General features: G+C 69.5%; 60 protein-coding genes (1 of these 60 cut by a window edge). 52 read left to right on the top strand and 8 right to left on the bottom strand.

Annotated elements, in window-relative coordinates; all coding sequences use genetic code 11:
• Positions 1-1,150: the 5' portion of a CaiB/BaiF CoA transferase family protein gene (locus ACE3QP_RS11680; RefSeq protein WP_374436232.1), read on the bottom strand. 86 nt of this gene lie to the left of the window's left edge; only the first 1,150 of its 1,236 coding nucleotides appear in the window; the start codon lies at positions 1,148-1,150; the stop codon falls past the left edge of the window.
• Between the two features lie 38 nt (positions 1,151-1,188).
• Here ACE3QP_RS11680 and ACE3QP_RS11675 point away from each other — a divergent pair, with 38 nt between their 5' ends.
• The 4 genes from ACE3QP_RS11675 to ptsP are packed head-to-tail and all read left to right on the top strand — an operon-like array spanning position 1,189 to position 4,126.
• The gene (locus ACE3QP_RS11675; RefSeq protein WP_374436231.1) at positions 1,189-1,677 is read left to right on the top strand and encodes a hypothetical protein; all 489 of its coding nucleotides are present in this window, start codon (positions 1,189-1,191) and stop codon (positions 1,675-1,677) included.
• Between the two features lie 8 nt (positions 1,678-1,685).
• Positions 1,686-2,072: a PTS sugar transporter subunit IIA gene (locus ACE3QP_RS11670; RefSeq protein WP_374436230.1), complete on the top strand. Its 387-nt coding sequence runs from the start codon at positions 1,686-1,688 to the stop codon at positions 2,070-2,072.
• Between the two features lie 24 nt (positions 2,073-2,096).
• Complete coding sequence (locus tag ACE3QP_RS11665) at positions 2,097-2,366, top strand: HPr family phosphocarrier protein (protein WP_374436228.1); 270 nt, start codon at positions 2,097-2,099, stop codon at positions 2,364-2,366.
• 11 nt (positions 2,367-2,377) lie between these two features.
• Positions 2,378-4,126 carry a phosphoenolpyruvate--protein phosphotransferase gene (gene ptsP / locus ACE3QP_RS11660; RefSeq protein WP_374436227.1) on the top strand — a complete coding sequence of 583 codons (1,749 nt, stop codon included), beginning with the start codon at positions 2,378-2,380 and terminating at the stop codon, positions 4,124-4,126.
• 15 nt (positions 4,127-4,141) lie between these two features.
• On the opposite strand, the gene ACE3QP_RS11655 is transcribed toward ptsP, so the two are convergent.
• Entirely contained in the window at positions 4,142-5,521 is a 1,380-nt protein-coding gene (locus ACE3QP_RS11655) for a sigma-54-dependent transcriptional regulator (protein WP_374436225.1), read from the bottom strand.
• Positions 5,518-7,293, bottom strand: a complete 1,776-nt coding sequence (locus tag ACE3QP_RS11650; RefSeq protein WP_374436224.1) for a sensor histidine kinase — start codon at positions 7,291-7,293, stop codon at positions 5,518-5,520. Before ACE3QP_RS11650 ends, ACE3QP_RS11655 begins: the two co-directional genes overlap by 4 nt.
• A gap of 132 nt (positions 7,294-7,425) precedes the next feature.
• Between ACE3QP_RS11650 and ACE3QP_RS11645 the strand changes: the two genes are divergently transcribed.
• The 3 genes from ACE3QP_RS11645 to ACE3QP_RS11635 are packed head-to-tail and all read left to right on the top strand — an operon-like array spanning position 7,426 to position 11,388.
• A complete protein-coding gene (locus ACE3QP_RS11645; protein WP_374436223.1) occupies positions 7,426-8,058 on the top strand; it encodes a DUF4166 domain-containing protein in 633 nt (210 codons plus the stop codon).
• Entirely contained in the window at positions 8,059-9,492 is a 1,434-nt protein-coding gene (locus tag ACE3QP_RS11640; protein WP_374436221.1) for a TIGR01777 family oxidoreductase, read from the top strand. It begins immediately after the preceding gene.
• 24 nt (positions 9,493-9,516) lie between these two features.
• Positions 9,517-11,388: an ATP-binding cassette domain-containing protein gene (locus ACE3QP_RS11635; protein ID WP_374436220.1), complete on the top strand. Its 1,872-nt coding sequence runs from the start codon at positions 9,517-9,519 to the stop codon at positions 11,386-11,388.
• On the opposite strand, the gene ACE3QP_RS11630 is transcribed toward ACE3QP_RS11635, so the two are convergent.
• Positions 11,378-12,007 (bottom strand): response regulator, encoded by a 630-nt coding sequence (locus ACE3QP_RS11630; protein ID WP_374436219.1) that lies wholly within the window; start codon positions 12,005-12,007, stop codon positions 11,378-11,380. The two genes, ACE3QP_RS11635 and ACE3QP_RS11630, sit on opposite strands and share 11 nt — an antisense overlap.
• 92 nt (positions 12,008-12,099) lie before the next feature.
• Complete coding sequence (locus ACE3QP_RS11625; RefSeq protein ID WP_374436218.1) at positions 12,100-13,491, bottom strand: PLP-dependent aminotransferase family protein; 1,392 nt, start codon at positions 13,489-13,491, stop codon at positions 12,100-12,102.
• 114 nt (positions 13,492-13,605) lie between these two features.
• On the opposite strand from ACE3QP_RS11625, the gene ACE3QP_RS11620 reads away from it, so the two are divergent.
• The 39 genes from ACE3QP_RS11620 (at position 13,606) to ACE3QP_RS11430 (ending at position 45,937) form a co-directional block, all read left to right on the top strand.
• Positions 13,606-14,217, top strand: coding sequence for a LysE family translocator (locus ACE3QP_RS11620; protein WP_374436217.1), 612 nt, complete (start codon positions 13,606-13,608; stop codon positions 14,215-14,217).
• Positions 14,214-14,990 (top strand): aspartate/glutamate racemase family protein, encoded by a 777-nt coding sequence (locus ACE3QP_RS11615; protein WP_374436216.1) that lies wholly within the window; start codon positions 14,214-14,216, stop codon positions 14,988-14,990. The genes ACE3QP_RS11620 and ACE3QP_RS11615 overlap by 4 nt, the downstream gene beginning before the upstream one ends.
• On the top strand, positions 14,987-16,201 hold the full coding sequence (locus tag ACE3QP_RS11610; protein WP_374436215.1) for a PLP-dependent aminotransferase family protein: 1,215 nt from the start codon (positions 14,987-14,989) through the stop codon (positions 16,199-16,201). The genes ACE3QP_RS11615 and ACE3QP_RS11610 overlap by 4 nt, the downstream gene beginning before the upstream one ends.
• The gene (locus ACE3QP_RS11605) at positions 16,201-16,659 is read left to right on the top strand and encodes a GNAT family N-acetyltransferase (RefSeq protein WP_374436214.1); all 459 of its coding nucleotides are present in this window, start codon (positions 16,201-16,203) and stop codon (positions 16,657-16,659) included. Before ACE3QP_RS11610 ends, ACE3QP_RS11605 begins: the two co-directional genes overlap by 1 nt.
• Positions 16,656-17,513 carry a PhzF family phenazine biosynthesis protein gene (locus tag ACE3QP_RS11600; RefSeq protein ID WP_374436213.1) on the top strand — a complete coding sequence of 286 codons (858 nt, stop codon included), beginning with the start codon at positions 16,656-16,658 and terminating at the stop codon, positions 17,511-17,513. The genes ACE3QP_RS11605 and ACE3QP_RS11600 overlap by 4 nt, the downstream gene beginning before the upstream one ends.
• Positions 17,510-18,220 carry an alanyl-tRNA editing protein gene (locus ACE3QP_RS11595; protein ID WP_374436212.1) on the top strand — a complete coding sequence of 237 codons (711 nt, stop codon included), beginning with the start codon at positions 17,510-17,512 and terminating at the stop codon, positions 18,218-18,220. Before ACE3QP_RS11600 ends, ACE3QP_RS11595 begins: the two co-directional genes overlap by 4 nt.
• A complete protein-coding gene (thpR, locus tag ACE3QP_RS11590; RefSeq protein WP_374436210.1) occupies positions 18,111-18,710 on the top strand; it encodes an RNA 2',3'-cyclic phosphodiesterase in 600 nt (199 codons plus the stop codon). The genes ACE3QP_RS11595 and thpR overlap by 110 nt, the downstream gene beginning before the upstream one ends.
• Before the next feature lie 18 nt (positions 18,711-18,728).
• Positions 18,729-19,244: a GNAT family N-acetyltransferase gene (locus ACE3QP_RS11585; protein ID WP_374436209.1), complete on the top strand. Its 516-nt coding sequence runs from the start codon at positions 18,729-18,731 to the stop codon at positions 19,242-19,244.
• Positions 19,245-19,265: 21 nt separating this feature from the next.
• The gene (locus ACE3QP_RS11580; protein WP_374436208.1) at positions 19,266-20,165 is read left to right on the top strand and encodes an SMP-30/gluconolactonase/LRE family protein; all 900 of its coding nucleotides are present in this window, start codon (positions 19,266-19,268) and stop codon (positions 20,163-20,165) included.
• A gap of 142 nt (positions 20,166-20,307) precedes the next feature.
• Complete coding sequence (locus ACE3QP_RS11575; RefSeq protein WP_374436207.1) at positions 20,308-20,781, top strand: ATP synthase subunit I; 474 nt, start codon at positions 20,308-20,310, stop codon at positions 20,779-20,781.
• 18 nt (positions 20,782-20,799) lie between these two features.
• Positions 20,800-21,669: a F0F1 ATP synthase subunit A gene (atpB, locus tag ACE3QP_RS11570; protein WP_374436206.1), complete on the top strand. Its 870-nt coding sequence runs from the start codon at positions 20,800-20,802 to the stop codon at positions 21,667-21,669.
• A gap of 53 nt (positions 21,670-21,722) precedes the next feature.
• Complete coding sequence (gene atpE, locus ACE3QP_RS11565; RefSeq protein WP_374436205.1) at positions 21,723-21,971, top strand: F0F1 ATP synthase subunit C; 249 nt, start codon at positions 21,723-21,725, stop codon at positions 21,969-21,971.
• Between the two features lie 36 nt (positions 21,972-22,007).
• Positions 22,008-22,478 (top strand): F0F1 ATP synthase subunit B, encoded by a 471-nt coding sequence (locus tag ACE3QP_RS11560; RefSeq protein WP_374436204.1) that lies wholly within the window; start codon positions 22,008-22,010, stop codon positions 22,476-22,478.
• Between the two features lie 2 nt (positions 22,479-22,480).
• Positions 22,481-23,014, top strand: a complete 534-nt coding sequence (locus ACE3QP_RS11555; RefSeq protein WP_374436203.1) for a F0F1 ATP synthase subunit delta — start codon at positions 22,481-22,483, stop codon at positions 23,012-23,014.
• Positions 23,015-23,066: 52 nt separating this feature from the next.
• Positions 23,067-24,620, top strand: a complete 1,554-nt coding sequence (gene atpA / locus ACE3QP_RS11550; RefSeq protein ID WP_374436202.1) for a F0F1 ATP synthase subunit alpha — start codon at positions 23,067-23,069, stop codon at positions 24,618-24,620.
• A 53-nt stretch (positions 24,621-24,673) separates the two neighbouring features.
• Positions 24,674-25,552, top strand: coding sequence for a F0F1 ATP synthase subunit gamma (gene atpG / locus ACE3QP_RS11545; protein WP_374436201.1), 879 nt, complete (start codon positions 24,674-24,676; stop codon positions 25,550-25,552).
• Between the two features lie 32 nt (positions 25,553-25,584).
• Positions 25,585-26,991 carry a F0F1 ATP synthase subunit beta gene (atpD, locus tag ACE3QP_RS11540; RefSeq protein ID WP_374436200.1) on the top strand — a complete coding sequence of 469 codons (1,407 nt, stop codon included), beginning with the start codon at positions 25,585-25,587 and terminating at the stop codon, positions 26,989-26,991.
• 129 nt (positions 26,992-27,120) lie between these two features.
• Complete coding sequence (locus ACE3QP_RS11535; RefSeq protein WP_374436199.1) at positions 27,121-27,543, top strand: F0F1 ATP synthase subunit epsilon; 423 nt, start codon at positions 27,121-27,123, stop codon at positions 27,541-27,543.
• Positions 27,544-27,684: 141 nt separating this feature from the next.
• Positions 27,685-28,422 carry a beta-ketoacyl synthase chain length factor gene (locus ACE3QP_RS11530; protein WP_374436198.1) on the top strand — a complete coding sequence of 246 codons (738 nt, stop codon included), beginning with the start codon at positions 27,685-27,687 and terminating at the stop codon, positions 28,420-28,422.
• Entirely contained in the window at positions 28,416-29,186 is a 771-nt protein-coding gene (locus ACE3QP_RS11525; RefSeq protein ID WP_374436197.1) for a lysophospholipid acyltransferase family protein, read from the top strand. Before ACE3QP_RS11530 ends, ACE3QP_RS11525 begins: the two co-directional genes overlap by 7 nt.
• Positions 29,183-29,446 (top strand): phosphopantetheine-binding protein, encoded by a 264-nt coding sequence (locus tag ACE3QP_RS11520; protein WP_198111203.1) that lies wholly within the window; start codon positions 29,183-29,185, stop codon positions 29,444-29,446. The genes ACE3QP_RS11525 and ACE3QP_RS11520 overlap by 4 nt, the downstream gene beginning before the upstream one ends.
• A gap of 30 nt (positions 29,447-29,476) precedes the next feature.
• A complete protein-coding gene (locus ACE3QP_RS11515) occupies positions 29,477-29,761 on the top strand; it encodes an acyl carrier protein (RefSeq protein ID WP_198111204.1) in 285 nt (94 codons plus the stop codon).
• Positions 29,762-29,765: 4 nt separating this feature from the next.
• A complete protein-coding gene (locus ACE3QP_RS11510) occupies positions 29,766-30,311 on the top strand; it encodes a hypothetical protein (RefSeq protein ID WP_374436195.1) in 546 nt (181 codons plus the stop codon).
• Between the two features lie 3 nt (positions 30,312-30,314).
• Positions 30,315-32,012: an AMP-binding protein gene (locus tag ACE3QP_RS11505; protein ID WP_374436194.1), complete on the top strand. Its 1,698-nt coding sequence runs from the start codon at positions 30,315-30,317 to the stop codon at positions 32,010-32,012.
• Entirely contained in the window at positions 32,009-32,737 is a 729-nt protein-coding gene (locus ACE3QP_RS11500; RefSeq protein WP_374436193.1) for a glycosyltransferase family 2 protein, read from the top strand. Before ACE3QP_RS11505 ends, ACE3QP_RS11500 begins: the two co-directional genes overlap by 4 nt.
• Positions 32,719-33,690, top strand: coding sequence for an acyltransferase (locus tag ACE3QP_RS11495; RefSeq protein ID WP_374436192.1), 972 nt, complete (start codon positions 32,719-32,721; stop codon positions 33,688-33,690). Before ACE3QP_RS11500 ends, ACE3QP_RS11495 begins: the two co-directional genes overlap by 19 nt.
• Positions 33,671-35,218: a histidine ammonia-lyase gene (gene hutH / locus ACE3QP_RS11490; RefSeq protein ID WP_374436191.1), complete on the top strand. Its 1,548-nt coding sequence runs from the start codon at positions 33,671-33,673 to the stop codon at positions 35,216-35,218. Before ACE3QP_RS11495 ends, hutH begins: the two co-directional genes overlap by 20 nt.
• Entirely contained in the window at positions 35,205-35,645 is a 441-nt protein-coding gene (locus ACE3QP_RS11485; protein WP_374436190.1) for an acyl-CoA thioesterase, read from the top strand. The genes hutH and ACE3QP_RS11485 overlap by 14 nt, the downstream gene beginning before the upstream one ends.
• On the top strand, positions 35,642-36,226 hold the full coding sequence (locus tag ACE3QP_RS11480) for an outer membrane lipoprotein carrier protein LolA (protein ID WP_374436189.1): 585 nt from the start codon (positions 35,642-35,644) through the stop codon (positions 36,224-36,226). The genes ACE3QP_RS11485 and ACE3QP_RS11480 overlap by 4 nt, the downstream gene beginning before the upstream one ends.
• Positions 36,219-38,510 carry an MMPL family transporter gene (locus ACE3QP_RS11475; RefSeq protein ID WP_374436188.1) on the top strand — a complete coding sequence of 764 codons (2,292 nt, stop codon included), beginning with the start codon at positions 36,219-36,221 and terminating at the stop codon, positions 38,508-38,510. The genes ACE3QP_RS11480 and ACE3QP_RS11475 overlap by 8 nt, the downstream gene beginning before the upstream one ends.
• A complete protein-coding gene (locus ACE3QP_RS11470; protein ID WP_374436187.1) occupies positions 38,500-39,732 on the top strand; it encodes an NAD(P)/FAD-dependent oxidoreductase in 1,233 nt (410 codons plus the stop codon). Before ACE3QP_RS11475 ends, ACE3QP_RS11470 begins: the two co-directional genes overlap by 11 nt.
• A gap of 14 nt (positions 39,733-39,746) precedes the next feature.
• A complete protein-coding gene (locus ACE3QP_RS11465; RefSeq protein WP_374436186.1) occupies positions 39,747-40,286 on the top strand; it encodes a DUF3261 domain-containing protein in 540 nt (179 codons plus the stop codon).
• On the top strand, positions 40,286-41,455 hold the full coding sequence (locus ACE3QP_RS11460) for a beta-ketoacyl-ACP synthase (RefSeq protein WP_374436185.1): 1,170 nt from the start codon (positions 40,286-40,288) through the stop codon (positions 41,453-41,455). Before ACE3QP_RS11465 ends, ACE3QP_RS11460 begins: the two co-directional genes overlap by 1 nt.
• Positions 41,448-41,900: a 3-hydroxylacyl-ACP dehydratase gene (locus ACE3QP_RS11455; protein ID WP_374436184.1), complete on the top strand. Its 453-nt coding sequence runs from the start codon at positions 41,448-41,450 to the stop codon at positions 41,898-41,900. Before ACE3QP_RS11460 ends, ACE3QP_RS11455 begins: the two co-directional genes overlap by 8 nt.
• 34 nt (positions 41,901-41,934) lie before the next feature.
• Positions 41,935-42,669 (top strand): 3-oxoacyl-ACP reductase FabG, encoded by a 735-nt coding sequence (fabG, locus tag ACE3QP_RS11450; RefSeq protein WP_374436183.1) that lies wholly within the window; start codon positions 41,935-41,937, stop codon positions 42,667-42,669.
• Positions 42,666-43,904, top strand: coding sequence for a beta-ketoacyl-ACP synthase (locus tag ACE3QP_RS11445; protein WP_374436182.1), 1,239 nt, complete (start codon positions 42,666-42,668; stop codon positions 43,902-43,904). The genes fabG and ACE3QP_RS11445 overlap by 4 nt, the downstream gene beginning before the upstream one ends.
• Before the next feature lie 68 nt (positions 43,905-43,972).
• The gene (locus ACE3QP_RS11440) at positions 43,973-44,422 is read left to right on the top strand and encodes an excinuclease ATPase subunit (RefSeq protein WP_374436181.1); all 450 of its coding nucleotides are present in this window, start codon (positions 43,973-43,975) and stop codon (positions 44,420-44,422) included.
• A 1-nt stretch (position 44,423) separates the two neighbouring features.
• Entirely contained in the window at positions 44,424-45,101 is a 678-nt protein-coding gene (locus ACE3QP_RS11435) for a 4'-phosphopantetheinyl transferase superfamily protein (RefSeq protein ID WP_374436180.1), read from the top strand.
• Complete coding sequence (locus ACE3QP_RS11430; protein ID WP_374436178.1) at positions 45,098-45,937, top strand: D-hexose-6-phosphate mutarotase; 840 nt, start codon at positions 45,098-45,100, stop codon at positions 45,935-45,937. The genes ACE3QP_RS11435 and ACE3QP_RS11430 overlap by 4 nt, the downstream gene beginning before the upstream one ends.
• Here the strand turns inward: ACE3QP_RS11430 and ACE3QP_RS11425 are convergent.
• The 3 genes from ACE3QP_RS11425 to ACE3QP_RS11415 all read right to left on the bottom strand — a co-directional run bounded on the left by ACE3QP_RS11425 (position 45,924) and on the right by ACE3QP_RS11415 (position 48,251).
• A complete protein-coding gene (locus ACE3QP_RS11425) occupies positions 45,924-46,463 on the bottom strand; it encodes a DUF3617 domain-containing protein (RefSeq protein ID WP_374436177.1) in 540 nt (179 codons plus the stop codon). The two genes, ACE3QP_RS11430 and ACE3QP_RS11425, sit on opposite strands and share 14 nt — an antisense overlap.
• A 10-nt stretch (positions 46,464-46,473) precedes the next feature.
• Positions 46,474-46,770 (bottom strand): PsiF family protein, encoded by a 297-nt coding sequence (locus ACE3QP_RS11420; RefSeq protein WP_374436176.1) that lies wholly within the window; start codon positions 46,768-46,770, stop codon positions 46,474-46,476.
• Between the two features lie 68 nt (positions 46,771-46,838).
• A complete protein-coding gene (locus ACE3QP_RS11415; protein WP_374436175.1) occupies positions 46,839-48,251 on the bottom strand; it encodes a protein kinase in 1,413 nt (470 codons plus the stop codon).
• Positions 48,252-48,334: 83 nt separating this feature from the next.
• Between ACE3QP_RS11415 and argS the strand changes: the two genes are divergently transcribed.
• The 6 genes from argS to lptB are packed head-to-tail and all read left to right on the top strand — an operon-like array spanning position 48,335 to position 53,471.
• The gene (argS, locus tag ACE3QP_RS11410; RefSeq protein ID WP_374436174.1) at positions 48,335-50,059 is read left to right on the top strand and encodes an arginine--tRNA ligase; all 1,725 of its coding nucleotides are present in this window, start codon (positions 48,335-48,337) and stop codon (positions 50,057-50,059) included.
• Positions 50,056-50,694 carry an SPOR domain-containing protein gene (locus ACE3QP_RS11405; protein ID WP_374436172.1) on the top strand — a complete coding sequence of 213 codons (639 nt, stop codon included), beginning with the start codon at positions 50,056-50,058 and terminating at the stop codon, positions 50,692-50,694. The genes argS and ACE3QP_RS11405 overlap by 4 nt, the downstream gene beginning before the upstream one ends.
• A gap of 17 nt (positions 50,695-50,711) precedes the next feature.
• Positions 50,712-51,386 (top strand): thiol:disulfide interchange protein DsbA/DsbL, encoded by a 675-nt coding sequence (locus tag ACE3QP_RS11400; RefSeq protein WP_374436171.1) that lies wholly within the window; start codon positions 50,712-50,714, stop codon positions 51,384-51,386.
• 41 nt (positions 51,387-51,427) lie between these two features.
• The gene (locus ACE3QP_RS11395; protein WP_374436170.1) at positions 51,428-52,114 is read left to right on the top strand and encodes a thiol:disulfide interchange protein DsbA/DsbL; all 687 of its coding nucleotides are present in this window, start codon (positions 51,428-51,430) and stop codon (positions 52,112-52,114) included.
• A complete protein-coding gene (gene lptA, locus ACE3QP_RS11390; RefSeq protein WP_374436168.1) occupies positions 52,114-52,722 on the top strand; it encodes a lipopolysaccharide transport periplasmic protein LptA in 609 nt (202 codons plus the stop codon). Before ACE3QP_RS11395 ends, lptA begins: the two co-directional genes overlap by 1 nt.
• The gene (gene lptB, locus ACE3QP_RS11385) at positions 52,719-53,471 is read left to right on the top strand and encodes an LPS export ABC transporter ATP-binding protein (protein ID WP_374436166.1); all 753 of its coding nucleotides are present in this window, start codon (positions 52,719-52,721) and stop codon (positions 53,469-53,471) included. The genes lptA and lptB overlap by 4 nt, the downstream gene beginning before the upstream one ends.
• Positions 53,472-53,527 lie beyond the last annotated feature (56 nt).

Below are 53,527 nucleotides of genomic sequence, written 5' to 3'. Positions count from 1 at the left end.
CGCCCAGGCGCGGTGGCGGCCGGCGGTACTGCACCGGCGTGGCGCTGAACCGGATGGGATTGCCGACGGCCTGAAGCTGCGGCGCCAGCGCATGGGGCAGGGAAACCACCATGCCGCGCGCCTCCACCTGGGGCAGGGTGAGGGCCTCGTCCACGCCATTCACGGGTGCACAGGGCACGCCGGCCGCTTCCAGGCGCTCCAGCCAGCGGGCGCGCGGTAGCTCCGCCAGCACGGGGGCCAGGCAGGCCTCCAGCGCCGGGCGGTGTCGCACCCGCTCGGCATTGCTGGCAAAGCGGGCGTCCTGCGCCCATTCGGCATGGCCCAGGGCCTGGCAGAGGCGCTCGAACTGTCGGTCATTGCCCACGGCGATGACGATGTGCCCGTCCGCCGCCGCAAAGGCCTGGTAGGGCGCGATGCTGGGGTGGGCGTTGCCCTGGCGGCGCGGCGGCTGGCCGCTGCACAGGGTCTGGCTCGCCAGATTGGCCAGCATGGCCAGTTGGCAGTCGAGCAGGGCCAGATCGATGTGTTGACCCTGGCCGGTGGCGTCGCGGTGGCGCAGCGCGGCCAGGATGGCGACGCTGGCATGCAGGCCGGTGAACAGATCGGTGACCGCCACGCCCACCTTCTGAGGGCCGGCGCCGGGCTCGCCCTCGGGCACACCGGTCACGCTCATCAAGCCACCCAGGGCCTGGGCGACGAAGTCATAGCCAGGCCGCTCGGCCCAGGGGCCGGTCTGGCCGAAGCCAGTGATCGAGCAGATCACCAGGCGCGGGTGCTGCTGCAGCAGCTCGGCCGGGGCCAGCCCGTGGCGGGCCAGGTCGCCGACCTTGAAGTTCTCCACCAGCACATCGGCCTGGGCCGCCAGCTCGCGCACCAGGGCGGCGCCTTCGGGGTGGGCGAGGTCGATGGTGATGGAGCGCTTGTTGCGGTTGGCGCACAGGTAGTAGGCGGACTCGGCCGAGTCCGAGCCATCGGCCTCGGGCAGGAAGGGCGGGCCCCAGGCGCGCGTGTCGTCGCCCTTGCCCGGCCGCTCGACCTTGACCACGTCGGCGCCCAGGTCGGCCAGCATCTGCGTGGCCCAAGGGCCGGCGAGCACGCGGCTGAGGTCAAGGACACGGATGCCGGCAAGGCTTTGGGCGGGGCGGGTCATGGGGCGGTCAAGAAGGGTGGGGCCTGAATAATGCCCGCATGCGTCATTTCACGATTCTTGCGCTGGCCCTGGGGCTGGCGGCCTGCAGCCCGCGCTGGGATTGGCGCGAGCTGGAACTGGCCGACGCCGAGTTGCGCGCCCGCTTCCCCTGCAAGCCCGCCATTCAGACCCGAGATGGCGCCGGCCTGGCGCATTGCGAGCAGCAGGGGCTGCGCTTTTCGGTGGCCTGGGAGCGATTGGAGCGCCCCGAGCATCTGCAGCCGGCCTTGGCGCAGAGCGCGCCGCGCCTGGCCGGCCGGCTGGGCCTGGCCGTGCAGGGGCGCGTCGAGGCCGCCAGCGCGCCGGCCGGGGCGCTCGCCTTTCCGGAAAGCGGCGCCTACCTCCTGCAGGGGCCTCAGGGCCAGGCGCAGCTGCTGACCTGGGTGCGCGGCATGCGCATCTACCAGGCCTTGGTGCAGGGCAAGACCCTGGATGCCGAGGCGGCTTACGAGTTCCTGCAAGGCCTGCAGCACCCGCACTCCGGATAATCCCGGGCATGGTCCAGCTCCTTCTCGTGGCCCACGCTCCGCTGGCCTCCGCGCTGGCGCAGGTGGCCCGGCACACCTACCCGGGCTGCAGCGCCCAGCTGCAGACCCTGGACATCCCGCCCGAATGGGACCTGCAGGCCGCAGAAGCCGCCATTCGCGCGCTGTTGCCGGCTGATCAGCCCGTGTTGCTGCTGGTGGATACGCCCGGCGCCACGCCCTGCAATGCCGCCCAGGCCGCACTGGCCGGCCGCAGCGATGCCGCGCTGGTGCACGGCGTGAACGTGCCCATGCTGTGGCGCAGCCTGTGCTACGGCAGCCTGGGCCTGGCAGAGTTGGCACAGCGCGCCGTCGAGGGCGGTTTGCGCGGTGTCGGGCAAGCCCCGGGCGGCGCCTGATTCGCAGCGGCTAATCTCGGGGGCATGCAGAAGTCGACCCTGAAGATCATCAACAAGCTGGGCCTGCACGCGCGTGCCTCCGCCAAGCTCACCAAACTGGCCGGCAGTTACCGCTGCGAAGTCTTCCTGAGCCGCAACGGCCGGCGCGTGAATGCCAAGAGCATCATGGGCGTGATGATGCTGGCGGCGGGCATGGGCAGTGAGGTGGAACTGGAAACCGAGGGCGAGGACGAAGCCCAGGCCCATGAGGCCATTGCCGCCCTGGTGGCGGACCGTTTCGGCGAAGGCGAGTAAGGACAGCGGCGATGAGCTTCCAGGTCTTCGGCACGGCGGTTTCGCGCGGGGTGGCCATCGGGCGCGCCGTGCTGGTGGCCTCCAGCCGCCTGGATGTCGCGCACTACTTCGTCGATGAAGCGCAGGTACCCGTTGAAGTGGCGCGCTGCCATGCCGCGCGCGATCAGGTGGCCGAGGAGCTCACCCTGCTGCGCGATCAGCTGCCCCCCGACGCCCCGGCCGAGCTGGCCGCACTGCTGGACGTGCACCTGATGCTGGTGCGCGACGAAGCGCTGGTGGACGCGGCCGTCGATTGGGTGCGTGAGCGCCACTACAACGCCGAATGGGCGCTCTCTGCTCAGCTGGAAGTGCTGGCGCGCCAGTTCGACGAGATGGAGGACGAATACCTGCGCGAGCGCAAGGCCGACCTCGAACAGGTGGTGGAGCGCATGCTCTCGGTGCTGACCCGCCAGGCCGACCCCACGCTGGGCCTGGCGCCGCGCGACTTCGCCGGCGAGGACCCGCTGCTGCTGGTGGCGGCCGACATCTCGCCGGCCGACCTGCTGGGCTTTCGCGACGGCGTGTTCAAGGGTTTCATCACCGACATCGGCGGCAAGACCTCGCACACGGCCATCGTGGCGCGCAGCATGGACATCCCGGCCGTGGTGGGCACGCGCGAAGCCTCGCGCCTGATCCGCCAGGACGACTGGGTGGTGATCGACGGCGATGCCGGTGCCGTCATCGTCAACCCATCGCCCATCGTGCTGGAGGAATACCGCTTCCGCCAGCGCCAGAGCGAGCTGGAGCGCGCCCGCCTGGCGCGCCTGCGCCACACACCGGCCGTCACGCTGGATGGCGAGGCGGTGCAGATGCACGCCAACATCGAGCTGCCCGGCGACGCCAAGGCCGCGCTGGCCGCCGGCGCCGAGGGCGTGGGCCTGTTCCGCTCCGAGTTCCTTTTCATGGGCCGCGGCGGCCAGCTGCCCAGCGAGGAAGAGCAGTACGAGGCCTACCGCCAGGCCGTCGAGGCCATGCAGGGCCGGCCCGTCACCATCCGCACGGTGGACATCGGCGCCGACAAGCCGCTCGACCGCGCGCCGGCCGGCGACGGCCGCTACGACCATGTGCTGAACCCGGCCCTGGGCCTGCGCGCCATCCGCTGGAGCCTGTCCGAGCCGGCGATGTTCCGCCAGCAGCTGCGCGCCATCTACCGTGCCAGCGCCCATGGCCCGGTGCGCCTGCTGCTGCCCATGGTGGCGCACATCAAGGAGCTGCGCCAGGTGCGCGACTGCATCACCCGCGTGCGCCAGCAACTGCTCGACAACCAGCAGCCCACCGGCCAGGTGGAGCTGGGCGTGATGATCGAGATACCGGCCGCGGCCCTGATCCTTGACGCGCTGCTACCGCTGGTGGACTTCGTCTCCATCGGCACCAACGACCTGATCCAGTACACGCTGGCCATCGACCGTGCCGATGAGTCCGTCGCCCACCTCTACGACCCCTGGCACCCGGCGGTGATGCAGCTGCTCGCCACGGTCATCGGCGCCTGCCGAGCGCGCGGCAAGGGGGTGAGCGTGTGCGGCGAGATGGCCGGTGACGTCGCCTTCACCGACGCCCTGCTCGCGATGGGCCTGCGCAGCTTCTCCATGCACCCCTCGCAGATCGCCTTCGTCAAGCAGCGCATCTTGCGCGCCGATGCCAGCAAGCTGGCGGCCCAGCTGCCGCAGCTGCTGAGCGACGAAGACCCGGAGCGCGCGGCCAAGCGCCTGGGCTGGGCCTAAGCGGCCGGATTCGGCTCAGCGCAGCCCCAGCCGCGCGAGCTTCTTGATCAGCCCGACGCGCGAGATGCCGAGCTGGCGCGCGGCCTCGCTCTGGTTGCCGCCGCTGGCCAGCAGGGCCTCGCGCAGCATGCGGCGCTCCAGTTCGTCCATGGCGTTGTCCAGCAGGCCGCCGGTCAAGGGCGCGGCGGGCTCTTCGGCCGGGGCCTCGCCGGCGGCCAGACGCAGCAGTTCGGCATCGACCTCGCGCTGACCCGGCATCAGAAGCGCACCGGCGGACTCGACCACGGCCTTGAGTTCGCGCACATTGCCGGGCCACTCGCGCCCACTCAGCCAGGCCAGGGCGGCGGCCGACAGCCCGGCGCCCGGCGCCACCCGCTGCAGCAGGCGCGCCGCCAGCAGGGGCACATCGGCGCGGCGCTCGCTCAAGGGCGGGGTGCGCAACACCACGCCCTTGAGGCGGTAGAACAGGTCCTCGCGGAAGCTGCCTTGCTTGACCATGGCCTCCAGGTCGCGGTGCGTGGCGGCCAGCACCCGCACCTGGGCCTGCTGGGCCTGGCGTCCACCCACCGGCACGAACGTGCCTTCCTGCAGGAAGCGCAGCAGCTTGACCTGCATGGCGGGCGGCATCTCGCCCACTTCGTCCAGGAACAGGGTGCCGCCATCGGCCGCGGCCACCAGACCGGGCTGGTCGCGGTAGGCGCCGGTGAAGCTGCCCTTCAGGTGGCCGAACAGCTCGCTTTCCAGCAGCTCGGCACTCAGCGCGCCGCAATGCACGGCCATGAAGGGACCGGCGGCGCGCGGGCTCAGGCCGTGCAAGGCGCGCGCCACCAGCTCCTTGCCGGTGCCGGTGGGGCCCAGCACCAGCACGCTGACCTGGGTGGGGCCGACGCGCCGCAGCATGGCGCGCAAGCCCTGCATGGGGGCGGAGTTGCCGATCAGCCCCAGGTCATCGTCGGCATCGGCCGCCGCCTGGGCGGCGCGCAGCCGGGCCAGCTCGGCTTCCAGCCGTGCCTTGCGCAGCGCGCGTGCCACCACGAAGCGCAGCAGCTCGGGGTCGATGGGCTTGCTGATGAAGTCCCAGGCACCCAGCTCGGCGGCGCGCAGGGCCAGTTCGTGCTCGCCATGGCCGGTCAGCACCACCACCGGCACGCGCGCAGCGAATGGGGGAATCAGCTCCAGCCCGCGCTCCGGGTCCATGCTGGGCGGCATGGCCAGGTCCAGCAGCACCAGCTCGGGTGCGTGCTCGGCGAATTGGGCCTGCGCCTGCGCGCCATCGCCCGCCAGCAGCACCTGGTGGCCGAGGCTGCGCAGGAAGGCGCCACCCAGGCGCTGGAAGGCGGGTTCGTCGTCCACCAGCAGCAGCTTGCCGGTGCCTTCAGGGGCAGTCGGGTTCATCGTGGAAAGCTCAGTTCGAAACAGGTGCGCCAGCCGGGCTGCTGGCCCAGGCGGGCGCTGCCGCCATGCGCGGCCAGGATGCGCGCCACGATGGCCAGGCCCAGGCCGGTGCCGCCGGGGCTGCGCGAGGCAAAGGGTTCGAACACCCGCTCGCCCAGGTCGGCCGGCACGCCGGGGCCGTCGTCGCAGATGCGCAGGCGCAGGTTCTGCTCGTCCCATTCGGCATCGATCTCGACCCGCTCGGCCAGCGCGTGGGCGTTGTCCAGCAGATTGGTCAGCGCCTGCTCCACGCGGCGCGGGTCCCAGTCCAGCGTCGGCGCCGCCGCCAGGCCGGGCCCGAGCACCAGCTTGGGCCAGCGCGGCGCCAGCGCCTGCAGCAGGGTCGCCGGCTCGCTGCGTTCGCGCTGCAGCTTCCAGGGTTTGGCGTAGTCCAGCAGGTCGCGCGTCAGATGGGCGATGCGCTCGACCTGGGTGCCCACCTCCTGGCGCGTCTCCGCCGGCGCCAGGGCCACGGCCATCGAAATGATGTTGAGCGGGTTGCGGATGTCGTGTGCCACCGTGGCGGCCAGGGCGCCCAGCTCGGCCAGCCGGGCCTGCAGCTGCTGCTCGCGCTCGCGCGCGGCCAGCTGCTGGGCTCGCTCCACCTGGGCCGCCGCCTCGGCCACCAGGCTGCCGAAGATTTCGGCCAGGTGGCGCGGGCCCGGCGGGGCGGCCTCCCAGCCCTTCAGCGTCAGTTGCCAGCCCTGCGCGCTGCGCTGCCCGTCCAGCCAGGGTTGACCGGTGGGCTCGGGCTGGCTGGGGTCCAGGCGCAAGGCCACGGGCATGGCCAGGCGCTGGCTCAGCAGGGCAGCGGCGCGCGCGGCCAGGGCCTCCAGGCTTTCGGCCCCGGCCAGTTCGCGCCGCCAGCCCGCCAGGTCCTCGGCACTGACCGTGCCGCCGGGGTAGATCAGCCGCTGCACGAAGCCGCGCACCGGCCCCACCAGCGCCAGGCAGGCGGCGGCCACGGCCAGGCCATTGAGCCAGCGCGAATCGAAGGGCAGCAGCAAGGGCATCAGGGCCACCACGCCCAGGCCGATGCCCAGCAGCAGGGTCCACACCAGCGCCCGGCCGGCCCAGGTGTTGGCGGCGAACACGCCGTAGCGCAGCACGCCGTAGACCAGGATCAGCGGGTACAGCGGCAGGCCCAGCAGGGGCCAGGGGTAGAGCGGCAGATCGGCCAGGGCGATGCCATAGCCGGCCAGGCAGAACAGGCTCCACAGGCTGGAGGCGGCCACGGCCAGGATCTGCTGACGCACCGGCGCCTGGGCACGCAGCAGTCCTTGCAGCAGCACGACCAGGCCGGCGCTGCCGAGCAGCACCCAGGCGGCGCTGGCGATCAGCCCGGGCGTCTTCACCACCGCCAGCCAGCCCACGTGTTCGCGCCAGACCAGCGCGGCTGGCTCGCTCAGCCAGGCCAGCAGGCTGCCGCCCACGCCCAGCGCATAGGCCAGGGCCACGGCCGCGGGGGGAAGGGCCAGACGGCAGAACACCGCACAGAAGTGAAAGAACAGCGCCGAGATGGCGGGCGCCAGGGACATCAGCTTGAAGGCCACCGGCCCGACCTCGGGGCCGAACCAGTTCGGCAACTCATTGCCGGCCATCCAGAGCGCGATGCCGCACAGAAAGGCCGCCAGCAGCCGCCCCCCGGCCACCCGCCCGGCCCAGGCCCACAGCACGCCGGCCAGCACCAGGGATTCAAAGATCGCCAGGCCGAGTGCGATACGGATGGGCATGGGTGTTAACCAAGTAAGCAGATAAGCGGTGCAGGACTGTATCCGAGGTATGCAGGTTGCATCGAAAAGTTCAATGAAATCAATGATTTACGACGTCGCGCCGCGTTGGCATGGTTCCCGCAATAGCAGGGCATGACGCCCCATGCCCTGCCCGCCCCGCTCTCTGCGTCCCCGGCCCCGCTGGACTTGGCCGCCCTGCTCGGCCCAGCCGCCTGGGCCCGGCTGCCCGCCGCCGTGCGGCGCCGCTTTGCCGCGGGCCACGCCGAGGCCCTTTACCGCGGTGAGCTGAGCCTGCGCTGCTCCCGCATCGGCCGCTTGTTTGCTTGGGCCAGCCGCTGCTTCAAGGGGCCGCTGACCACACTGCGGGCCAGCCACTTGCCTGCCACCGTGCGCGTGGCGCCGGACGGGCAGGGTGGGGTGGTGTGGGAGCGCTGGATCGGCAGCGGCCCAGACGCCACCTGCGTCTGTTCGACCAAGGAACTGGGCCCGCACGGCGGCCTGGTGGAGCGCACCGTGGGCGGCCTGGGCATGGCGCTGGACCTGTTCGAACAGGACGGCGCCCTGGTGTTCCAGAGCCGCCGCTACTTCCTGGCCTGGCGCGGCTTGCGCCTGCCCTTGCCGAACTGGGCCAGCCCGGGCGTCTGCCGCGTCAGCCACCAGGACCTGGGCGGCGGCCGCTTTCGCTTCAGCCTTGCCATGACGCACCCGCTCTGGGGCGAGACCTTTCACCAAACCGGCGTGTTCGCCGACCCCGAGGAGGCTTGAATGAACACCGTCTTCGCATTGCTCAGCTTTCAGGCCCTGCTGGGCGCCTTCGACAACCTCTGGCACCACGAGTGGGAGGCCAAGCTGCCGCAGCGCGTCTCGGCACGGCGCGAGCTGCGTCTGCATGCGGCGCGCGAGGCGTTGTATGCCCTGCTCTTCATCGGCCTGGCTTGGTTTGAATGGCATGGACTGTTCGCGGCCCTGCTGGCCGGCGTGCTGGGCGCCGAGCTCTGCATCACGCTGGCGGACTTTCTGGAGGAAGACCGCACGCGCCGCCTGCCACCCTTCGAGCGCTGGCTGCACACGGTGCTGACGGTGAGCTACGGGCTCTTCATCGGCCTGTTCGCGCCGATTGCCTGGGCCTGGGGGCAGCAGCCCAGCACCCTGGTCATCCATTCGCATGGCTGGGTCTCGGCCCTGTTCACGCTCTACGGCCTGGGCGTGGGGGCCTGGAGCCTGCGCAACGCGCTGGCGGTGCGCCGCCTGGGGGCTGCCAGCGGGCCCGAGCTGCCCAAGCCCGATCCATCGGCGCCGGCCGTGCTGGTGGCGGGTGCCACCGGCTTCGTCGGCCAGGCGCTGGTGGCGCAGCTGCGCCGCGAGGGCCGGCGCGTGATTGCGCTGAGCCGCGACGGCCGCCAGGCCCGCGCCCTGTTTGACCGCGGCGTCTGGGTGGTCGAGCGCCTGGAGGACATTCCCGCGGAGACCCGCATCGAAGCGGTCGTCAAACTGGCCGGCGCGCGCGTGCTGGGCCTGCCCTGGACGGCGGCGCGCCGCCGCGAGCTGCTGTGGAGCCGGGCCCGCGTGGCGGCGGACCTGCTGATGCTGATGCGGCGCCTGCAGCAGGCGCCTCGGGTGCTGGTGGCCGCCTCGGCGGTGGGCTTCTACGGTGCTCGCAATGACTGCACTCCGCAGCAGGAAGACACAGCGCCTGCAACGGGCGAGTTCCAGGCCGAGCTGTGCGCCGCGGTGGAGCACGAGGCACGGCGCGCCGAAGCCCTGGGCGTGCGCGTCGTGCGCCTGCGCTTCGGCGTGGTGCTGGGCCGAGGCGACGGCGCCTACCCGCCGCAAGCCCTGGCCGCCCGCCTGGGCCTGGCGGCGGTGCTGGGTTCCGGCGGCCAACCCGCGCCCTGGATCCATCTCGACGACGCCGTCGGCCTGATCCGCTTCGCGCTGGCCGAAAGTCGGCTGGAAGGTGCCGTCAACGCCTGCGCGCCGCAGGCGGTGGATCAAGCCGGCTTCACCCGGGCCTTGGCCGCTTCCTTCGGGCGCCGGGTGCGCCTGCGCCTGCCCGGTGCCCCGCTGCGCCGCCTGGCCGGGGAAATGAGCACCCTGCTGCTGGATGGCCAATGCGCCCCGCCATTCAAGGCCCTGGCGGCGGGCTACCGCTTCCGCCATGCCAGCCTGGACTCGGCCCTGGCCGATCTGGCGCGCTGAGGCCAGCGGGGACAATCCCGCCCCATGGCCCTGTTGTCTCTTACGAATGCCCATCTCGCCTTCGGGCATTGGCCGCTGCTGGACGCGGCGGAGTTTTCCCTCGAAACCGGCGAGCGCGTCGGTCTGATCGGCCGCAACGGCAGCGGCAAGAGCTCGCTGCTGAAGATCCTGGCCGGGCTGGAAAAGCTCGACGACGGGCTCTTGCAGCGCTCGCTCGAAACCCGAGTGGTCTATGTGCCGCAGGAGCCTGAGTTCGCGCCCGGCGCCACGGTGTTTGAGGCCGTGAGCGAGGGTGTGGCCGAGGCGCGTGACCTGCGCGCCCGCTTTGAAGCCCACGAGGGCGAGGACCTGGACGCGCTGCAGACTCGCATCGAAGCCCTGGGCGGCTGGACCTGGGAGCAGCGCGTTACCGAGAGCCTGCAGCGCCTGGGCCTGGATGGCGCGCGTCGCGTCGAGGAACTGAGCGGCGGCTTGAAGAAGCGCGTGGCCCTGGCGCGCGCCCTGGTGGCGCAGCCCGATGTGCTGCTGCTGGACGAACCCACCAACCATCTGGACCTGGACGCCATCCTCTGGCTCGAAGGCCTGCTGCGCGAGTTCCCCGGCAGCCTGCTCGTCATCACGCACGACCGCGCCTTTTTGGATGCGGTGTGCACCCGCATCGTCGAGCTGGACCGCGGCCAGCTGCGCGGCTACCCCGGCAACTTCGCGGCCTTCGAAGCCGCCAAGCAGCGCGAGCTGGAGGCCGAGGCCTTGGCCAATGCCCGCTTCGACAAGCTGCTGGCCCAGGAAGAGGTGTGGATCCGCAAGGGTGTGGAGGCGCGCCGCACCCGCTCGGTGGCGCGGGTGGCGCGCCTGGTGAAGCTGCGCGAGGAGCATGCGCAGCGCCGCAATGTGCAGGGCAAGGCCCAGCTCAAGGTGGATGCGGGCGAGAGCAGCGGCAAGCTGGTGGCCGAGCTGGTGGATGTGACCAAGGGCTTTGCCGGTGCGCCGCCGGTGGTCAAGAACCTCTCGGCCGTGTTCATGCGCGGCGACAAGGTCGGCCTGGTGGGCCCGAACGGCGCCGGCAAGACCACCTTGCTGAAGCTGATCCTGGGCGAGCTGCAGCCCGACAGCGGCAGCGTACGCACCGGCACCAAGATCCAGGTGGCGCATTTCGACCAGATGCGCGCCGGCCTGAACCTGGACGCCACGCTGGCCGACACCATCAGCCCCGGCTCGGAATGGATCGAGATCGGTGAGCAGCGCCAGCATGTGATGACCTATCTGCAGAACTTCCTGTTCGCGCCGCAGCGCGCCAACAGCCCGGTGCGCACGCTCTCGGGCGGCGAGCGCAACCGCCTGCTGCTGGCGCGCCTGTTCGCTCGGCCCGCCAATGTGCTGGTGCTGGACGAGCCGACCAACGACCTGGACGTCGAGACGCTCGACCTGCTGGAGGAGCTGCTGATCGAGTACGCCGGCACGGTCTTCCTGGTCAGTCACGACCGCCGTTTCCTCGACCGCGTTGTCACCAGCACCCTGGTGGCCGAAGGGCAGGGCGTGTGGCGCGAGTACGAGGGTGGGGTGGAGGACTGGCTGGCGCAGAGCCAGCGTGCCCGCGCCGCGGCCCAGGCCGCGGCCGCCCCCAAGGCGGAAGCTGCCAAAACCGCCCCGGCGCCGCGCAGCGATGGCCCGGCGCTGAAGCGCAAGCTCAGCTACAAGGAACAGCGCGAGCTGGAGGCGCTGCCGGCGCAGATCGAGGCTCTGGAAAAGGAACAGGCCGAGCTGAACGCCCTGATGAACGGCAGCGAGCTCTACACCCAGGGGGCCGAGCGCATCAGCCAGGTGACGGCGCGGGCTGCAGCCATCGACGAGGAGCTGATGGCGCTGCTGGAGCGCTGGACCGCGCTCAGCGACTGACTTTGTCCGCCGGCACAAAGCCGGCCACGCCATCCAGCTGCAGCAGCTGCTCGCCGTGGCGGATCACCACCGCGCTGACCTTGCGCCGCTGCCCGCCGTGCTGAACCTGCTCGCCGGGCTTGAAGGGCTTGGGCAGGGGCATGGCGGGCAGTTCGATGCGGCGGCCAGCGCGCGCATCCAGCCGGCCCTGACTTTGCTGGGCCAGGCGGGCCGCCAGCTCGGGGCGCTCGCGGGCCATCCAGTCCAGGCTGGCCTGCAAGGTGTCGCGCAGCTGCTCGGGGCTGAAGGGCTTGGCCAGCACGAACTGGGCATTCAGGGCCTGGGCGCGGGCCTTCAGTTCGGGGCTCAACTCAAAGCCCGTCAGGCCCAGGCGGCAGTGCGGGTGGCGGGCGCGCAGCTGGGCGTACAGCTCCAACCCGTCCGGGGTCTGTTTTGCAAAGGCGTCGGTGAACAGGAAGTCGGGCGCCCAGCCTTCGGCCTCCTGCAGGGCCTCGGCTGGCGTGGCAGCAAAGCGCAGCTGCTCAGGCGCAAAGCCCAGGCCACTGAGCAGGCGCTGCGCAAACTGGCGCACGCCTTGGAGCGGATCGACGACGAGGAAGCGCAGGGCGGGGGCGGCCATGGTGGGAACTCCGATTGAGTTCCATTATTCGGAGGCGCGACCGGGCTCCGCCTTGCGTTGGGCCAAGTCCCAGTGCGCTGGCAGGAAATCCTTCATGCCAGCGCCGCACGCGTGCGCGCCAGCGCGGCCCAGAACTTGGCGTCCTGCGAACAGGCGAAGTTCACGCGGATGTGCGGGCCGCTGCGCCGGCTGGGGCTGAACAGCAGCTCGGGCGCGCAGGCGAAGCCTTCCAGCAGCATGCGCTGGGTCAGGCGCTCGCTGTCCACGCCGGTGTCCAGCCAGCCGAACAGGCCCTGCGGTGGTGCGGCAAAGGCAAAGCCATGCTGGCCGGCCAGGCGGGCGCAGCGGGCGCGGGCGGCCTCCAGGCGCAGCTGCACGCGCTCCACCTGGCGACGCAGCGCGCCGCGTGCCAGCACGCCGGCCAGCGCGCGCTCCAGCAGGGCGCTGGTGCAAAGCTCATGCACCAGCTTGCGTTCGCCCAGGCGGGCGATCAGATCCGGCCGGCCGGTCACGTAGCCCACGCGCAGGCCCGCGCCCAGCACCTTGGCAAAGCCGCTCACGTACAGGGTGCGGCGCAGGCCATCCAGCGCGGCCAGGCGTGGGCTGTGCGCGGGCGCGAAGGCGGCGTAGGTATCGTCCTCGACGATCAGCACCTCGCCCCCTTCGCACAGGCGCAGCAACTCGTAGGCCTGTGCCAGGTTCAGGCAGTGCCCGGTGGGGTTGTGCAGTACCGAGACGGTGACGTAGAGCCGCGGCCGGTGCTCGCGGATCAGCTGCGCCATCTGCTCCAGATCCGGCCCCTGAGCGCCGCGCCGCACCGGCAGCAGGCGCAGGCCGGCCTGCACCAGGCGGGCGTACTCGATCGGCCAGCCGGGTTCGTCCACCAGCACGGCGTCGCCCGGCTGGGTCAGCTCGTGGGCGATCAGGTCGAGCGCCTGCGTCGCGCCCACCGTGGTGAGGATTTGCTCGGCGTCGCTGGTGATGCCGATCTCGGCCAGGCGCTGCGCCAGCACGCCACGCAGTTCGGGGTCGCCCGCCGGGTCGGCATAGCGCAGCAGCAGTCCCTCCTGGCCCGGCGCCAGTGCGGCGCGCAGGGCCTGGCGCAGTGGCGCGGCGTCCAGCCAGCTCACTGGCAGCGTGCCGTGGGCGGGCGAATCCTGGTGCTCGGAGCGCAGCAGGTGGCGGATCAGGGTCATCGCGTCGAACGGCGCCGGGCCGCTGGCGGCTCGGGCCGTGCCGGTCGCCGCCGGCCGGGGCGCGGGCTTGGCCTCGCGCACGTAGAAACCACGCTGGCGGCGCGCCTCCACCAGGCCCTGGGCTTGCAGGCGGTCATAGGCGGACACCACGGTGTAGGGGCTGAGCCCGTGCAGGCGCGCGGCCTCGCGCACTGAGGGCAGGCGGGCGCCGGGCAGCAGCAGGCGTTGGTCGATGCGCTGCGCCAGATCCGCCGCCAGGCCTTCGGCGAGGCCCACTGTGTTGGTCATGATCCCGATACAGATTGGCTGTGTGTGGTGCAAAGTGTATTGGTGCTGTGCTGGTTTGTCCGCCCAGAATCAGGCCTCACTCCGCTTCCGCCCTGGCGCAGAAAGCACGACGCGATGACGATGGAAATCCTGCTGGCCTTTGCCCTGTTTGCCGGGGTGTCCTCGATCACCCCCGGGCCGAACAACCTGATGCTGCTGAGCTCGGGCCTGAACTTCGGCTTTCGGGCCTCGATTCCCCATGTGCTGGGCATCTCCATCGGCTTCGCCTTCATGCTGGTGGCCGTCGGCCTGGGTCTGGCGCTGGCCTTCGAGCGCTGGCCCCTGCTGTACCAGCTGCTGAAGTTCGCCGGCGTGGCCTATCTGCTCTGGTTGGCCTGGGGCCTGGCGAGCGCGGGTAGCCTCTCGCTGGACCGGCGCGCGGGCGCGCCCAAGCCCATGGGCTTCTGGGCCGCCGCGGCCTTTCAATGGGTCAACCCCAAGGCCTGGGTGATGGGGGTGTCGGCCTTTGCCACCTACATGCCGGCGCGGGGTCTCGCGTCCGTGCTGCTGACGGCCACGCTGTTCGCGCTCATCAACCTGCCCTCGGTGGCTGCTTGGGCGCTGTGCGGCAGCCAGTTGCGCCACTGGCTGGCCGAACCGGCGCGCCAGCGTCTGTTCAACCGTGTGATGGCGGCCCTGCTGGTGCTCAGCCTGCTGCCGCTGCTGTTTGAAGGGAAGGGCGCATGAGTCCGCGGATGCTCGGCATGTTGGGTGGCATGAGCTGGGTCTCCAGCGCCCAGCTCTACACGCAGATCAACCAGGGCGTGGCCGCGCGCCGGGGTGGCCTGCACAGCGCTGCCCTGCTGCTGCACAGCGTGGACTTCGCGCCGCTGGCGGTGGCCCAGGCGGCCGGCGATTGGGCGGCGATTGCCCGCCAGCTGGGCGAGGCCGGTGCCGGCCTGCGCCGCGCCGGCGCCCAGGCCCTGCTGCTGGCCACCAACACCATGCACGCGGTGGCGGACGAGATCGAGAAGCGCGCCGAACTGCCGCTGCTGCATCTGGTGGACATCACGGCGGCTGCGTTGCTTCAGCACGGTGTGCGCACGGTCGGCCTGCTGGGCGCGCGCTTCACCATGGAGCTGCCCTTCTACGCCGAGCGGCTGGAACGTCACGGCATCGCCTTGCGCGTGCCGGATCAGGACGGCCGCGGCGCCGTGCACCGCTGCATCTATGACGAGCTTTGCCAGGACCGCGTGACGCCCGCCGCCACGGCCCTGCTGCAGGCGCAGGTGCAGGCCCTGGCCGGGGCGGGCGCCCAGGCGGTGGTGCTGGGCTGCACGGAGCTGAGCCTGGCCCTGCCGGCAGCGGCCCCGGTGGCCCTGCCGTTGTTCGACAGCACCGCCTTGCAGGCCGCTGCGGCGGTGGACTGGCTGTGCACAGACCGCCCGACCGAGCGGTCGGCCGCCGCCGGCGCCAACGCACAATCCACCCCTTGCCTTACCAACCGGCCCCTGACATGAGCAATCCCTGGACCCTGGCGCACCGCGCGGCGCGCATGAACCCCTCGATCATTCGCGAGATCCTCAAGGTCACCGAGAAGCCCGGCATCCTGTCGATGGCCGGCGGCCTGCCCAGCAGCGACACCTTCCCGGTCGAAGAGATCAAGGCCGCCTGCGCCAAGGTGCTGACGGACAACCCGCGCGAATCCCTGCAGTACGCCGCCAGCGAAGGCTTTGCCCCGCTGCGCGAGTGGGCCGCGGCACGCGTCAACGCCGAACTGGGCATGGACGTGTCGCCCGACCAGGTGCTCGTCACCAGCGGCTCGCAGCAGGGCCTGGACCTGGTGGGCAAGATCCTGTGCGACCAGGGCGCTCCGGTGGCCGTCGAGACCCCCACTTATCTGGGCGCCCTGCAGGCCTTCACCCCTTACGAGCCGCTGTTCCACAGCCTGGCCAGTGACATCAACGGCCCGCTGCCCGAGGCGATTGCCGAGCTGCCGCGCACGGCGCCGGGCACGCGCTTCATGTACCTGCTGCCGAACTTCCAGAACCCGACCGGCCGCGTGATGCCGGCCGAGCGCCGCGACGCCGTGATGGCTGCCGCCCAGGCCGCCGGCGTGCCGGTGGTGGAAGACAACCCGTACGGCGATCTGTGGTTCGACGAGCACCCCGGCGCCTCGCTTTCCAGCCGCTGGGCCGAGGGCAGCATCTACCTGGGCAGCTTCTCCAAGATCCTGACCCCTGGCTTCCGCCTCGGCTACGCCATCGCCCCCAAGGCGCTGTACCCCAAGCTGCTGCAGGCCAAGCAGGCCGCCGACCTGCACACCCCGGGCTTCAACCAGCGCGTGGTCTACGAAGTTATCAAGGACGGTTTCCTGGACCGCCACATTCCCAGCATCCGCGCTCGCTACAAGGCGAACCGCGATGCCATGGCCAAGGCCATCAAGGAACACCTGCCGGCCGGTTGTGAGTACGCCGAACCCAAGGGCGGCATGTTCTTCTGGATCCGCCTGCCCGAGGGCCTGAACGCCATCGAGCTGCTCTCGCTGGCCGTGGACGCCGGCATCGCCTTCGTGCCGGGCGCGGCCTTCTATGCCGCCAACCCCGACCCGCGCGCGCTGCGCCTGAGCTTCGTGACGCTGACGCCCGATCAGATCGAGAAGGGCGTGGCCATCCTGGGCAAGGTGCTGCACGACGCGCTCAACAGCACCCACGCCATCCCCACGCCCTGATGCAGCAGATCGAGCGCGGCGGCCGCCGCTATTCCTTGAGCAGCGACCCGGCCGCGCTCGATGTCGACGCGGTGCACGCGATGCTCAGCCGCGCCTACTGGTGCGAAGGCATCCCGCGCGAGGTCGTGGCCAAGGCGATGGCGCACTCGCTCGCCTTCAGCCTGTGGTGCGAGGAAGCGCCGCGTCGCCAGGTCGGCATCGCCCGCTGGGTGACCGACCGCGCCACCTTCGCCTACCTCTGCGATGTGTTTCTGCATGAAGACCACCGTGGCCTGGGATTGGGCGATTGGCTGGTGGGCCAGGGGCTCCGGCACCCGGACCTGCAGGGCCTGCGCCGCCAAGTACTGTTCACGGCCGACATGCACGCCCTCTATGCCCGCCACGGCTTCACGCCGCTGAAGACGCCCGAGCGCGGGATGGAGATCGTGCGCCCCAATCTCTACAAGGCCAAGGCATGAAGAGCCGCCGCTACACCGTCGTCGACGTCTTCACCGCCACGCCGCTGAAGGGCAACCCACTGGCGGTGGTGGTGGACGCCGAAGGCCTGAGCGACGCGCAGATGCAGGCCTTCGCGCGCTGGACGAACCTGAGCGAAACCAGCTGCCTGCTGCCGCCCACGCAGGCTGGTGCCGACTACCGCGTGCGCATCTTCACGCCGCAGCGCGAGCTGCCCTTTGCCGGCCACCCCACGCTGGGCAGCTGCCAGGCCTGGTTGAATCAGGGCGGCGTGCCGCAGGCGCAGGAAGTGGTGCAGGAATGCGCCGTGGGTCTGGTGCGGGTTCGTCGGGAGCAAGGGCGGCTCGCCTTCGCCGCGCCGCCGCTCTTGCGCAGCGGGCCGCTGGATGAGGGCGTGCTGGCGCAGATCCGCGCCGCGCTGCATCTGCAGCCCGAGGACATCGTGGCCCATCAGTGGGTGGACAACGGCCCCGGCTGGTGCGCGGTGATGCTGCGCTCGGCCGAGCAGGTGCTGGCCCTGCGGCCGGATTTCGCAGCCCTGCATCCGCTGGAGCTGGGGGTCGTCGGCCCGCATCTGCAGAAAGTGGGCGTGCTGGCGCCGCAGCAGGGTGAGGCCCAGTTCGAGGTGCGCGCCTTCATCTCGACGATGGGGGTACCCGAAGATCCGGTGACCGGCAGCCTGAACGCCGGCTTGGCGCAATGGCTGATCGGCAGCGGCCTGGCGCCCGATCACTACGTGGCCGCGCAGGGCACCGCCCTGGACCGCGCGGGCCGAGTGCATGTGCAGCGCGAGGGTGCAACGATCTGGGTCGGCGGCGCCGTGCAGACCCTGGTGCAAGGGATGGTGACGCTGTGAACCCGACCGAAGAACTGTTCCGCGAGGACGCGCACCTGCTGCACTGCGAGGCCGTGGTCCTGGGCCTGGAGGAGGGCGGCGGCCTGATCCTCGACCGCACGGTGGCCTACCCGCTCGGCGGTGGCCAGGCCGGCGACAGCGGCGTCATCCGCGCCGGCGACCAGAGCTGGCGCTTTGCCGACACGCGCAAGAGCAAGCAGCACCCCGGCGCCATCCTGCATCTGATCGAAGGCGAGGGGCCACCGCCCGGCACGCCCGTGGTGGTGGAGATCGACGCGGCACGGCGCGACAAGCACCGCCGCTTCCACACCAGCACCCATCTGCTCTGCGCCCTGCTGCCCTACCCGGTGGACGGCTGCTCGATCACCGAAGCCTACGCACGGCTGGACTTCCACACCGACGAGGCCTTCGACAAGGAGGCCCTCCAGGCCGGCCTGGACCGCCTGGTGGCCGAGGCCCGCGCGGTGCGCCACCGCTGGATCAGCGAAGAGGAGCTGGACGCCAACCCCAGCCTGGTGCGCAGCATGAGCGTGCAGCCGCCGCGCGGGCTCGGGCGCATCCGCGTCGTCGAGGTCGAGGGGGTGGATCTGCAGCCCTGTGGCGGCACGCACGTCGCGAACACGGCGGAGATCGGTGCGGTGCGGGTCACGAAGATCGAAAAGAAGGCGGCCAAGACCCGGAGGGTCGTGCTTGGTTTCGACGCCTGAACCGCTGCGACTTTTCATTGCGCTTTGGCCTGAAACGGCCATGGCGCAGGCCCTGCACAACTGGGCCGATGGTCTGAACTGGCCTGCTGGTGCGCGCCGCCATCCGGCCGCGCATCTGCACCTGACCTTGCACTTCCTCGGTGCCACAGCGCCAGAGCGCGTGGCCGAGATCGCCGCGGCACTGCCCACTTGCATCGAACCCATCGAGTTGCGCTGGGGCCGGCTGCAGGACTGGGGCCAGGGCCTGCAGGTGCTGCGTCCGCTGGATCCACCCGCAGCGCTCTTCGACCTGCAGCAGCGGCTGGGCCAGCGTCTGCAAGCCCTGGGTCTGCCGGTGGACGCGCGCCGTTACCGCCCGCATCTCACGCTCGCGCGCAAGGCGCCGGGTGTGCTGGCGGCCCAGGATCCGGACCTGCGCTGGCGAGCCTCCCGTCTGGTGCTGGCGCAGTCGCTGCGCGGCTACCACGCGCTCTGGAGCAGTGCTGACTAAACTCCGTCGCTCACCATCATGAGTGCCCCCAACCTGAGTCTGATCACGCCGGCCGACGCCGCGCTCTGGGATGCCGCCCGGCATATCGCGCGCGAGTACGCCGAGCAGCTGGGTGTGGATCTCTGCTTCCAGCAGTTCGACGCCGAGCTCGCGGCCATGCCCGAGCACTACGGCGAGCCCCAGGGCCTGTTCCTGCTGGCCATGGTCGACGGCGAGGTGGCCGGCTGCGGCGGCTTCCGCCCGCTGCCGGATGTGGACTACCCGAATGCCTGCGAGATGAAGCGTCTGTTCGTGCGCCCGGCCTTCCGGCGCTTCGGGCTCGGACGTCTGATCGCGCAGGGTCTGATCGACCGTGCGCTCGAAGCCGGCTACTCGACCATGCTGCTCGACACCCTGGACGACATGGAGGCCGCGCGCGGGCTCTACGAGACCCTGGGTTTCGAAGAGGTGCCGCCGTACTACTACAACCCGATTCCGGGCGCGCATTACCTCAAGGTCGATCTGACCGCGCCGCGCAGTTCGTATTTCGGCTAGTTACAGGCCTAGAGTGCCTGGATGAATGAACCCCGCATCCAAGCCCTCGGCAGCCACCGCTGCGAACTCGGCGAATCGCCGCTCTGGCACCCGGCCGAACAGGCGCTGTACGCGGTGGACATCCCTCGCCGCCAGATCCTGCGTTGGCGCAGTGGCCAGACCGAGCCCGAGATCTGGGCGCAGGATGCCGAGCCCAGCTGCCTGGCCCTGCGCGCGCAGGGCGGCCTGCTGGTGGCGCGGCGTGATGGCCTGTTTGCCTTCGACCCCGAGCGCGGCAGCAGCGAGCGCCTGCAGCCGCCGCCGTTCGACCCGACGCGGCAGCGCTACAACGATGGCAAGGTCGATGCGGCCGGCCGCTTGTGGGTCGGCACCATCGACGACGCGCGCGCTCCCGAGGCCGCGCTGTACCGCTTGGAACACGACGGCGCGCAACGCAGGGCCGGCGGCATCACCACTTCCAACGGCCTGGCCTGGAGCCCGGACGGGCGCTGGATGTACTGGGCGGACACCAAGGCGCACACGGTCTTTCGGCTGGGCTTTGATGCCGAGCAAGGCGAGCTGGGTGAGGCCGAGGCCTGGCTGCGCTTCCCTCCGCGGGCGCCGGAGCAGCCCTTGGAAAGCTATGGCGGCCGGCCCGATGGGGCGGCCGTCGATGCCGAGGGCTGCTATTGGGTGGCGATGTTCGAAGGCCAGCGCCTGCTGCGCCTGGCTCCAGATGGCCAACTGCTGCAGGCCGTGGAGCTGCCGGTGCGCTGCCCCACCATGCCCTGCTTTGGTGGCGCCGATCTGCGCACGCTCTACCTCACCACCGCACGCGAGAAGCGCCCGGCGGAGGAACTGGCTGCGCAGCCGCTGGCGGGTGCGGTGCTGACGCTGCGTGCGCCTGTGCCGGGCCTGCCCGCAGTGGCCTGCACCCTGTAACTGAACCCAGGCTTGCAAAGGCTTGCGAAGCTAGGAAGGGCTCTCGGGCAAAAGTCATAGGCAGCCACCAAAGGTTTCCACCTATACTCCCGTGGTTTTGCCGACCGGTGTGAGCCGGTCGCGCCGTTTCTGGAAGGCCTGCATGTCAGAACCCAATCCCTCTGCTGCAGACCGCTGGGACGACGCGATCGAGTCCGTGCCCGTCGCTCCCTGGACCGCAGAGCAGGTGCGCGCGCTGGAACAACAGCAGCCGCCCTTGTCGATGTGGCGGGTGGTGGCGGTGCAGGCGCTGGTGGGCGCGGTGCTGGCGGGTTTGTGGGCGATTTTTGGCTCGCAACCGCGCGCGCAGGCGGTTTCCGCCCTGTGCGGTGCCGCTGCGGTGGTGCTGCCTTCGGCTGCTATGGCCTGGGGGCTGCGTCGTCGCAGCGCGCAGCCGGCCGCCGCACTCCTGGGCTTTCTGGTCTGGGAGCTGGTGAAGATTGGTTTGACGATCGCCATCCTGGTGGCGGTGGTCAAGACGCTGCCCGAATTGAGCTGGCCAGCCCTGCTGGTGAGCCTGATCGGGTGTCTGAAGGTGCATGTGTGGGGCCTCTGGGCCTTGCGCAGAACTAACTAACGAACAGAGCGAACGACGATGAGCAGCGAACAGCACGCGCCCAGCGCCGGTGAGTACATCCAGCACCACCTGCAGCACCTCCAGAAGGATTTCTCCTTCAATAGCGTCAAGCAGACGGACATCGTCGACTTCAGCCTGTTCAATTTCGACTCGCTGTTCTTCTCCGTCACGCTCGGCATGCTGGTGCTGTTCCTGATGTGGCGCGGCGCCCGCAAGGCCAGCTCGGGTGTGCCGGGCCGTGGTCAGGCCTTTGTCGAGATGCTGGTTGAGCTGGTGGACGGCCAGGCCAAGGGTGTGATCCACAACGAAACCAGCCGTAGCTTCGTCGGCCCGGTCGCCCTGACCGTGTTCGTCTGGATCTTTGCCATGAACTTCATGGACATGCTGCCGGTCGACTTCCTGCCGCTGATCTGGCACAGCGCCGGCCCGGCCCTGGGTTTCAAGGACTATCTGCGTGTGGTGCCCTCGGCTGACCTGAGCACCACGCTCGGCATGTCGACCATGGTGCTGCTGCTGTGCATCTACTACAACATCAAGATCAAGGGTCTGGGTGGCTGGGGCCATGAGCTGATCTCGGCGCCCTTTGGCTCGCACCCGGTGCTGTGGCCCTTCAACTTCCTCATGCAGATGATCGAGTTCGTCGCCAAGACGGTCTCTCATGGCATGCGACTGTTCGGCAACATGTTTGCCGGCGAACTGGTGTTCATGCTGATCGCCCTGATGGGCGGCGCGTGGGCGCTCAATGCCACCGGCATCAGCCTGGCATTGGGTCATGTGGTGGCTGGCACGATCTGGACGCTGTTCCACATCCTCGTGATCGTGCTGCAGGCCTTCATCTTCATGATGCTGACGCTGATCTACATCGGCCAAGCTCACGACGCCCACTGAGCGTCTTCTCTTTCCCGTCCCTTTCTTTCCCTTACCCCTCTAGGAGCTCTCAAATGGAAAACATCCTCGGCCTCGTTGCTCTGGCTTGCGGCATCATCGTTGGTCTGGGCGCTATCGGTGCCTCGATCGGTATCGCGCTGATGGGTGGCAAGTTCCTGGAGTCCTCGGCTCGCCAGCCCGAGCTGATGAACCAGCTGCAAACCAAGATGTTCATCTTGGCCGGTCTGATCGACGCCGCCTTCCTGATCGGCGTTGCCATCGCCCTGCTGTTTGCCTTCGCGAACCCCTTCGTCCTGCGCTAATCACTGCTCCCTTTCACGCTTGAAAGGAGTTAAGCCGTGAACATCAACGCAACCCTGTTCATTCAGTGGATTCCGTTCCTCGTTCTGGCTTGGTTTACGGCGCGCTTCATTTGGCCGCCGATCACCAAGGCCTTGGACGAACGAGCGGCCAAGATCGCTGACGGACTGGCGGCTGCCGACAAGGCCAAGGCCGCGCAGGCGGACGCCAACAAGGCGGCCGACGCCCTGCTGGCGCGGACCCGTGTCGAGACGACCAAGCAGATCGGTGACGCCGAGAAGCGCGCTGCCGCGCTGATCGAAGACGCCAAGCGCCGTGCCGAAGAGGAAGGCGCCAAGATCCTGGCCCAGGCCAAGGCGGACGCCGACCAGCAGGTCATCCGTGCCCGCGAAGCCCTGCGTGACCAGGTCGCCGTGCTGGCCGTCAAAGGTGCCGAGCAGATCCTGCAGCGCGAGGTCAACGCCGGCGTGCATGCCGAGCTGCTGAACCGCCTGAAGACGGAGCTCTAAGCATGGCCGAACTCGCCACCATCGCCCGTCCGTACGCGGAGGCGCTGTTTCAGGTCGCCGTCAAAGGCGACCTGAACGGCTGGCAGACGCAGCTCGACGCTCTTGCCCTGGTGGCGGGGGACGAAGGCCTGCGCCAGTTCGCCGCGCATCCGAAGACTTCGGCTGGCCAGGTCTTTGACCTCGTGGTCGAGGCCGCCAAGCTGCCCCTGGCCGATGGCATGCGCAACTTCCTGCGCACCGTCATCGAGAACGGTCGTTTGGACGCGCTGCCCGCTGTGGCAGCGCAGTTCCACACGCTGGCGAGCCAGGCGCAGGGCGTGGCCGATGCGGTGGTCGAGAGCGCCTTCCCGATGGACGCCGCCCAGCTCGCCGAGCTGAGCGCCGTGCTGGAAAAGCGCTTCGGCCGCAAGCTCAAGCCCGAAGTCAAGGTCGAGCCCAGCCTGATCGGGGGCGTGCGCGTCACCGTCGGCGACGAAGTGCTCGACACCTCGGTGCGTGCCCGCCTTGAGCGCATGAAGACCCAGCTGACCGCCTAAAGCAGCCTCAACATCCAACGCCCGGGGCTGGCCCCCGGGCGGGAGAAGCAAGATGCAACTGAACCCTGCAGAAATTTCCGAACTGATCAAGAGCCGCATCGAGGGCCTGGCCCCGAGCGCGGATGTGCGCAATCAGGGCACCGTTGTCTCGGTGTCCGACGGCATCGTCCGCATTCACGGCCTGTCGGATGTGATGCAGGGCGAAATGCTGGAGTTCGCCGCTGATGCCAGCGGCCAGCCCAGCTTCGGCCTGGCCCTGAACCTCGAGCGCGACTCCGTCGGCGCCGTGGTGCTGGGTGCCTACGAGCACATCTCCGAAGGCCAGACCGTCAAGTGCACCGGCCGCATCCTGGAAGTGCCGGTGGGCCCCGAGCTGGTGGGTCGCGTGGTCAACGCCCTCGGTCAGCCGATCGACGGCAAGGGCCCGATCAACGCCAAGATGACGGACGTGATCGAGAAGGTCGCCCCGGGCGTGATCGCGCGCAAGAGCGTGGACCAGCCCGTTCAGACCGGCCTGAAATGTATTGACACCATGGTGCCTGTCGGCCGCGGTCAGCGCGAGCTGATCATTGGCGACCGCCAGACTGGTAAGACCGCTGTCGCCATCGACACGATCATCAACCAGAAGGGCCAGAACATGGTCTGCGTCTACGTCGCCATCGGTCAGAAGGCGTCGTCGATCAAGAACGTGGTGCGTGCCCTGGAAGCCAACGGCGCGATGGAGTACACCATCGTCGTAGCCGCCTCGGCCTCCGAATCGGCCGCCATGCAGTACGTGTCGGCCTACTCGGGCTGCACGATGGGCGAGTACTTCCGCGACCGCGGCCAAGACGCCCTGATCATTTACGACGATCTGTCGAAGCAGGCCGTGGCCTACCGTCAGGTTTCGCTGCTGCTGCGCCGTCCGCCGGGCCGCGAAGCCTTCCCTGGCGACGTGTTCTATCTCCACAGCCGCCTGCTGGAGCGTGCCGCCCGTGTGAACGCCGACTACGTCGAAGCCTTCACCAAGGGTGAGGTCAAGGGCAAGACCGGTTCGCTGACGGCCCTGCCGATCATCGAAACCCAAGCCGGTGACGTGTCGGCCTTCGTGCCGACCAACGTGATCTCGATCACCGACGGCCAGATCTTCCTGGAAACCAATCTGTTCAACGCCGGCATCCGTCCCGCGATCAACGCCGGTATCTCGGTGTCGCGCGTCGGTGGCGCTGCCCAGACCAAGCTGATCAAGAACCTGTCCGGCGGTATCCGTACCGACTTGGCGCAGTACCGTGAGCTGGCCGCCTTCGCGCAGTTCGCTTCGGACCTGGACGCCGCCACGCGTAAGCAGCTGGACCGCGGTGCCCGCGTGACCGAGCTGCTGAAGCAGGCTCAGTACCAGCCGCTGTCGATCAGCCTGATGGCCGCCTCGATCTTTGCTGCCAACAAGGGTTATCTGGACGACATCGACGTCAAGAAAGTGCTGCCCTTCGAGCATGGCCTGCACCAGTTCCTGAAGACCAGCCACGCCGCTCTGCTGGCCAAGCTGGAGCAGGACAAGGCCATGGACAAGGACGCGGAAGGCCAGCTGAACGACGCGATCGCGACGTTCAAAAAGTCCTTCGCTTGAACTGACGACCAGACGCGGGGCTGAACAGCTCCGCGCTCCAACGAGGAGAAGACATGGCGGCAGGCAAGGAAATCCGCAACAAGATCAAGTCGGTCGAGAACACCAAGAAGATCACCAAGGCCATGGAGATGGTCGCGGCGGCCAAGATGCGCAAGGCGCAGGACCGCATGCGCACCGCCCGTCCCTACAGTGAGAAGGTGGCCACGATCGCCGGGCATCTGTCGATGGCCAACCCCGAGTACGTGCATCCCTTCATGGTGTCCAACGACGCCAAGAAGCCGGTTGGCATCGTGCTGGTGACCACCGACAAGGGCCTGTGCGGCGGCTTGAACACCAACATGCTGCGCGCGGTCACGCAAAAGCTGCGTGAGGTGGATGCGGCCGGCGGCAAGGCCGAGGTGGTGGCGATCGGCAACAAGGGCTTGGGTTTCATGAACCGCATCGGCGCGACCGTCGTGGCCCATGCAACCCAGCTCGGCGATACGCCGCATCTGGACAAGCTGATCGGCCCGGTCAAGGTGCTGCTGGACAAGTACGCTGCCGGCGAGCTGAGCGCCGTCTATCTGTGCTTCACCCGCTTCATCAACACGATGAAGCAGGAGCCGGTGCTGCAGCAGCTGCTGCCGCTGTCGGCCGAGAGCCTGAAGGACAAGGCCAAGGCCTCGCACGCCTGGGACTATCTGTACGAGCCGGACGCAGCGACCGTCATTGACGAGCTGCTGCTGCGCTACACCGAGTCGCTCGTCTACCAGGCCGTGGCCGAGAACATGGCTTCGGAACAGAGCGCCCGCATGGTGGCCATGAAGGCCGCCACCGACAACGCCGGCACCCTGATCAAGGAGCTGAAGCTGGTCTACAACAAGACCCGCCAAGCCGCGATCACGAAGGAACTGTCGGAAATCGTCTCGGGTGCCGCCGCCATCGGTGGCTGATGAACTGAATACAGCAAGACAAGGAAATGAACATGGCTAATGCTCAAGGCAAGATCGTTCAGTGCATCGGCGCCGTGGTGGACGTGGAGTTCCCGCGCGACCAGATGCCCAAGGTGTACGACGCCCTCAAGATGGAAGGCTCGGCCCTGACCCTGGAAGTCCAGCAGCAGCTGGGCGACGGCGTGGTTCGCACCATCGCCCTGGGTTCGTCTGACGGCCTGCGCCGTGGCTCCGTGGTCTACAACACCGGCGACACCATCAAGGTGCCGGTGGGCAAGGCCACCCTGGGTCGCATCATGGACGTGCTGGGCAACCCGATCGACGAGCGCGGCCCCGTCTCTGACGAGCTGACTGCCTCGATCCACCGCGCGGCCCCGGCTTACGACGAGCTGAGCCCGTCGCAAGAGCTGCTCGAAACCGGCATCAAGGTGATCGACTTGATCTGCCCGTTCGCCAAGGGCGGCAAGGTGGGTCTGTTCGGCGGCGCCGGTGTCGGCAAGACCGTGAACATGATGGAGCTCATCAACAACATCGCCAAGGCGCACAGCGGTCTGTCCGTGTTCGCCGGCGTGGGTGAGCGCACCCGTGAGGGCAACGACTTCTATCACGAGATGTCGGACTCCAACGTGGTGGTGCAGGAGAACCTGAGCGAGTCAAAGGTCGCGATGGTCTACGGCCAGATGAACGAGCCCCCGGGCAACCGTCTGCGCGTGGCGCTGACCGGCCTGACCATGGCCGAAGCCTTCCGCGACGAAGGCCGTGACGTGCTGTTCTTCGTGGACAACATCTACCGCTACACCCTGGCCGGTACCGAAGTGTCCGCCCTGCTGGGCCGCATGCCTTCCGCCGTGGGCTACCAGCCGACGCTGGCTGAAGAAATGGGCCGCCTGCAGGAGCGCATCACCTCGACCAAGGTCGGCTCGATCACCTCGATCCAGGCCGTGTACGTCCCTGCGGATGACTTGACCGACCCGTCTCCCGCCACGACCTTCGCCCACTTGGACGCCACCGTCGTGTTGAGCCGTGACATCGCCGCGCTGGGTATCTACCCCGCCGTGGATCCGCTCGACTCGACCTCGCGCCAGATCGACCCGAACGTGGTCGGCGAAGAGCACTACAAGACGACCCGCGACGTGCAGGCTGTGCTGCAGCGTTACAAGGAACTGCGCGACATCATCGCGATTCTGGGCATGGACGAACTGAGCCCGGAAGACAAGCTGGCCGTGGCCCGCGCCCGCAAGATCCAGCGCTTCCTGTCGCAGCCTTTCCACGTCGCCGAAGTGTTCACCGGCTCGCCGGGCAAGTACGTGCCGCTGAAGGAAACCATCCGCGGCTTCAAGATGATCGTCGCCGGCGAGTGCGATCACCTGCCCGAGCAGGCCTTCTACATGGTCGGCACCATCGACGACGCCTTCGAAAAGGCCAAGAAGATCCAGTAAGACGGCGCATTCGGGCCGGGGGCGTCGTTGCCGTGCTCAGTGGACTCAAGTCCACTTCCGCGCGGCGCCTAGCCCGCCGCCCGACTGCTTGCTTACTGAACCTTCTTGCACGCTAAGGAAGAAACAACCATGGCAACGATTCACGTCGATGTGGTTTCCGCCGAAGAGAGCATCTTCTCGGGCGAGGCCAAGTTCGTCGCGCTGCCGGGCGAGAACGGCGAGCTGGGCATCCTGCCCCAGCACACGCCGCTGATCACCCGCATCAAGCCCGGCGCGGTGCGCATCCAGCGCGCCGACAACGGCCAGGAAGAGTTCGTGTTCGTGGCCGGCGGCATCCTCGAGGTGCAGCCCCATGGCGTGACTGTGCTGGCCGACACCGCCATCCGCGGCAAGGACCTGGACGAAGCCAAGGCTAACGAGGCCAAGGCCCTGGCTGAGGAGGCGCTGAAGAACGCCAGCAGCGACCTCGACCTTGCCAAGGCGCAGAGCGAACTGGCCATCCTGGCTGCCCAGATTGCCGCGATGCGCAAGCTGCGTGGCATGAAGCACTGAACTGAGATCGGACCGAGTTGGGTCCTGAGGACCCAACGACGCCGATCGAAGAGCTGAGCATGTCCTGCATGCGAAGCCTGGATCGCTAGAACCCCAAGCCCGCCCTCCGGCGGGCTTTTCAGCTTCTGAAACCCGTCCCCCATGACTGTCGTCAATGCCCTCCAGATCGTGCGCTGGGCCGCCTGGGCCCCCGGCCTGGATGCGGCTGCGGACTGGGCGGAGTGGCTGGCGGCGCCGACCCCGCTGCGGGGGGACGAAGTGGCTGCACCACCGCTGGCCGAGGTGCCGGCGATGGTGCGCCGGCGCATCGACCCCCTGGGGCGCATGGCCCTGCAGGTGGCCTACCGTGCGCAGGACGACCTGACGCCTGAGGCGGTGCAGGCCATGCCGCTGGTGTTCGCCTCGCGCTGGGGTGAACTGGACCGTTCGGTGGCGCTGCTGCAGGATCTCGCGCGCCAGCAGCCGCTGTCGCCAACCGCCTTCAGCCACTCGGTGCACAACGCCATCGGCGCGCTGTATTCCATCCAGCGCGGCGTGCGGGCGAATCTCTCGGCGGTAGCCGCCGGCGCCTACAGCCTGGAGGCCGGCTGGATCGAGGCCCTGGGTCTGCTGCGCGAGGGCGCAAGCGAGGTGCTGCTGGTGGCCTTCGACGCCCCGCTGCCGGCCGCCTACGCGGCCAGCGGGCTGGACGCCGCACGGATGCGTCCGCATGCGCTGGCCTTGCGCCTGCGTCTGGGGGGCAGCTTGCAGCTGCAGGCCGAGCCGAAGACGACCGAGCCCGATGACGGCTTGCCGCCGGCGCTCCGTGCCCTGCGCTTTTTCACCGATGGCGAGGCCGAACTGCGCCAGGGGCCTTGGCGCTGGAGCCGCGCGTGCTGACCGGGTGGCGCCGTGCCTGGCGCGCCCCGGTGACGGGCCTGCTCTTTGCCTGCTTCGGCCTCGGCGGGGTTCTGCTCGGCCTGACGGCCTTCCCGCTGCTGCAGCTGCTGGTGCGGGAACCGCAGCGTCGGGTCCGCTGGGCGCGCCGGCTGGTGCAGCGCAGCTTCGCCACCTTCGTCTGGATGATGCGCGCCGGCGGCATCGTGGACACCCGCATCGTGGGCGCCGAGCGCCTGCAGCGCCGCGGCCAGCTGATCCTGGCCAGTCACCCGACCCTGGTGGACGTGGTGGCCCTGATTGCCGCCACGCCGAATGCCGATTGCGTGGTCAAGGCCAGCCTGGCAGACAACCCCTTCACGCGCTGGCCGGTGCGCGCCTGCAACTTCATCCGCAACAACGGCGGCCCCGAGCTGCTGGACGACTGCAAGGCCAGCCTCGCGGCCGGCGGCAATCTGGTGATCTTTCCCGAGGGCACGCGCAGCGTGCCGGGCCAGCCCCTGCAACTGCAGCGCGGCGCGGCGCAGCTGGCCCTACGCGCGGGCGTGCCGGTGACCCCGGTGCGCATCCTGTGCGAGCCCATCGGCCTGACCAAGGGACGCCCGTGGTGGCGCACCAACGACCGGCCCATGCGCCTCACCCTCGAAGTGGGGGAGGACTTGCCGATTGCGCCCTTTCTAGAGGCCGCGAACGGCGAAACCCCGCTCGCCGCCAGGCGCCTGACGGGATACTTGAAAGCTTATTTTTCGGAAGGGAGAGAGGCATGAACGATGCCCTGGAGCTGGAGATCAAGAACCTGCTGATCGAGGCCCTGAACCTGGAGGATCTGAGCCCCGAACAGATCGACCCGGAGGCCGCCTTGTTCGTCGAAGGTCTGGGGCTGGATTCGATCGATGCGCTTGAGCTCGGTCTGGCGCTGCAGAAGCGCTACGGCGTCGCCATGTCGGCCGATTCCGAGCAGACCCGCCGCCATTTCCGTTCGATCCGTGCGCTGGCCGAGTTCGTCGCCGGCAGCCGCAAGCAGTGAACCGCCTGAGCAGTTGAGGAGTGCGCCGCCATGAGCGAGCAAGAAATTTTTGAGCGCCTGCGCGCCATCCTGATCGAGACCTTCGACATCGAGGCGGAGCTGATCAAACCCGAGGCGAAGCTCTACGAAGACCTGGACATCGACTCCATCGACGCAGTGGATCTGATCGTCAAACTCAAGCCCCTGGTGGGCCGCCGCCTGCAGCCCGAGGCCTTCAAGTCCGTGCGCACGCTGCAGGACGTGGTGCGCGCGCTGCAGGGCCTGCTGGCCGAGGCCGCCGCCGACGAGCAGGGACCGCTGGCGAGCGCCGCCTGATCCTTTGCGAAACCTCTTCTGGGTGGCGCTGACCGCCACCTACCCCCTGTTGGTCTACTTGGGCCTGGCGCACGCCGAACCGCGTGCCCTGGCCCTGCTGCTGCTCAGCCTGGCGCTGGCGCGCTTTCTGGCCTCGCGCAGCCAGCAGGCCTTGGGGCTGGCCCTGGCCGGCCTGCTGCTGGCCGCGCTCACCGCCTGGTCGAATCAACTGCTGCCGCTCAAGCTTTACCCGGTCGCCGTGAGTGCCGCATTGCTGGTGCTATTCGGCCTCAGCCTGTGGAAGGGACCGACCGTGGTGGAGCGCCTGGCGCGCCTGCAGGAGCCGAATCTGGACGCGCATGGCGTGGCTTACACGCGCCGCGTCACCCAGGTGTGGTGCGGCTTCTTCGTGCTCAACGGCAGCCTCGCGCTGGCCACCGCGCTGTGGGGATCGGACGCCACCTGGGCGCTCTACAACGGCCTCATCAGCTATGGCCTGATGGGCCTGCTGATGGGCGGCGAATGGCTGGTGCGGCGGCGCGTGCGCGCCCACAAGACGGCGGAGAGCTGAACCATGTGGCGTGAACTGGCACTGGGCCTGGCCGGCCCGCTCAGCCCCATGCGCCAGGCGCAGCCGGTGGGCTTTCGGGCCGGCCAAGCGGTGATGCAGCCTGAGTGGCGCGCCGAGGTGGCCGGCTGGGCCGCGCATTTCGCAGCCCAGCCCGGCGCTGACGTGGCCCTGTACTTCGAGGACAGCGTGCACGCCGCCGCGGCGCTGTTCGGCGCCTGGCATGCCAGCAAGACGGTGTGGTGGCCGGGCGATGCCCTGCCGGCCACGGCCGAGCGCCTGGCGGCTCAGGTAGCGCACCTTGCGGGCGACTGGCCCGCCACGAACTGCGCACGCGTGGCGCCGCAGACGGAGCCGGAGTGGCAGCCGCTCAATGCCCAGGCCCCTGCGCTGGTGGTGTTCACCTCGGGCAGCACCGGCGAGCCTGTGGCCATCCCCAAGCGCCTGCACCAGCTGTTCGATGAAGTGCGCGCGCTAGAGGCCAGCTTCGGCAGCCGGCTGGAGGGCGCGCGAGTGGTTGGCACCGTCAGCCACCAGCACATTTACGGCCTGCTGTTCCGCCTGCTGTGGCCCTTGGCGGCCGGACGGCCCATCGTGGCCGAGCGCCAGGCCTATCTGGAAGATCTGACCCAGCAGCCCGGGCGCCTGGCCCTGGTGGCCAGCCCGGCCCATCTGAAGCGCCTGGCCCTGCCCGACCTGGCCGGCCTGCCGGAGCGGCTGGCGGCGGTGTTCACCTCCGGCGGGCCGCTGCCGGACGATGCGCTCGCCCCCTGCGCTGAAGGCCTGGGCCAGACGCCGATCGAGGTCTACGGCAGCAGCGAGACCGGGGGCGTGGCCTGGCGCCAGCGCGCCCCGGGTGATGACGCCCAGCACCCCTGGCGTGCACTGCCGGGTGTGGACTGGCGCATCGAGGACGACCAGCTGGCGCTGCGCTCGCCGCAGCTCGGCAGCCTGGACTGGTTCCTGGCGGCCGACCGTGTGCGCGCCGAAGGCCCGGGCTTCGTGCTGCTGGGCCGCGCCGACCGCATCGTCAAGATCGAGGAAAAGCGCGTCTCGCTGGCGGCCATCGAACAGGCCCTGCTGGCATTGGGCGGCGTGCAAGAGCTGCGCCTGCCCTTGCTTCCGGGGCGGCGCCAGGAACTGGGCGTGGTGCTGGTGCCCACGGCCGCGGCCTGGGAGGCCATCGAGACCCAGGGCCGCACCGCCTGGCTGGCGCCGCGCAAGCGGGCGCTGGAGCCGCTGTTGGAAGCGACGGTGCGCCCGCGCCGCTGGCGCCTGGTGAGCGAGCTGCCGGTAAACGCCCAGGGCAAGACTACCCAGATCGCGCTGGCGGCCTTGTTCGACCCCATGCGTCCGAGTGCGCGCCTGCTGCAACGCGAGGCACAGCGTGCTTGCTGGGCGATCGAGGTGGAGGCGCGCCACCCGGGCTTCGACGGCCACTTCCCCGGTCACCCGGTGCTGCCGGGCGTGGTGCAGCTGGATTGGGCCGAGCGCTTTGGCCGCGAGGCCTTTGCCCACCTGCTGCCAGCCTTTGCCGGTCTGGATCAGCTGAAGTTCCAGCAGGTGATTCCACCTGGCGCGCGGGTGGAGCTGGAGCTGCAGTGCGACGAGGCCGGGCGCGAGCTGCGTTTCGTGCTGCGCAGTGCGCGCGGGCCCCATGCGAGCGGCAAGCTGCGCTTTGCCGCGGCCGGGGAGGGCGCATGAAGCTGGTGGTGGTCATCCCCGTCTACAACCACGGCCAGGCCGTGGGCGGCGTGGTGGCCAAACTGCGCAGCCAGGGCCTGCCCGTGCTGCTGGTGGACGACGGCTCGAACGCCGACACCGCCCGTGCCCTGAACGTGCTGGCCACGCAGGACGGCGTGCAGCTGCTGCGCCTGGCGCAGAACCAGGGCAAGGGCGGCGCCATGATGGCCGGCTTCCGTGCCGCGGCGGCGCAGGGCTTCAGCCATGCGCTGCAGATCGACGCCGATGGCCAGCACGATGCGCTGGATGCGCAGCGCTTCGTGGCGGCGGCGCAGGCCCGGCCCGACGCCTTCATCTGTGGCTGCCCGCTGTACGACGCCTCGGTGCCCAAGGGTCGGCTGTACGGGCGCTATGCCACCCATGTCTGGGTCTGGATCAACACGCTCTCGTTCGCGGTGCGCGATTCGATGTGCGGCTTCCGGGTCTATCCGCTCGCACCCACGCTGGCGCTGATCGAGCGCGTGTGCATCGGCACGCGCATGGACTTTGACGTCGAGATCGCCGTGCGCCTGGTCTGGGCCGGCGTGCCGGTGGTGAACATGCCCACGCGCGTGCACTACCCCGAGGACGGCGTCTCGCACTTCCGCGTCTGGCGCGACAACCTGCGCATCAGCTGGATGCACACGCGCCTGTTCTTCGGCATGTTGCTGCGCTTGCCGCTGCTGCTATGGCGCAAGCTGGCCTGAACCCCGCCACCCGCTCCGGCACGCATTGGGCGGCGCTGGGCGAGCACACCTTTGTCGGCGGCATCTGGCTGCTCTATGCCGTGCACCGGCTGTTCGGGCGCGCCGCCTTTCGCGTGCTGAGCGCGCCGGTGGTGCTGCTGCACTGGTGCACGCGCCCCGCGCTGCGCGCGGCCTCGCTGGACTATCTGCGCCGTCTGCACGCCGCCCGCCCGGGCCTGTTCGCGCGCGCACCCGGCTGGCGCGAGGGCCTGCGCCATGTCGCCTGCTTTGCCGAAACCATGCTGGACAAGCTGCTGGCCATGGCCGGGCGCTACCCGGCGGCGCGTATCAGTGAACGCGGTGTGGCCGATGTGGACGTGGACCTGCGCGCCGGGCGTGGCGGCATCTTCGTCACCGCGCATATGGGCTGCCTGGAGCTGTGCCGCGCCTTTGCGCGCGAGAAGAGCATCCTCAAGCTCACGGTGCTGGTGCACACCAAACATGCCGAATCCTTCAACCGCCTGCTGCAGCGCCTGGACCCGCAGGCCCGCGTGCGGCTGATGGAGGTCAGCGAGTTCAGCCCGGCCACCGCGGTGCAGCTGCAGGCCATCGTGGCCGAAGGCGGCTGGGTGGCCATTGCCGGTGACCGCGTACCCATTCACTCCGCCCAGGTGGCCGAGGTGCAGTTCCTGGGCCACACGGCGCCGCTGCCGGTCGGCCCCTATGTGCTGGCCAGCCTGCTGCGTTGCCCACTGGTGCTGCTGAGCTGCTTGCACCAAGGTGCCGGCTATCAGATCCGCTTCGAGCGCCTGGCCGAGCGCGTGGAGCTGCCGCGTGGTCAACGCGCCGAGGCCCTGCAGCGCTACGCCCAGGCCTATGCCGATGCGATTGCCGCGCGTTTGGCCGAATCGCCCTACGACTGGTTCAATTTCTATGCCTTCTGGGAACGCCCCGATGCACCGCCCACCGTCTGATTCCGTGCTGTTCGACGGCCGCCCGCTGTGCCTCGAAGACATCGTGCGCATCGCGCGCGGCCAGGCGCGTGCCGAACTCTCGCGCGACGAGGCCTTCGTCGCCCGCATCGACGCCGGCGCCGCCTTCGTGGCCCGGCTGCTGGCTGAAGACGGCGTGGTCTACGGCATCACCACTGGCTATGGCGACAGCTGCACTGTCAGCATCCCGCCCGCGCTGGTGGCCCAGCTGCCCACGCACCTCTACACCTACCACGGCTGTGGCGCCGGTGCGCTGCTCACACCGGAGCAGACCCGCGCCGTGCTGGCGGTGCGCCTGCAGTCGTTGGCACAGGGCGTGTCAGGCGTCAGCTATGCGCTGCTGCAGCAGCTGGCGGCCCTGCTGGCGCACGACATCCTGCCGCAGATCCCGAGCGAGGGCTCGGTGGGCGCCAGTGGCGACCTGACCCCGCTCAGTTATGTGGCGGCCGTGCTGTGCGGCGAGCGCCAGGTCTGGTTCCGCGGTGAATCCATGCCCGCCGCCCAGGCTTTGGCGGCGGTGGGCCTGCAGCCGCACCGTCTGCGCCCCAAGGAGGCGCTGGCCATCATGAACGGCACGGCGGTGATGACGGCCCTGGCCTGCCTGGCCTGGGTGCGGGCCGAGCAGCTGGGCCAGCAGGCCACGCGCTGCACGGCGGCCAATGTGATTGCGAGTAGCGGCAATGCCCATCACTTCGATGCAACGCTGTTCGCCGCCAAGCCTCACCCCGGCCAGCAGCGCGTGGCCGCGCGCCTGCGCGCCGACCTGGCCAGCGACCGCCCCAGCCGAAATGAACTGCGCCTGCAAGACCGCTACTCGCTGCGCTGTGCGCCGCATGTCATCGGCGTGCTGGAAGACGCGCTGCCCTTCCTGCGCCAGCTGATCGAGAGCGAGCTCAACAGCGCCAACGACAACCCGCTGATCCACCCCGAGGAAGAGCGCGTGCTGCACGGCGGGCATTTCTACGGCGGCCACATCGCCCTGGCCATGGACACCTTGAAGAACGCCGTGGCCAACCTGGCCGACCTGCTGGACCGTCAGCTGGCCCTGCTGGTGGACACGCGCTTCAACCACGGCCTGCCTTCGAACCTGAGCGGCGCCCTGGGCGAGCGCGCCGCCATCAACCACGGGCTCAAGGCCTTGCAGATCTCGGTCTCGGCCTGGACCGCCGAGGCCCTCAAGCAGACCATGCCGGCCTCGGTGTTCAGCCGCAGCACCGAATGCCACAACCAGGACAAGGTCAGCATGGGCACCATCGCCGCGCGCGATGCGCTGCGCGTCATCGAGCTGACCGAGCAGGTGGTGGCGGCCATGCTCATCACCGCCCGCCAGGCTCTGGCCCTGCGCGAGCGTCTGGGCGCGCTGAACCTGACTCCGGGGCTCGCGGCGTGGCGCGCCGACCTGGACGCGCGCGTGGCCCTGATCGAGGAAGACCGCGCGCTCGACGTCGACTTGCAGCGCCTGCTCACGGCCCTGCGCGAACCTGCTTGGGATTTGTATGCCGGGACGTGAAGACCCCCGCCTGGTGCATGAGGTCGAGCTCAGCCCGGCCTTTCATGACCTGGACCCGATGCACATCGTCTGGCACGGGCGCTATGTGCAGTACCTGGAGATCGCGCGCAGCGCGCTGATGCAGCGCTTCGACTACGACTATCCGCAGATGAAGGCCAGCGGCTACGCCTGGCCCATCGTGGACCTACACCTCAAGTACGTGCGCCCGGCTGAGTACGGCATGAAGCTGATCGTGCGCGCCGCCATCACTGAGTACGAGAACCGCCTCAAGGTCGAGTACCGCATCCGCGATGCCGCCACTGGCAAGGTGCTGACCAAGGGCCACACCATCCAGGTGGCGGTGCGCTGGGAAACCGGCGAGCTTCAGTTCGTGTGCCCGCCGGTGCTGTGGGAGCGCCTGGGCGTGAAGCCGGAGGACGCCGCATGAAGCGCCGCCATCTGATGCTGGCCGCGCTGCCGCTCAGCGCAACGGCAGCGCCGCTGGCCGAGATCCAGCAGCGCCTTCAGCAGCCCGCGCTGGCACGCGGCCGCTTCGAGCAGGACAAACGCCTGGCCGGCTTCGCCAAGCCGCTCAAGAGCACGGGCGACTACCTGCTCGTGCGCGGCAAGGGCGTGCTCTGGCGCACCCTCACGCCCTTTGCCTCGCAGCTGGCGCTGACGCGCGATGCCATCCGTGCCGATCACTTCCAACTCGACGCCGGCAAGGAGCCGAGCGTGCGCGTCGTCACCGGTCTGATGCTGGCCCTGCTGGACGGCAACCTCGCCGCGCTGCAGGCGCAGTTCGAGCTGAGCGGCAGCCTGCGCGGCGCGCAAGGCTGGCAGGCCGAGCTGAAGCCACGCGAAGCCGCGCTGGCGCGCCTGTTCCAACGCATCGAGCTGGAGGGCGACCGCCAGGTGCGCCGCATCCAGCTCTTCGAGGCACAGGGCGACCAGACCCTGATCCGCTTTGACGAGCAGCAGCGCGAACCGGCACCGCCCAGCCCTGACGAGGCGCAGCGCCTTGCGTGAAACGACCCGCTGGGCCTGGCTGTGGGCGCTTCTGCTGTTGCTGTTGGCTGCGGGCCTGGGCCTGACGGCCTGGCAGGGCAAGCTGCGCATCAACACCGATGTGCTGGCCATGTTGCCCAAAGACGAGCGCCGGCCCGAGGTCGAGCAGGCGCTGCAGGCCCTGGCCAAGGCGGGTGATGGCCGGCTGATCGTGCTGGTCCAGAACGCCGCGGCGGCCGATCGCTTCGCGGAGGTCTTCGCCGCCCAAGCCCCGGGCGTGAGCCTGCGCCACAAGGTGGACCCGGCCCAGCAAGCCGCTTGGCTGGACTTCTTCACCCCGCAGCGCGGCGCCTTGCTGACCGACGCCCAGCGCACCCAGCTGCAAACGGCTGGCGCCGAAGCCCTGGCCCAGCAGGCCGTGCAGAACCTGTTGCAGCCGGTGGGCGCATTGCGGGTGGGCCGCTGGGCGGATGACCCCTTCAACAGCTTGGGCCAGTGGATCGCCGAGCGCGCCCAGGGCAGCCGCGTGCGCGTGCATGAAGGCCGCCTGACCGTGCATGCGCCCGACGGTGACTGGGCACTGATCCTGATCGACAGCCCCGGCAGCGCCTTTGCGCTGGCGCACAACGAACGCCTGGCCCAGGCGCTGGCCACCGCCCGCTCCGCCGTGGCACCCGCCAAGGTGATCGCCGCCGGCGTGCCCCTGCATGCGCACGCGGCTGCCACGCAGGCGCAGAGCGAGATGCATCTGATCGGCGCCGGCTCGCTGGTCGGCGTCTTCGTGCTCAGCTGGTTCGCCTTCGCGCGCATCCGCCCGCGCCTGCTGGTGCTGCTTTCGGTCGGCAGCGGCCTGCTGGTGGCCGTGGGCCTGACGCTGGCGGTGTTCGGCGAGCTGCACCTCATCACCCTGGTGTTCGGCGCCAGCCTGGTGGGTGTGGCCGAGAACTACGCCAGCAGCTACTACGCCGCGCGCATCGAGCGCGGCGCCGAGCAGCGCTTTGCCGTCATGCGCGAGCAGCTGCCCACCATGGGCCTGGCCCTGCTCACCACCCTGGCCGGCTACGCCCTGCTCGCCACCACGCCCTTCCCGGGCCTGCAGCAGGTGGCGCTGTTCTCGGCCGCCGGCCTGGCCGCCGCCTTTGTCACCACCTGGCTGTGGTTCCCGCACCTGGACCGTGGCAGCGTGCCCCTGCGCCCGCTCACCCGCGCCATGGGCCGCGCCTGGGCGGCCTGGCCAGGCCTGCGCCCGCGCGCGCTGGCGCTGCTGCTGGTTGGTCTGGGTGCCTTGACGGCCTGGGGCTTCGCGCGCTTGCAGGCCAATGACGACATCCGTCTGCTGCAGGCCACGCCGCCGGCCTTGCTGCAGGACCAGATCGAACTGGCCCGCCACCTCGACCTGCCCAGCCCGGCACAGTTCTTCCTGCTCGAAGCCAGCAGCGAGGCCGAGCTGCTGCAGGCCGAGGAAGCGCTGAAGGCCAAGCTCGCGCCGCTGCGCGAACAGAAGCTCATCAGCGGCTGGCAGGCGGTGTCGGATTGGGTGCCCTCGCCCGCGCGCCAGCAGGCCGATACCGCGCTGCTGCAGCGCCGCTGGGCCGAGGCCGCGTCGCATGTGCAGGCCCTGCTGGGCCAAGACCTGCCCGCGGGCGAGGCCGCTGCGCCCAAGCTCCTGAAGGTCACCGACTGGCTGGCCGCACCTGTCTCCGAAGCGGCACGCCATCAATGGCTGGGCGCAAACGCCCAGGGCCGCTGGCATGCGGTGCTGCAGCTGCGCGGCGTGGCCGGTGTGCAGGCCTTGCCGGCCTTGGCAGCCCTGGCCGATGGCAGCGCCGTGCGCTGGGTTGACAAGGTGGCCGAGGTCTCTGAGCTGCTGGCACGCCAGCGCGTGCGCATGGCCATCGTGCTCGCCATCGCCATCGTCGCCGTGGCGGCCCTGCTGGCCTGGCGCTTTGGCCGGCGCAGCTGGCGCGCGCTCTTGCCCACCATGTTGGCCGGCGCACTCAGCCTGGCGTTACTGGGCCTTGCCGGCCAGCCCCTGCAACTCTTCCATGTGCTGGCCCTGCTGCTGCTGCTGGGCGTGGGTGTGGATTACGGCATCTTCTTGCTGGCCCAGCCGCAGCGCGCAGACTTGCGGGCTTTTGTCTCCGTCACGCTGGCAGCTGCTTCCACCTGGCTGGCCTTCGGCCTGCTGGCGGCCTCCAGCACCCCGGCGCTGCGCGCCTTCGGCATCACCCTGGGCCTGGGAATCGTGCTGGCCTGGGTCTTGACCCCCTTTTTCATTCCGGACGAACCCGACCATGCGAGTTGAAACCTGCGACGTTTGCATCATTGGCGCTGGCCCCTCGGGGGCGGTGGCGGCGGCCTTGCTGCGCCAGCAGGGCCTGGCGGTGACGGTGCTGGAGCAGCAGCAGTTCCCGCGTTTCTCGATCGGCGAGAGCCTGCTGCCGCAGTCGATGGAATACATCCAGAAGGCCGGCCTGCTGCAGGACGTGGTGGAGGCGGGCTTCCAGTACAAGAACGGCGCGGCTTTCCGGCGTGGTGACAAGCGCACCGCCTTCGACTTCCGCGACAAGTTCAGCTGCGGCTGGGGCACCACCTACCAGGTGCAGCGCGCCACCTTCGACAAGGTGCTGGCCGATGGCGCCGCCAAGGCGGGTGCCGACATCCGCTACCGCCAGCAGGTGACCGCCGTGGCGGTGGGTGAGGGCCAGCAGCCCCTGGTAACCGTGCAGCCGCTGGAGGGCGGTGAGCCCTACCAGGTGCAGGCCCGCCATCTGCTCGATGCCAGCGGCTTCGGCCGCACCCTGCCGCGCCTGCTGGACCTGGAGTTCCCCTCGCAGTTCCCGGTGCGCGCGGCCACCTTCACCCATGTGCAGGACGGCATCACCGACCCCAGCTTCGACCGCAACAAGATCCTCGTCACCGTGCACCCCGAGCATGTGGACGTGTGGTTCTGGACCATCCCCTTCAGCAATGGCCGCTGCTCCCTAGGCGTTGTGGCGCGCGCCGAGTTCTTTGCCAAGTACCCGGCCGACGCTACCGAGCGCCTGAAGGCCATCGTGGCCGAGACGCCGACGCTCGCTACTCTGCTTGAGAACGCGGTGTGGGACACGCCCGCCAACGAGCTCAAGGGCTATGCCGCCAACGTCAAGTCGCTCTGGGGCCCGGGCTTTGCGCTGCTCGGCAATGCCGGCGAGTTCCTCGACCCGGTGTTCTCCAGCGGCGTGACGATCGCGGTGCGCAGCGCCGATCTGGCCGTGAGTTGCATCCTGCGCGAGCGCGCCGGCGAAACCGTGAACTGGGAGGCCGACTACGCCGTGCCGCTGCGCACCGGTGTCGATGCCTTCCGCGCCTTTGTGGAAAGCTGGTACCGCGGCGGCTTCCAGGACGTGATCTTTCACCAGGACCAGAACCCCGAGGTGCGCCGCATGATCAGCTCCATCCTGGCCGGCTATGCCTGGGACAAGAAGAACCCTTACGTCGCCAAGCCCGAGCGCATGGCCACGCTGGAAGCCCTGTGCGCCGCCTGATTCTTTCTGTGCTGATGGCAAGCCTGCTGGCCGCCTGCGCCAGCACGCCGCCCGCGCCACCGCCGCGCCTGCCCGCCTTCCGCGTGGCCCCGGCGGACTTCGGCGCGCCGCTGCAGCTGGTGCAGCGGCTGCAGGTGCTGCAGCTGCGCGAGGGCCAGCGCGCGCCCAAGGAGCGCCAGCTCGACACCCTGCTGCAGCTGGACGGCGATGCCCTGCGCCTGGCCGCGCTGGCCCTGAGTCAGCGCGTGCTGACCCTGGTGTGGGACGGCCGCGAGCTGCTGGTGCAGCGCCACCCCATGCTGCCGGCCGAGGTGGACCCCGAGCGCGTGCTGCGTGACATCGCGCTGGTGTTCGCGCCGCTAGGCGCGCTGCGCCAGGGTCTGGGCTCGGAGTGGGCGCTGAGTGAAGCGGAGGGCCGTCGCGAGCTGCGCCTGAACGGCGAGCTGCTGCTGGTGGTGCATTACCTGCAGGGCCGCGAGCAGGTCGAGATCGACAACCGCGCCGAGCGCTACCGGCTGCGCATCGAGTCGCGTGCGGCCGAGGGAGCGGTGTGATGAACTTCCATCTGAATGCCCTCGGCCTGGTCTGCGCCGCCGGTGCCGACCCGGCCGGGCTGGCGGCCGCGCTCTGGGCCGATCAGCCCAGCGGCGTGCAGGCCGAGCCCTGGCGCGATGGCCGCGAGCTGCATCTGGGCCGCGTGCGCGCTGCGCTGCCAGCCTTGGACGCCAACCCGGCCTTCGCCAGCCGCAACAACGCCCTGTTGGCCGCCGCGCTGCAGCAGATCCGCCCCCAAGTGGATGCGGCCATTGCCCGCCACGGCGCCACACGGGTGGCGGTGGTGCTGGGCACCAGCACTTCGGGCGTGGGCGAGGCTGAGCAGGCCTGGGGCGAGCAGGCGCGCAGCGGCGCGCTGCCCGCAGGCTTCGACATCCGCCAGCAGGAGATCGGCTCGCCCGCGCTCTACCTGGCCCACAGGCTCGGCCTGGGCGGCCCGGCCTTCGTGGTCTCGACCGCCTGCTCGTCCAGCGCCAAGGCCCTGGCCAGCGCGGCCCGCCTGCTGCGCGCCGGCCTGGCCGATGCCGTGCTCTGTGGCGGTGCCGACAGCCTGTGCGACTTCACGGTGGCCGGCTTTGCCGCGCTGGAAGCGGTGAGCGGCCCGCGCTGCAACCCGATGAGCGCGAACCGCCAGGGCATCAACATCGGCGAGGCCGCCGCGCTCTTCCTGATGGAACGCGAGGGCACCGGCCCGCGCCTGGCCGGCTGGGGCGAGAGCAGCGATGCCCACCACATCTCCGCCCCCGAACCCAGCGGCCGCGGCGCCGAAGCCGCGATGCGTGCCGCGCTCCTCATGGCCGATCTGCAGCCGGCCGACATCGGCTACCTGAACCTGCATGGCACGGCCACGCCGCACAACGATGCGATGGAGTCGCAGGCCGTGGCGCGGGTGTTCGGTCTGGACCTGCCCTGCAGCTCCACCAAGCCGCTGACCGGGCACACCCTGGGCGCAGCCGGCGCACTGGAAGCGGCGGTGGCCTGGCTGACCCTGCAGGGCGAGGGCCGGCTGCCGGTGCACCATTTCGACGGCGCGCGCGACCCGGCGCTGCCCGCCATCCGTCTGGTCCGCCCGGGCGAATGCCTGACCCGCGCGCCGCGCGCCGTGCTGTCCAACTCCTTTGCCTTTGGCGGCAGCAATGCTGCGCTGCTGCTCTGCCGTGATGACTGAAGTCGCTATCGACGAACTGGTGCCGCACCGCGGCACGATGAGCTGGCTGGGCCGTGTGCTTGAAGCCGGCGAGGAGCACCTGGTGGCCGAGGCCACGATCGGTGCCGACCATCTGCTGCTGCGCGACGGACAGCTGAGCGCGGCGGCCGGCATCGAATACATGGCCCAGGCCGTGGCGGCCTGGGCGGGTTCGTGCCGCCGCGCGGCGGGCGGGGCGCCGAAGATCGGTTTCCTGCTCGGCACGCGGCGCTACACCTGTTCGCGTGCGTGCTTTCGGGTGGGCGAGGTCCTGCGCATCCGCGTCGAGCATCGCTTCCAGGCCGACAACGGCCTGGGACAGTTCGAGGCTTCGATTGAGATCGATGGGGTTGAAGTGGCGCGAGCCAGCTTGAATGTGTTCGGGCCGGAGGAGCCAGAGGCTTTCCTGAACGGGCAGGGCCTGTAGACGCTGGCGTTGAGAACTTAGATCGATGGAATCCATGAACCCCGACCAAACCATCCTCGTCACCGGCTCCAGCCGCGGCATCGGCAAGGCCATCGCCCTGCGCCTGGCGCGCGACGGCTACGACACCGTCATCCATTGCCGCAGCCGCCGCGACGAAGCCGAGCAGGTCGCGCAGCAGGTGCGTGAGCTGGGCCGGCAGGCGCGCGTGCTGCAGTTCGATGTGGCCGACCGCGCTGCCACCGCTGCCGCGCTGGAGGCCGACCTCGAACAGCACGGCTGCTACTACGGCGTGGTGGCCAATGCCGGCATCGCGCGCGACAACGCCTTTCCGGCCATGCCGGCCGAGGATTGGGATGCGGTCATCCACACCAACCTCGACGCCTTCTACAACGTGCTGCACCCGCTCACCATGCCGCTGGTGCGGCGCCGCAAGCCCGGGCGCATCGTCACGCTGGCGTCGGTGTCGGGGATCATGGGCAACCGCGGGCAGGTGAACTACAGCGCCGCCAAGGCCGGCATCATCGGCGCCACAAAGGCGCTGGCGGTCGAGCTGGCCAGCCGCGCCATCACCGTGAACTGTGTGGCGCCGGGGTTGATCGAGACCGACATGGTCGAGCCCGAGTTGCTGGCCGAGGCGCTGAAGATCATTCCGGCCAAGCGCGTGGGCCAGCCCGAGGAAGTGGCGGCGCTGGTGAGCTTCCTGATGGGCCCGGATGCGGCCTACATCACGCGCCAGGTGATTTCGGTGAACGGGGGGATGGTGGGATGAAAGCCTTGAAGCGAGTGGTGTGCACCGGCGTCGGTGCCCTCAGCCCCCTGGGCCATGACTGGGCGACGGTGCAGCAACAACTGCGCGAGCGCCGCAGCGCGGTGCAGCGCATCGCGGGCTGGGCGGAGATTGAGGGCTTGAACACCCAGGTCGGCGCACCGGCCGCGCACTTCGAGCTGCCCAAGGAGCGCTACAACCGCAAGACCATGCGCAGCATGGGCCGCGTCTCGGTGCTGGCCTGCCGGGCCACCGAGCTGGCGCTGGAGCAGGCCGGGCTGCTGGGGGATCCGCTGGTGACCAGCGGTCAGATGGGCATCAGCTACGGCAGCTGCTCGGGCGAGCCGGCCGCCTTCGGCGACTTCGCTTGCATGATGCGCGACAAGACCACCGAGGGCATCAACGCCAACACCTACATCAAGATGATGTCGCACACCGCGCCGGTGAACATCGGCGTGTTCTTCGGCATCACCGGGCGCATCGTCACCACCAGCAGCGCCTGCACCTCGGGCTCGCAGGGCGTCGGCTACGCCTTCGAAGCCATCCAGACCGGCAAGCAGATCGCCATGGTGGCCGGTGGCTCGGAAGAGCTGGACGCCAGCCAGGCCGCGGTGTTCGACACGCTCTTCGCCACCTCCACCCGCCACAACGACAGCCCCACGCTGACCCCCAGCCCCTACGACGCCAGCCGCGACGGCCTGGTGCTGGGCGAAGGCGGCTGCAGCCTGATCCTGGAAGAGCGCGAGCACGCGCTGGCGCGCGGCGCCAAGCCGCTGTTCGAGATCGTCGGCTACGGCACCAACAGCGACGGTGCCCATGTCACGCAACCCAAGGCCGAAACCATGGCCATGGCCATGCGCCTGGCCCTGGCCGATGCCGGGCTGCCGCCCGAGGCGATTCCCTACGTCAACGGCCATGGCACGGCCACCGAGCATGGCGACATCGCCGAGAGCCAGGCCACCCAGGCGGTGTTCGGGTCGCGCGTGGCGATCTCGTCGCTGAAGAGCTTCATGGGCCACACCCTGGGCGCCTGCGGTGCGCTGGAGGCCTGGATGACGGCCGAGATGATGAAGAGCGGCTGGTTCGCGCCCACGCTCAACCTGCGTCAGGTGGACCCGCGCTGCGCCGAACTGGACTACCTGATGGACGGCGGCCGCGCGCTCGACACCGAGTACGTGATGAGCAACAACTTCGCCTTCGGCGGCATCAACACCTCGTTGATCCTGCGCCGTTGCTAACGATTCGAAACGGGTGGCTGGGCACAATCGCCGCGCTTGCCACCCACCAACCCCGAGGAGGAGAACCCATGCGTCAAACCCTGAAGAGCCTGGCCGCCGTGCTGGCCCTGTCCGCCCTGCTGGCCCCGGCCGCCCAGGCCCGCGACACCGTGTTGCACATCAAGCTGTCCGACGTGCTGGAAATGCCCGACGCCAAGGGCAAGCTCGATGGCGACGTCAAGTTCTACCTGGCCGGCGCCAAGACGCCCAAGGTGCTGAAGGAACTGGGCAGCGACACCACCAACCAGAAGACCAATGGCGTGGGCAAGTCCGACGAATTCGGCTGCAAATGGGCCATCCTCTCGGGCCTGATCGCGCTGGAAAAGAAGGCCAAGCAGAACGGCGCCAACGCGGTGGTCGACATCGTCAGCTACTACAAGAAGAACGAGGTCAAGAACCCCGAGACCATCGAGTGCCATGCCGGCAGCATCATCATTGGCGCGGCGCTGAAGGGCACCTACGCCAAGGTGGCCGAGTAAGGTGAGCCTGCAGATCTGCGTGGCGCCGCTGGCGGCGCTGCTGACGGATCTGCCGCCCATACCCGAAGCCTGGCTGACGCGCAGCGAAATGACGCGTCACCAGTCTTTTTCATTGCCCACGCGCCGGCAGCGCTACCTGGCCGGGCGCTGGCTGCTGCGCCGGCTGCTGGCCGCCGCCAGCGGCCAGGCCCTTCCGCAGCTGGAGCAGGACGCCGAGGGCCGCAGCCTTTGCCCGGCGCTGCCCTCGTGGCGGCTCTCGCTCAGCCACAGCGGCGACTGGTTTGGCGCCGCCGTGGCGGAAGAGGTCCTGGGCATCGACATCGAACAGCCGCGCCCCGGGCGCGATCTGGCCGCTCTGGCGGCCGGCCTGGGCCTGCCGGACGCGGCGGCGCCGGCCTTCTACCGCCACTGGACGCTGGGCGAAGCCTGGCTCAAGCAGGGCCCGGGGCCGGGCCTGCTGGCGGCGCAGCGCCAGCTGCGCTGGGTGCCGGACGCACAAGGGGCGGGGCGCTGCTGGCACCAGCCGGCGCATGACTTGCATCTGGCCCTGTGGGCGCCGCCCCAGGCCGCGCCGCGCTTCTGGCCCTACCCCGGCACGGCGCCCCTGGCATGGGCCGACCAGGGCCGCTGGCGGCCGGCCAGCGATGATCCCGCCCTGAACCGGAGTTTTTCCCCATGAGTGCCCCAGCCGAACAAGCCCAGATCACCCTGCAATCCCCCGACGGCGCGCGTGCCACCTTGCTGCTGCATGGCGGCCAACTCGTCAGCTGGGTGCCGGCGGGCGGCGCCGAGCAGCTCTACCTGTCACCCACCAGCCGCTACGGCGCGGGGGTGGCGGTGCGCGGGGGCGTGCCGGTGATCTTTCCGCAGTTCAGCGAACAAGGGGATGGGCCACGCCACGGCATCGCCCGCACGCGCGCTTGGGAGCTGGTGCAGCAGGAAACCGGTGACCGGGACGCCCTGGCCGTGCTGCGCCTGCAGGACGACGCCGACACCCTGCGCGCCTGGCCGCAGGCCTTCGCTCTGGAGCTGACGGTGCGCATCGCCGGGCGCACGCTGGAGATGGAGCTCGCGGTGGAGAACCGCGGTGAAGCGCGCTTCGCCTTCCAGGCCGCCTTGCACAGCTACTGGGCGGTGGAAGACGCCGCTCGCGTCGTCATCGAGGGCCTGCAGGACCGCCGCTACCTGGACAGCCTGCGGGGCGAGGAGGGCGTGCAGCACAGCCATCGGCTGGAACTGCTGCAAGGTCAGGCGATCGACCGCATCGTCTACGGCCCCTCGGCGCCGCTGCGCCTGATCGAACTCGGCGAAACCGGCACGCGCCGGCTGTTGATCGACAGCGAGGGTTTCGACGACGCGGTGGTCTGGAACCCCGGTGCGGACCATGGCCTGGCAGACCTGCCCGCCGAGGATTGGCGCCGCTTTGTCTGCCTGGAACTCGCCCAGATCGAGCACCGGCCGGTGCTGGACCCGGGCGAAGAATGGGTCGCGCGTCAGACCCTCACTTGCCTTTAGCCTGTGCGGGCGGCTGGATGGGCTTGAGCCCACCGCAGTCCGCCCCCAGCCAGCGCGCCTGCACCTGGGTCTTCATGGTTTGTGCCTGGCCTTTGCCGGTGCTGGTGAACTGCATGTCGCTGCGATAGCCCTCGCCGCCGCTGAAGGTGGTGCGGCCCTCGCCGTGACCCTCCTTGCACTGGACCTTCCAGCGCCAGGTGCTGCCGCTGCGCTCGACGACCTCGGTCTTGCAGTCGTTCTGGCCCTGCGGGCTGCCCCAGGCACTTTCCTTCATGGATTCCGCGCTGAAGCACATGCGGATGCCGCCGTTGGCCAGGTCGATGCCCTGGGCCTTCATGCGCTCCTGCATCATCTTGCGCACCTCGGGGGGCATTTGCGCCATCTCCGGGGGCATCTGGCCGGGGGTGGGCATGGGCTTGCCGTCCACCTCCAGGCTCAGGGTCTTCATCTCCCACAGGCCGGGTTTGGAGGGCGGGCTTTGGGCCAGCGCGGTGCCGGCCAGCAACAACAGGACCAGGGCTCGCATCACGCCCTCCTTACTTGGCCTTCAGGCAGTTGGACATGAATTTCTTGCGCTCTTCGCCGGCCAGGCTCTTGGTTTTGGCGTCGGCATTGCAGGTCTTCATCCTGTCTTGCTGGGTGGCGGGGGCTGCAGGTGCTTCAGGCTTGGCCTTCAGGCAGTTGCTCATGAAGCTCTTGCGCTCCTCGCCGGCCAGGTTCTTGGTCTTGGCCTCGGCATTGCAGTGCTTCATCTTTTCCTGTTGCGGGCCGGCCCAGGCGCCACCGGCGGCCAAGGCGAACACAAGCATCAGGGGCAGGGCTTTGATCTTCATCGCGTTTCCTCTCTGGGTGGATGCCAAGATGGCGGGGGGATCTTCCGTGAAGCGGCGCCCGCGTGGGGCTACAAGATGCGACGCGGGTGGGCCAGTTGCTCGTGCGCTGCATGCAGGCGCCGCACCAGCACCTTGATGAAGGCGCGATCGAAGCGGTGCTGGCACTCGCCCGAGAGCGAGCCGATCAGCTGCGGCGTGAAGCTCACCGTGGTGCAGACCTGGGTGACGCGCACATCGGTGCTGTGGGTGCGCATCTCGGGGTTGGGCGCCAGGTAGGCCATCTCGCCCACCGAGGTGCCCACGCCCAGCTGGGCGGCCACGCGGCTGTCGCGCACCACCTCCACGGCGCCCAGGGCAATGATGTGGACGGTGTTGCCTTCCTGACCCCGCTTGAACAGATGGTGACCGACGGGGTAGCGCCGCCAGCGCGCGCGCCGCACCACCTCCCACAGCTCCACGTCACCGAACTCGGCAAAGAATTCCAGCTCACGCAGCAGGTTGAAGCGCTCGGAGTCCTTCACCTCGGTGAAGCGTGCCAGCGGGATCAGCTGCTTGGCCACCAGATCGGAGAGGGCGCGGGCGAACTCGTCCCAGTCGCGGTAGCGGTCTTCGGGGCGCTTGGCCAGGGCGCGCAGCACCACCGCGTCCATCTCCGGGCCCACGCCGTCGCGCAGCTCCTGCAGGGACTTGGGGGGCTGGTGGTAGATCTGGTGCATCAGCGCCATCTGCGCCGGCGCCTCGAAGGGCGGTTTGCCGGCAATCAGGTGGTAGAGCACGGCGCCGAGCGCGTACATGTCCGCACGGGCGTCCAGGTCGCCGCCTTCCAGCTGCTCGGGTGCCATATAGGCGAGCGAGCCGACACGGTGCACCTGGGTCTGGTCGCTCTCCAGGTGCAGGGCAGAGCCGAAGTCGCTGACCTTCACGTCCACCGCCTGACCCTGCTCGTCGATGACGGCCAGCAGGTTGGCGGGCTTCACATCGCGGTGGATGAGCCCTTGGCGGAAGCAGTAGCCCAGCGCCATCGCGCACTTGAAGCCGAGTTCGACGATCTGGTCGAGCGGCAGCAGGCGGTCGGCGCGGCAGAAATGCTTGAGGGTGACGCCCGGCACGAACTCCATGACCAGATAGGGCTCGGGGGCGTCCGTCACGGCGTCGAGGATCTGCACCACGTTCGGGTGCGTGAGCCGCCCGGCCAGCGAGGCCTCGGCGGCGAAGAAGTGGTCGCGCATGTTCAGCGCGGCCTCGCCGCTCAGACTGCCTTCCTTCCAGGCGCGCACCTTCTTGATCGCCACATGGCGGTCCTGGAAGGCGTCGTGGCAGAGAAAGACGTCGGCCGTGGCCCCCTCGCCCAGGCGCCGGATCACCTTGTACTTGCCGATGTGGCTGGGCAGCTCCGCCTGCGAAGGCGGCTCGCTGGCCGGGAAGGTGGAGCTCGGCGGCAGGCTGTCGCCGGTGGTCGAGCTGGCGGGCGGGGTGGACATGGGGCCTGATCCTGCCACCAGTCCTGCGGGGCGGCCATGCGGGCTTGAGAGCAGTTGTTGCTTCGCCTCCTAGAATCTCCAGCATGATTCATGCCACCCAGGCCCTGCTCGATGCCTTGGGCGCCGCCCTGCGCGAGATCGCCCCCGAGAACCCCCCCGCTCCCACCTTCGAGGCCCCCAAGCAGGCCAGCCATGGCGATCTGGCCGTCACCTCGGCCATGCAACTGGCCAAGGCGCTGAAAGCGAACCCGCGTGAACTGGCCACCCGGCTGGTGGCGGCGTTGAACGCCCAGCCCGCGGTGCAGCAGTGGGTGGACGCCATCGAGATCGCCGGCCCCGGCTTCGTGAACCTGCGCCTCAAGCCCGCCGCCAAGCAGGCGGTGGTGGCCGAGGTGCTGCAGGGCGGCGCCGCCTTCGGCTGCCAGCAGGTCAAGGACCCGCGCCGCGTGCTGGTGGAGTTCGTCTCCGCCAACCCCACCGGTCCCCTGCATGTGGGCCATGCCCGCCAGGCCGCCTTGGGCGACGCCGTCTGCAGCCTGCTGGCCACCCAGGGCCATGAGGTGACGCGCGAGTTTTATTACAACGACGCCGGCGTTCAGATCGCCACGCTGGCACGCAGTACCCAGCTGCGCCTGCAGGGCTTCAAGCCGGGCGACCCCTGCTGGCCCACCGACCCCGAGAACCCCGAGAGCAAGGGCTTCTACAACGGCGACTACATCCAGGACATCGCCGACGCCTTTGCCCGCAAGGAAACCGTCAAGGCCGATGACCGCGAGTTCACCGGCTCGGGCGACCTCGAGGACTTGGACGGCATCCGCCAGTTCGCCGTCGCCTACCTGCGCCACGAGCAGGACCTGGACCTGCAGGCCTTCGGCCTCAAGTTCGACAACTACTTCCTTGAATCCAGCGTCTACGCCAACGGCCAGCTGGAAGCCGCCGTGCAGCGCATGGTGGACAGCGGCAAGACCTACGAGAAGGACGGCGCGCTCTGGTTCCGCTCGACCGACTACGGCGACGACCAGGACCGCGTGATGCGCAAGCGCGAGGGCGGCTTCACCTACTTCGTGCCCGACGTGGCCTACCACGTCAACAAGTTCAATCGCGGCTACAGCCAGTGCATCAACATCCAGGGCACCGACCACCACGGCACCATCGCCCGCGTGCGCGGTGGCCTGCAGGCGCAGGGCCTGGGCATCCCGCTGGGCTTCCCGGACTACATGCTGCACAAGATGGTCACCGTGATGCGCGGCGGTCAGGAAGTGAAGATTTCCAAGCGCGCCGGCTCCTACGTGACGCTGCGCGACCTGATCGACTGGACCAGCCGCGACGCGGTGCGCTTCTTCCTGATCAGCCGCAAGGCCGACACGGAGTTCGTGTTCGACATCGACCTCGCGCTGAAGGCCTCGGACGAAAACCCGGTCTTCTACGTGCAGTACGCGCATGCGCGCATCTGCTCGGTGCTGCGCACCTGGGGCGGTGCAGTCGGTGCCGGTGCGGATCTGAGCCTACTGACGGCACCGACCGAACTGGCCCTGATGGCCAAGCTGGCCGAGTTCCCCAAGATGCTGAGCCAGGCCGCCAAGGACCTGACGCCGCACGACATCGCGTTCTACTTGCGCGATCTGGCCGGCGCCTTCCACAGCTACTACGCGGCCGAGCGCTTCATCGTCGATGACGCCGCGCTCTGCCGCGCCCGCATGGCCCTGCTGGCGGCCACCCGCCAGGTGCTGGCCAACGCATTGGCCGTGTTGGGCGTTTCGGCCCCTGAATCCATGGCCCGGGAAGACCGAGAGGAATCTGCTGCATGAGTGAAGCGAAGAAGGCGCCTGCGTCGAAGTCCGGGGCGCAGAAGGGTGGTTTTGGCCTTGGCCTGGTGGTGGGCCTGCTGCTCGGCCTGGCCATCGCCCTGGGCGTGGCGCTGTACGTCACCAAGGTGCCCATCCCCTTTGTGGACAAGACCCCGCAGCGCAATGCCGAGTTGGACGCAGCCGAGGCCGCGGCCGACAAGAACTGGGACCCGAATGCCGGCCTGAACGGCGGCAAGAGCCGCGTGGCGGCCAGCGGGGTGGTGGTGGCGGCCTCGGTGCCATCGGCCCCGGCCAGCGCGGCACCCGTGTCCGCCCCGACCCCGACCCCCGCGCCGCAGGCCAGTGCCGTGGCCACCAAGCCGACCGAGCCGGCCGCCAGCAAGCCGGCGGGCGCCGACCCCTATGTCTACTTCGTGCAGGCCGGCGCCTTCACCAAGCCCGAGGAAGCCGAGCAGCAGCGCGCCCGCCTGGGCCTGCAGGGCTTCAATGCCAAGGTCTACGAGCGCGAGGCCAATGGCCGCGTGGTGTATCGCGTGCGCATCGGCCCCTTCGACATGAAGGCTGACGCCGACACCCTGCACGCGCAAGTTCAGGATGCCGGCCTCGAAGCCGCCGTGGTGCGCGCCCAGCGCTGATCAACCGGAAGTCCCCGATGAAGCACTCGACCCGACGCCAGGCCCTGGGCCTGCTGGCCGCCAGCCCCCTGGGCGCCCTGCATGCGACGGCTCAGGCCTCCGACTGGCGCCCCGGCCCCGAGCATTTCCGCCGCCTGCGCCAGCCGCTGCGCCGCCCGGCCGGCAAGCTCGAACTGATCGAGTTCTTCTGGTACGGCTGCCCGCATTGCTTCGAACTGGAGCCGCATCTGCAGGAGTGGCTCAAGCGCCTGCCGCCCACGGTGGAGTTCAAGGCGGTGGCCGTGCCCATCCGCGGCTATTCGGTGCAGCACCAGCGCCTGTTCTTCACCCTGCAGGCTATGGGGGTGGAGCACAAGTTCCGCGCCAGCATCTTCCAGGCCCTGCATCGCCAGGGGCAGGAGCTGGGCAATAGCGTGGAGATGATCAAGCTGCTGCAGCCGCAGGGCCTGGACGTGGCGCTGTTCGAGCGCACCTGGGCGGCCTTCGATCCCAAGGCTTTCAGCGCGGCCCAGATCCGTGCCGCCAATCAATTGGCCGACGACTACGGCGTCGAGGGCGTGCCCACGCTGGGCCTGGGTGGGCTCTACACCACCTCGCCTTCGCTGGCGGGCGCCGGCCAGCCGCCGGCCGAGGCAGCGCGCCGCGCCCTTGCTACCGTGGACTTTCTGATTCAGAACTTCGGCAAGGTATGACCCCCCCGCAGCGCTCTGCGACCGATCACTTGAGAACCGCAATGGACTTTGACAAGAAGCTCAACCGCCGCACTGGCCTGACCCTGCTGGCCGCTGCCGCCGCCGGCCTGCCGACCCTGTCCGCTGCTCAGGGCGCGCCGCGCGCCGGCCAGCATTACCGCAAGCTCAGCCAGCGCCTGCCCGCCAGCCCGGGCAAGATCGAGGTGGTCGAGTTCTTCTGGTACGGCTGCCCGGCCTGCAATGCCTTCGAGGCCGTACTGCAGCCCTGGGTCAAGCAGCTGCCGCCCACCATGCAGTTCCGCCACAGCCACATCGGCGGGCGCGCGCAGGTCAAGCCGCACCAGCGCCTGTTCTTCGCGCTGCAGACCATGGGCGTGGAGCACCAGTTCCGCAGCGCCATCTTTGCGGCCATCCACCAGCAGCACCAGGCGCTGGACAAGCCCGAGGACATGATCAAGCTGCTGCAGCCCCTGGGCCTGGATGTGGCCAAGTTCAACAGCACCTGGGCCGCGCTGGACCCCAAGGCGATGGGCGGCGTGCGCATCGCCCAGGCCGACAAGCTGGCCGAGGCCTATGGCCTGGACGGCGTGCCCACGCTGGGCATTGGCGGGCTCTACACCACCTCGCCCAGCAAGGCCTCCACCGGCGAGCAGCTCAACGCCCTGCAGGGCGGCCAGCGCGCGCTGATGGTCACCGAATACCTCGTCAACAACTTCGGCAAAGCCTGATGAAGCGCTACCTGCCCTTGCTGGCGCTGGCGCTGGCTCTGCCGCTGGCCCAGGCCGCCAAGGACGACCGCACCAAGCCGCTGATCATCGAGAGCGACCAGGGCGGCACCATCAACCAGCAGACCGGCCGTACCGAATGGACCGGGCCGGTGCTGCTGGTGCAGGGCAGCCTGCAGGTGCGCGCCAGCCGCCTGGAAGCCGAGCGGCGCGCGGACGACAGCCACTTCGCCGTGGCGGCCGGCAAGCCCAGCGAGCCCGTGCGCTTCAGCCAGGCGCTGAATACGCCGGGCGAGACGCTGGAGGGCAGCGCCGAGCGCATCGAGTACGACACCCGGGCCGAGACCGTGCGCTTTGCCGGCGGGGCCCTGGTGCGCCGCATGAAGGGCAACCAGGTGCTGGACGAACTGACCGGCGCCACCATCGTCTACAACAGCCGCTCCGAGATCCTCAGCGTTGAGCCCGGCCAGACCTCGCCGCAGCCGCAGGGCAAGGTGCGGGTGGTGATGATGCCCCGGCCCGCGCCGGCGGCCTCGGCGTCGGCCCCGGCCGCGCCCGCCAGCAGCGTGCCCCTGCAGACGACGCCGGCCCTGCCGCCGCCGAAGAAATGACGCAGGCTCCCAGCCGCCTGGAGGCCCAGGGCCTGCAGAAGAGTTATGGCGTGCGCAAGGTCGTCAAGGACGTGCACGTCTCGGTTTCCGGTGGCGAGGTGGTGGGCCTGCTCGGCCCCAACGGTGCTGGCAAGACGACGAGCTTCTACATGATCGTCGGCCTGGTGCGCGCCGATGCCGGCGTGATCCGCATCGACGGCCAGGAGGTGCAGCACCAGCCCATCCACCGCCGCTCGCGCCTGGGCCTGAGCTACCTGCCACAGGAAGCCTCAATCTTCCGCAAGCTCAACGTCGAGCAGAACATCCGCGCCGTGCTGGAGCTGCAGCTTGACGAGAAGGGCAAGCCCTGGGCGGCGGCGCGCATCGACGCCGCGCTCGAAGGGCTGCTGAAGGATCTGTCGATCGAGAAGCTGCGCGACACCCCGGCGCCCGCGCTCTCGGGCGGCGAGCGCCGCCGCGTGGAGATCGCCCGCGCGCTCGCCACGCAGCCGCGTTTCATCCTGCTCGACGAACCCTTTGCCGGCGTGGACCCGATCGCCGTGCTGGAGATCCAGCGCATCATCCATTTCCTCAAGGAACGCGGCATCGGGGTGCTCATCACCGACCACAACGTGCGCGAAACCCTGGGCATCTGCGACCGCGCCTACATCATCAGCGACGGCCGTGTGCTGGCCGAAGGGGAGCCCGAGGCCATCGTGGCCAACCCCGACGTGCGCAAGGTCTATCTCGGCGAGCATTTCAGAATGTGATGCCCCCAGTCTTGTCGCTTCGCTCCTTCGCCACCCCCCAAGGGGGCGCGCCCGCC

This window comes from Inhella sp. (assembly GCF_041912635.1).
GTDB lineage: Bacteria > Pseudomonadota > Gammaproteobacteria > Burkholderiales > Burkholderiaceae_C > Inhella.
The sequence above is the reverse complement of the archived record's forward strand: the minus strand, read 5'-3'. Positions and strand labels throughout refer to the sequence as shown.

Coding starts and splice junctions, on each gene's coding strand:
- ACE3QP_RS11470 (WP_374436187.1), top strand. CDS start 38,500: ATGCGAGTTGAAACCTGCGACGTTTGCATCATTGGCGCTGGCCCCTCG.
- ACE3QP_RS11675 (WP_374436231.1), top strand. CDS start 1,189: ATGCGTCATTTCACGATTCTTGCGCTGGCCCTGGGGCTGGCGGCCTGC.
- ACE3QP_RS11485 (WP_374436190.1), top strand. CDS start 35,205: ATGCCGGGACGTGAAGACCCCCGCCTGGTGCATGAGGTCGAGCTCAGC.
- ACE3QP_RS11635 (WP_374436220.1), top strand. CDS start 9,517: ATGGCCCTGTTGTCTCTTACGAATGCCCATCTCGCCTTCGGGCATTGG.
- ACE3QP_RS11400 (WP_374436171.1), top strand. CDS start 50,712: ATGAAGCACTCGACCCGACGCCAGGCCCTGGGCCTGCTGGCCGCCAGC.
- ACE3QP_RS11630 (WP_374436219.1), bottom strand. CDS start 12,007: ATGGCCGCCCCCGCCCTGCGCTTCCTCGTCGTCGATCCGCTCCAAGGC.
- atpA (WP_374436202.1), top strand. CDS start 23,067: ATGCAACTGAACCCTGCAGAAATTTCCGAACTGATCAAGAGCCGCATC.
- ACE3QP_RS11665 (WP_374436228.1), top strand. CDS start 2,097: ATGCAGAAGTCGACCCTGAAGATCATCAACAAGCTGGGCCTGCACGCG.
- ACE3QP_RS11620 (WP_374436217.1), top strand. CDS start 13,606: ATGACGATGGAAATCCTGCTGGCCTTTGCCCTGTTTGCCGGGGTGTCC.
- lptA (WP_374436168.1), top strand. CDS start 52,114: ATGAAGCGCTACCTGCCCTTGCTGGCGCTGGCGCTGGCTCTGCCGCTG.
- ACE3QP_RS11520 (WP_198111203.1), top strand. CDS start 29,183: ATGAACGATGCCCTGGAGCTGGAGATCAAGAACCTGCTGATCGAGGCC.
- argS (WP_374436174.1), top strand. CDS start 48,335: ATGATTCATGCCACCCAGGCCCTGCTCGATGCCTTGGGCGCCGCCCTG.
- ACE3QP_RS11505 (WP_374436194.1), top strand. CDS start 30,315: ATGTGGCGTGAACTGGCACTGGGCCTGGCCGGCCCGCTCAGCCCCATG.
- ACE3QP_RS11575 (WP_374436207.1), top strand. CDS start 20,308: ATGTCAGAACCCAATCCCTCTGCTGCAGACCGCTGGGACGACGCGATC.
- ptsP (WP_374436227.1), top strand. CDS start 2,378: ATGAGCTTCCAGGTCTTCGGCACGGCGGTTTCGCGCGGGGTGGCCATC.
- ACE3QP_RS11465 (WP_374436186.1), top strand. CDS start 39,747: ATGGCAAGCCTGCTGGCCGCCTGCGCCAGCACGCCGCCCGCGCCACCG.
- ACE3QP_RS11425 (WP_374436177.1), bottom strand. CDS start 46,463: ATGCGAGCCCTGGTCCTGTTGTTGCTGGCCGGCACCGCGCTGGCCCAA.
- ACE3QP_RS11415 (WP_374436175.1), bottom strand. CDS start 48,251: ATGTCCACCCCGCCCGCCAGCTCGACCACCGGCGACAGCCTGCCGCCG.
- ACE3QP_RS11605 (WP_374436214.1), top strand. CDS start 16,201: ATGCAGCAGATCGAGCGCGGCGGCCGCCGCTATTCCTTGAGCAGCGAC.
- ACE3QP_RS11420 (WP_374436176.1), bottom strand. CDS start 46,770: ATGAAGATCAAAGCCCTGCCCCTGATGCTTGTGTTCGCCTTGGCCGCC.
- ACE3QP_RS11495 (WP_374436192.1), top strand. CDS start 32,719: ATGGCGCAAGCTGGCCTGAACCCCGCCACCCGCTCCGGCACGCATTGG.
- ACE3QP_RS11535 (WP_374436199.1), top strand. CDS start 27,121: ATGGCAACGATTCACGTCGATGTGGTTTCCGCCGAAGAGAGCATCTTC.
- ACE3QP_RS11405 (WP_374436172.1), top strand. CDS start 50,056: ATGAGTGAAGCGAAGAAGGCGCCTGCGTCGAAGTCCGGGGCGCAGAAG.
- ACE3QP_RS11455 (WP_374436184.1), top strand. CDS start 41,448: ATGACTGAAGTCGCTATCGACGAACTGGTGCCGCACCGCGGCACGATG.
- ACE3QP_RS11600 (WP_374436213.1), top strand. CDS start 16,656: ATGAAGAGCCGCCGCTACACCGTCGTCGACGTCTTCACCGCCACGCCG.
- ACE3QP_RS11670 (WP_374436230.1), top strand. CDS start 1,686: ATGGTCCAGCTCCTTCTCGTGGCCCACGCTCCGCTGGCCTCCGCGCTG.
- ACE3QP_RS11640 (WP_374436221.1), top strand. CDS start 8,059: ATGAACACCGTCTTCGCATTGCTCAGCTTTCAGGCCCTGCTGGGCGCC.
- ACE3QP_RS11440 (WP_374436181.1), top strand. CDS start 43,973: ATGCGTCAAACCCTGAAGAGCCTGGCCGCCGTGCTGGCCCTGTCCGCC.
- ACE3QP_RS11500 (WP_374436193.1), top strand. CDS start 32,009: ATGAAGCTGGTGGTGGTCATCCCCGTCTACAACCACGGCCAGGCCGTG.
- atpD (WP_374436200.1), top strand. CDS start 25,585: ATGGCTAATGCTCAAGGCAAGATCGTTCAGTGCATCGGCGCCGTGGTG.
- ACE3QP_RS11445 (WP_374436182.1), top strand. CDS start 42,666: ATGAAAGCCTTGAAGCGAGTGGTGTGCACCGGCGTCGGTGCCCTCAGC.
- ACE3QP_RS11530 (WP_374436198.1), top strand. CDS start 27,685: ATGACTGTCGTCAATGCCCTCCAGATCGTGCGCTGGGCCGCCTGGGCC.
- atpB (WP_374436206.1), top strand. CDS start 20,800: ATGAGCAGCGAACAGCACGCGCCCAGCGCCGGTGAGTACATCCAGCAC.
- atpG (WP_374436201.1), top strand. CDS start 24,674: ATGGCGGCAGGCAAGGAAATCCGCAACAAGATCAAGTCGGTCGAGAAC.
- ACE3QP_RS11655 (WP_374436225.1), bottom strand. CDS start 5,521: ATGAACCCGACTGCCCCTGAAGGCACCGGCAAGCTGCTGCTGGTGGAC.
- atpE (WP_374436205.1), top strand. CDS start 21,723: ATGGAAAACATCCTCGGCCTCGTTGCTCTGGCTTGCGGCATCATCGTT.
- hutH (WP_374436191.1), top strand. CDS start 33,671: ATGCACCGCCCACCGTCTGATTCCGTGCTGTTCGACGGCCGCCCGCTG.
- ACE3QP_RS11625 (WP_374436218.1), bottom strand. CDS start 13,491: ATGACCAACACAGTGGGCCTCGCCGAAGGCCTGGCGGCGGATCTGGCG.
- ACE3QP_RS11395 (WP_374436170.1), top strand. CDS start 51,428: ATGGACTTTGACAAGAAGCTCAACCGCCGCACTGGCCTGACCCTGCTG.
- ACE3QP_RS11515 (WP_198111204.1), top strand. CDS start 29,477: ATGAGCGAGCAAGAAATTTTTGAGCGCCTGCGCGCCATCCTGATCGAG.
- ACE3QP_RS11645 (WP_374436223.1), top strand. CDS start 7,426: ATGACGCCCCATGCCCTGCCCGCCCCGCTCTCTGCGTCCCCGGCCCCG.
- ACE3QP_RS11555 (WP_374436203.1), top strand. CDS start 22,481: ATGGCCGAACTCGCCACCATCGCCCGTCCGTACGCGGAGGCGCTGTTT.
- lptB (WP_374436166.1), top strand. CDS start 52,719: ATGACGCAGGCTCCCAGCCGCCTGGAGGCCCAGGGCCTGCAGAAGAGT.
- ACE3QP_RS11580 (WP_374436208.1), top strand. CDS start 19,266: ATGAATGAACCCCGCATCCAAGCCCTCGGCAGCCACCGCTGCGAACTC.
- ACE3QP_RS11460 (WP_374436185.1), top strand. CDS start 40,286: ATGAACTTCCATCTGAATGCCCTCGGCCTGGTCTGCGCCGCCGGTGCC.
- fabG (WP_374436183.1), top strand. CDS start 41,935: ATGAACCCCGACCAAACCATCCTCGTCACCGGCTCCAGCCGCGGCATC.
- ACE3QP_RS11430 (WP_374436178.1), top strand. CDS start 45,098: ATGAGTGCCCCAGCCGAACAAGCCCAGATCACCCTGCAATCCCCCGAC.
- ACE3QP_RS11585 (WP_374436209.1), top strand. CDS start 18,729: ATGAGTGCCCCCAACCTGAGTCTGATCACGCCGGCCGACGCCGCGCTC.
- ACE3QP_RS11610 (WP_374436215.1), top strand. CDS start 14,987: ATGAGCAATCCCTGGACCCTGGCGCACCGCGCGGCGCGCATGAACCCC.
- ACE3QP_RS11650 (WP_374436224.1), bottom strand. CDS start 7,293: ATGCCCATCCGTATCGCACTCGGCCTGGCGATCTTTGAATCCCTGGTG.
- ACE3QP_RS11615 (WP_374436216.1), top strand. CDS start 14,214: ATGAGTCCGCGGATGCTCGGCATGTTGGGTGGCATGAGCTGGGTCTCC.
- ACE3QP_RS11480 (WP_374436189.1), top strand. CDS start 35,642: ATGAAGCGCCGCCATCTGATGCTGGCCGCGCTGCCGCTCAGCGCAACG.